The 54768-nt window shown below is 65.4% G+C and carries 59 protein-coding genes and 4 pseudogenes (1 of these 63 only partly in view); 33 read left to right on the forward strand and 30 right to left on the reverse strand.

What is annotated here, in order from left to right; all coding sequences use genetic code 11:
* Positions 1-311: 311 nt before the first annotated feature.
* The gene (locus ACFQZZ_RS32775) at positions 312-797 is read right to left on the reverse strand and encodes an ester cyclase (RefSeq protein ID WP_378688621.1); all 486 of its coding nucleotides are present in this window, start codon (positions 795-797) and stop codon (positions 312-314) included.
* A gap of 615 nt (positions 798-1412) precedes the next feature.
* Positions 1413-2366, reverse strand: coding sequence for an NAD(P)-dependent alcohol dehydrogenase (locus ACFQZZ_RS32780; protein ID WP_378688624.1), 954 nt, complete (start codon positions 2364-2366; stop codon positions 1413-1415).
* A 496-nt stretch (positions 2367-2862) separates the two neighbouring features.
* Between ACFQZZ_RS32780 and ACFQZZ_RS32785 the strand changes: the two genes are divergently transcribed.
* A complete protein-coding gene (locus ACFQZZ_RS32785; protein WP_378688627.1) occupies positions 2863-3087 on the forward strand; it encodes a hypothetical protein in 225 nt (74 codons plus the stop codon).
* 288 nt (positions 3088-3375) lie between these two features.
* Here ACFQZZ_RS32785 and ACFQZZ_RS32790 read toward each other — a convergent pair whose 3' ends face one another.
* Both ACFQZZ_RS32790 and ACFQZZ_RS32795 read right to left on the reverse strand, forming a co-directional pair.
* A complete protein-coding gene (locus tag ACFQZZ_RS32790; protein WP_378688629.1) occupies positions 3376-3633 on the reverse strand; it encodes a hypothetical protein in 258 nt (85 codons plus the stop codon).
* Between the two features lie 269 nt (positions 3634-3902).
* The gene (locus ACFQZZ_RS32795; protein WP_378688632.1) at positions 3903-4427 is read right to left on the reverse strand and encodes a hypothetical protein; all 525 of its coding nucleotides are present in this window, start codon (positions 4425-4427) and stop codon (positions 3903-3905) included.
* A gap of 113 nt (positions 4428-4540) precedes the next feature.
* Between ACFQZZ_RS32795 and ACFQZZ_RS32800 the strand changes: the two genes are divergently transcribed.
* Positions 4541-5371, forward strand: a complete 831-nt coding sequence (locus ACFQZZ_RS32800) for an SDR family oxidoreductase (protein WP_378688634.1) — start codon at positions 4541-4543, stop codon at positions 5369-5371.
* A gap of 1119 nt (positions 5372-6490) precedes the next feature.
* Entirely contained in the window at positions 6491-7309 is an 819-nt protein-coding gene (locus tag ACFQZZ_RS32805; protein WP_378688636.1) for an Imm49 family immunity protein, read from the forward strand.
* A gap of 293 nt (positions 7310-7602) precedes the next feature.
* Here the strand turns inward: ACFQZZ_RS32805 and ACFQZZ_RS32810 are convergent.
* From ACFQZZ_RS32810 to ACFQZZ_RS32820, 3 genes and pseudogenes are all read right to left on the reverse strand, one after another.
* Positions 7603-7929 (reverse strand): annotated as a pseudogene (locus tag ACFQZZ_RS32810) (TolB family protein); the annotation flags it as partial.
* A 58-nt stretch (positions 7930-7987) separates the two neighbouring features.
* Entirely contained in the window at positions 7988-8146 is a 159-nt protein-coding gene (locus tag ACFQZZ_RS32815; protein ID WP_378688811.1) for a hypothetical protein, read from the reverse strand.
* 25 nt (positions 8147-8171) lie between these two features.
* Positions 8172-8411 (reverse strand): annotated as a pseudogene (locus tag ACFQZZ_RS32820) (saccharopine dehydrogenase NADP-binding domain-containing protein); the annotation flags it as partial.
* Positions 8412-8549: 138 nt separating this feature from the next.
* Here ACFQZZ_RS32820 and ACFQZZ_RS32825 point away from each other — a divergent pair.
* The 8 genes and pseudogenes from ACFQZZ_RS32825 to ACFQZZ_RS32860 all read left to right on the forward strand — a co-directional run.
* Positions 8550-8813: pseudogene (locus tag ACFQZZ_RS32825) on the forward strand (WXG100 family type VII secretion target); the annotation flags it as partial.
* Positions 8814-8866: 53 nt separating this feature from the next.
* Positions 8867-9166 (forward strand): WXG100 family type VII secretion target, encoded by a 300-nt coding sequence (locus ACFQZZ_RS32830; protein ID WP_378688638.1) that lies wholly within the window; start codon positions 8867-8869, stop codon positions 9164-9166.
* A 68-nt stretch (positions 9167-9234) separates the two neighbouring features.
* The gene (locus ACFQZZ_RS32835; RefSeq protein ID WP_378688640.1) at positions 9235-9723 is read left to right on the forward strand and encodes a hypothetical protein; all 489 of its coding nucleotides are present in this window, start codon (positions 9235-9237) and stop codon (positions 9721-9723) included.
* A 517-nt stretch (positions 9724-10240) separates the two neighbouring features.
* Entirely contained in the window at positions 10241-10564 is a 324-nt protein-coding gene (locus tag ACFQZZ_RS32840; protein WP_378688643.1) for a DUF4157 domain-containing protein, read from the forward strand.
* Positions 10565-10578: 14 nt separating this feature from the next.
* Entirely contained in the window at positions 10579-10854 is a 276-nt protein-coding gene (locus ACFQZZ_RS32845; RefSeq protein ID WP_378688645.1) for a hypothetical protein, read from the forward strand.
* On the forward strand, positions 10851-11255 hold the full coding sequence (locus ACFQZZ_RS32850; protein ID WP_378688648.1) for a hypothetical protein: 405 nt from the start codon (positions 10851-10853) through the stop codon (positions 11253-11255). The genes ACFQZZ_RS32845 and ACFQZZ_RS32850 overlap by 4 nt, the downstream gene beginning before the upstream one ends.
* Positions 11256-11937: 682 nt before the next feature.
* Complete coding sequence (locus tag ACFQZZ_RS32855) at positions 11938-12681, forward strand: hypothetical protein (protein WP_378688651.1); 744 nt, start codon at positions 11938-11940, stop codon at positions 12679-12681.
* Between the two features lie 789 nt (positions 12682-13470).
* Positions 13471-13890, forward strand: a complete 420-nt coding sequence (locus ACFQZZ_RS32860; RefSeq protein WP_378688801.1) for a DUF6907 domain-containing protein — start codon at positions 13471-13473, stop codon at positions 13888-13890.
* Positions 13891-13972: 82 nt separating this feature from the next.
* On the opposite strand, the gene ACFQZZ_RS32865 is transcribed toward ACFQZZ_RS32860, so the two are convergent.
* Positions 13973-14443, reverse strand: a complete 471-nt coding sequence (locus ACFQZZ_RS32865) for a MarR family winged helix-turn-helix transcriptional regulator (RefSeq protein ID WP_378688653.1) — start codon at positions 14441-14443, stop codon at positions 13973-13975.
* Between the two features lie 83 nt (positions 14444-14526).
* On the opposite strand from ACFQZZ_RS32865, the gene wrbA reads away from it, so the two are divergent.
* The 3 genes from wrbA to ACFQZZ_RS32880 all read left to right on the forward strand — a co-directional run bounded on the left by wrbA (position 14527) and on the right by ACFQZZ_RS32880 (position 16773).
* On the forward strand, positions 14527-15141 hold the full coding sequence (wrbA, locus tag ACFQZZ_RS32870; RefSeq protein ID WP_378688656.1) for an NAD(P)H:quinone oxidoreductase: 615 nt from the start codon (positions 14527-14529) through the stop codon (positions 15139-15141).
* 417 nt (positions 15142-15558) lie between these two features.
* Positions 15559-15960 carry an ankyrin repeat domain-containing protein gene (locus ACFQZZ_RS32875; protein ID WP_378688659.1) on the forward strand — a complete coding sequence of 134 codons (402 nt, stop codon included), beginning with the start codon at positions 15559-15561 and terminating at the stop codon, positions 15958-15960.
* A gap of 507 nt (positions 15961-16467) precedes the next feature.
* Positions 16468-16773 carry a hypothetical protein gene (locus ACFQZZ_RS32880; protein WP_378688803.1) on the forward strand — a complete coding sequence of 102 codons (306 nt, stop codon included), beginning with the start codon at positions 16468-16470 and terminating at the stop codon, positions 16771-16773.
* A 67-nt stretch (positions 16774-16840) separates the two neighbouring features.
* Here ACFQZZ_RS32880 and ACFQZZ_RS32885 read toward each other — a convergent pair whose 3' ends face one another.
* From ACFQZZ_RS32885 to ACFQZZ_RS32905, 5 genes are all read right to left on the reverse strand, one after another.
* Positions 16841-18049, reverse strand: a complete 1209-nt coding sequence (locus tag ACFQZZ_RS32885) for a Dyp-type peroxidase (RefSeq protein WP_378688661.1) — start codon at positions 18047-18049, stop codon at positions 16841-16843.
* The gene (locus ACFQZZ_RS32890) at positions 18042-18620 is read right to left on the reverse strand and encodes a copper chaperone PCu(A)C (protein ID WP_378688663.1); all 579 of its coding nucleotides are present in this window, start codon (positions 18618-18620) and stop codon (positions 18042-18044) included. The genes ACFQZZ_RS32885 and ACFQZZ_RS32890 overlap by 8 nt, the downstream gene beginning before the upstream one ends.
* Before the next feature lie 422 nt (positions 18621-19042).
* Entirely contained in the window at positions 19043-19570 is a 528-nt protein-coding gene (locus ACFQZZ_RS32895) for a hypothetical protein (RefSeq protein WP_378688666.1), read from the reverse strand.
* 149 nt (positions 19571-19719) lie between these two features.
* On the reverse strand, positions 19720-19920 hold the full coding sequence (locus tag ACFQZZ_RS32900) for a hypothetical protein (protein ID WP_378688669.1): 201 nt from the start codon (positions 19918-19920) through the stop codon (positions 19720-19722).
* Between the two features lie 150 nt (positions 19921-20070).
* Positions 20071-20787, reverse strand: coding sequence for a hypothetical protein (locus ACFQZZ_RS32905; RefSeq protein ID WP_378688671.1), 717 nt, complete (start codon positions 20785-20787; stop codon positions 20071-20073).
* A gap of 320 nt (positions 20788-21107) precedes the next feature.
* On the opposite strand from ACFQZZ_RS32905, the gene ACFQZZ_RS32910 reads away from it, so the two are divergent.
* Both ACFQZZ_RS32910 and ACFQZZ_RS32915 read left to right on the forward strand, forming a co-directional pair.
* Entirely contained in the window at positions 21108-21935 is an 828-nt protein-coding gene (locus tag ACFQZZ_RS32910; RefSeq protein ID WP_378688674.1) for an SAM-dependent methyltransferase, read from the forward strand.
* A gap of 103 nt (positions 21936-22038) precedes the next feature.
* Positions 22039-24093 (forward strand): heavy metal translocating P-type ATPase, encoded by a 2055-nt coding sequence (locus ACFQZZ_RS32915; RefSeq protein ID WP_378688677.1) that lies wholly within the window; start codon positions 22039-22041, stop codon positions 24091-24093.
* Between the two features lie 68 nt (positions 24094-24161).
* Here the strand turns inward: ACFQZZ_RS32915 and ACFQZZ_RS32920 are convergent, their stop codons facing one another.
* On the reverse strand, positions 24162-24497 hold the full coding sequence (locus tag ACFQZZ_RS32920; RefSeq protein WP_378688679.1) for an NUDIX domain-containing protein: 336 nt from the start codon (positions 24495-24497) through the stop codon (positions 24162-24164).
* Between the two features lie 154 nt (positions 24498-24651).
* Here ACFQZZ_RS32920 and ACFQZZ_RS32925 point away from each other — a divergent pair, with 154 nt between their 5' ends.
* From ACFQZZ_RS32925 to ACFQZZ_RS32945, 5 genes are all read left to right on the forward strand, one after another.
* Positions 24652-25356, forward strand: a complete 705-nt coding sequence (locus ACFQZZ_RS32925) for a response regulator (RefSeq protein ID WP_378688681.1) — start codon at positions 24652-24654, stop codon at positions 25354-25356.
* 301 nt (positions 25357-25657) lie between these two features.
* Positions 25658-26686, forward strand: coding sequence for an ATP-binding protein (locus ACFQZZ_RS32930; protein WP_378688806.1), 1029 nt, complete (start codon positions 25658-25660; stop codon positions 26684-26686).
* Positions 26687-27585: 899 nt separating this feature from the next.
* Positions 27586-29220, forward strand: coding sequence for a DUF4153 domain-containing protein (locus ACFQZZ_RS32935; protein ID WP_378688684.1), 1635 nt, complete (start codon positions 27586-27588; stop codon positions 29218-29220).
* A 49-nt stretch (positions 29221-29269) separates the two neighbouring features.
* Entirely contained in the window at positions 29270-29548 is a 279-nt protein-coding gene (locus ACFQZZ_RS32940) for a hypothetical protein (RefSeq protein ID WP_378688687.1), read from the forward strand.
* The gene (locus ACFQZZ_RS32945; RefSeq protein WP_378688690.1) at positions 29541-29861 is read left to right on the forward strand and encodes a CopG family transcriptional regulator; all 321 of its coding nucleotides are present in this window, start codon (positions 29541-29543) and stop codon (positions 29859-29861) included. Before ACFQZZ_RS32940 ends, ACFQZZ_RS32945 begins: the two co-directional genes overlap by 8 nt.
* Positions 29862-29955: 94 nt before the next feature.
* Here ACFQZZ_RS32945 and ACFQZZ_RS32950 read toward each other — a convergent pair whose 3' ends face one another.
* Positions 29956-30918, reverse strand: a complete 963-nt coding sequence (locus ACFQZZ_RS32950) for a M56 family metallopeptidase (protein WP_378688692.1) — start codon at positions 30916-30918, stop codon at positions 29956-29958.
* A gap of 187 nt (positions 30919-31105) precedes the next feature.
* On the opposite strand from ACFQZZ_RS32950, the gene ACFQZZ_RS32955 reads away from it, so the two are divergent.
* Positions 31106-31288 (forward strand): hypothetical protein, encoded by a 183-nt coding sequence (locus ACFQZZ_RS32955; RefSeq protein WP_378688695.1) that lies wholly within the window; start codon positions 31106-31108, stop codon positions 31286-31288.
* A 149-nt stretch (positions 31289-31437) separates the two neighbouring features.
* On the opposite strand, the gene ACFQZZ_RS32960 is transcribed toward ACFQZZ_RS32955, so the two are convergent.
* Positions 31438-31854 (reverse strand): BlaI/MecI/CopY family transcriptional regulator, encoded by a 417-nt coding sequence (locus ACFQZZ_RS32960; protein ID WP_378688698.1) that lies wholly within the window; start codon positions 31852-31854, stop codon positions 31438-31440.
* A 421-nt stretch (positions 31855-32275) separates the two neighbouring features.
* Positions 32276-33073 (reverse strand): SAM-dependent methyltransferase, encoded by a 798-nt coding sequence (locus ACFQZZ_RS32965; RefSeq protein ID WP_378688701.1) that lies wholly within the window; start codon positions 33071-33073, stop codon positions 32276-32278.
* A gap of 353 nt (positions 33074-33426) precedes the next feature.
* Between ACFQZZ_RS32965 and ACFQZZ_RS32970 the strand changes: the two genes are divergently transcribed.
* From ACFQZZ_RS32970 to ACFQZZ_RS32980, 3 genes are all read left to right on the forward strand, one after another.
* The gene (locus ACFQZZ_RS32970; protein ID WP_378688704.1) at positions 33427-33744 is read left to right on the forward strand and encodes a hypothetical protein; all 318 of its coding nucleotides are present in this window, start codon (positions 33427-33429) and stop codon (positions 33742-33744) included.
* 19 nt (positions 33745-33763) lie between these two features.
* On the forward strand, positions 33764-34717 hold the full coding sequence (locus tag ACFQZZ_RS32975) for a tyrosinase family protein (RefSeq protein WP_378688707.1): 954 nt from the start codon (positions 33764-33766) through the stop codon (positions 34715-34717).
* Positions 34718-35092: 375 nt separating this feature from the next.
* The gene (locus ACFQZZ_RS32980; RefSeq protein WP_378688710.1) at positions 35093-35611 is read left to right on the forward strand and encodes a hypothetical protein; all 519 of its coding nucleotides are present in this window, start codon (positions 35093-35095) and stop codon (positions 35609-35611) included.
* Positions 35612-35631: 20 nt separating this feature from the next.
* On the opposite strand, the gene ACFQZZ_RS32985 is transcribed toward ACFQZZ_RS32980, so the two are convergent.
* The 4 genes from ACFQZZ_RS32985 to ACFQZZ_RS33000 form a co-directional block, all read right to left on the reverse strand.
* Positions 35632-36408, reverse strand: coding sequence for a M15 family metallopeptidase (locus tag ACFQZZ_RS32985; protein ID WP_378688713.1), 777 nt, complete (start codon positions 36406-36408; stop codon positions 35632-35634).
* Entirely contained in the window at positions 36405-37313 is a 909-nt protein-coding gene (locus tag ACFQZZ_RS32990; RefSeq protein WP_378688716.1) for an STAS domain-containing protein, read from the reverse strand. The genes ACFQZZ_RS32985 and ACFQZZ_RS32990 overlap by 4 nt, the downstream gene beginning before the upstream one ends.
* A gap of 191 nt (positions 37314-37504) precedes the next feature.
* The gene (locus ACFQZZ_RS32995; RefSeq protein ID WP_378688719.1) at positions 37505-37771 is read right to left on the reverse strand and encodes a hypothetical protein; all 267 of its coding nucleotides are present in this window, start codon (positions 37769-37771) and stop codon (positions 37505-37507) included.
* A 10-nt stretch (positions 37772-37781) separates the two neighbouring features.
* Positions 37782-38288, reverse strand: a complete 507-nt coding sequence (locus ACFQZZ_RS33000; protein ID WP_378688722.1) for a luciferase family protein — start codon at positions 38286-38288, stop codon at positions 37782-37784.
* A 115-nt stretch (positions 38289-38403) separates the two neighbouring features.
* Here ACFQZZ_RS33000 and ACFQZZ_RS33005 point away from each other — a divergent pair, with 115 nt between their 5' ends.
* Positions 38404-38781, forward strand: a complete 378-nt coding sequence (locus tag ACFQZZ_RS33005; RefSeq protein ID WP_378688725.1) for a winged helix-turn-helix transcriptional regulator — start codon at positions 38404-38406, stop codon at positions 38779-38781.
* A gap of 24 nt (positions 38782-38805) precedes the next feature.
* Here the strand turns inward: ACFQZZ_RS33005 and ACFQZZ_RS33010 are convergent, their stop codons facing one another.
* The 5 genes from ACFQZZ_RS33010 to ACFQZZ_RS33030 all read right to left on the reverse strand — a co-directional run bounded on the left by ACFQZZ_RS33010 (position 38806) and on the right by ACFQZZ_RS33030 (position 44171).
* Positions 38806-39567 (reverse strand): alpha/beta fold hydrolase, encoded by a 762-nt coding sequence (locus tag ACFQZZ_RS33010; RefSeq protein WP_378688728.1) that lies wholly within the window; start codon positions 39565-39567, stop codon positions 38806-38808.
* The gene (locus ACFQZZ_RS33015) at positions 39567-40823 is read right to left on the reverse strand and encodes an FAD-dependent oxidoreductase (protein WP_378688731.1); all 1257 of its coding nucleotides are present in this window, start codon (positions 40821-40823) and stop codon (positions 39567-39569) included. The genes ACFQZZ_RS33010 and ACFQZZ_RS33015 overlap by 1 nt, the downstream gene beginning before the upstream one ends.
* A gap of 513 nt (positions 40824-41336) precedes the next feature.
* Positions 41337-42347 (reverse strand): BTAD domain-containing putative transcriptional regulator, encoded by a 1011-nt coding sequence (locus ACFQZZ_RS33020; protein ID WP_378688808.1) that lies wholly within the window; start codon positions 42345-42347, stop codon positions 41337-41339.
* Between the two features lie 135 nt (positions 42348-42482).
* Positions 42483-43685: a cation:proton antiporter gene (locus tag ACFQZZ_RS33025; RefSeq protein ID WP_378688734.1), complete on the reverse strand. Its 1203-nt coding sequence runs from the start codon at positions 43683-43685 to the stop codon at positions 42483-42485.
* 3 nt (positions 43686-43688) lie between these two features.
* Positions 43689-44171, reverse strand: coding sequence for a cation:proton antiporter regulatory subunit (locus ACFQZZ_RS33030; protein ID WP_378688737.1), 483 nt, complete (start codon positions 44169-44171; stop codon positions 43689-43691).
* Between the two features lie 645 nt (positions 44172-44816).
* On the opposite strand from ACFQZZ_RS33030, the gene ACFQZZ_RS33035 reads away from it, so the two are divergent.
* The 6 genes from ACFQZZ_RS33035 (at position 44817) to ACFQZZ_RS33060 (ending at position 50462) form a co-directional block, all read left to right on the forward strand.
* Entirely contained in the window at positions 44817-45401 is a 585-nt protein-coding gene (locus ACFQZZ_RS33035) for a biotin transporter BioY (protein WP_378688740.1), read from the forward strand.
* Complete coding sequence (locus ACFQZZ_RS33040) at positions 45394-46518, forward strand: class I adenylate-forming enzyme family protein (protein ID WP_378688743.1); 1125 nt, start codon at positions 45394-45396, stop codon at positions 46516-46518. Before ACFQZZ_RS33035 ends, ACFQZZ_RS33040 begins: the two co-directional genes overlap by 8 nt.
* Positions 46515-47642, forward strand: a complete 1128-nt coding sequence (locus ACFQZZ_RS33045) for a thiolase family protein (protein ID WP_378688746.1) — start codon at positions 46515-46517, stop codon at positions 47640-47642. The genes ACFQZZ_RS33040 and ACFQZZ_RS33045 overlap by 4 nt, the downstream gene beginning before the upstream one ends.
* A 156-nt stretch (positions 47643-47798) precedes the next feature.
* Positions 47799-48479 carry an energy-coupling factor ABC transporter ATP-binding protein gene (locus ACFQZZ_RS33050; RefSeq protein ID WP_378688749.1) on the forward strand — a complete coding sequence of 227 codons (681 nt, stop codon included), beginning with the start codon at positions 47799-47801 and terminating at the stop codon, positions 48477-48479.
* Positions 48476-49078: an energy-coupling factor transporter transmembrane component T family protein gene (locus ACFQZZ_RS33055; protein WP_378688752.1), complete on the forward strand. Its 603-nt coding sequence runs from the start codon at positions 48476-48478 to the stop codon at positions 49076-49078. Before ACFQZZ_RS33050 ends, ACFQZZ_RS33055 begins: the two co-directional genes overlap by 4 nt.
* Positions 49071-50462, forward strand: coding sequence for an AMP-binding protein (locus ACFQZZ_RS33060; protein WP_378688755.1), 1392 nt, complete (start codon positions 49071-49073; stop codon positions 50460-50462). The genes ACFQZZ_RS33055 and ACFQZZ_RS33060 overlap by 8 nt, the downstream gene beginning before the upstream one ends.
* A 138-nt stretch (positions 50463-50600) precedes the next feature.
* Here ACFQZZ_RS33060 and ACFQZZ_RS33065 read toward each other — a convergent pair whose 3' ends face one another.
* The 4 genes from ACFQZZ_RS33065 to ACFQZZ_RS33080 form a co-directional block, all read right to left on the reverse strand.
* Positions 50601-52121, reverse strand: coding sequence for a catalase (locus ACFQZZ_RS33065; protein WP_378688757.1), 1521 nt, complete (start codon positions 52119-52121; stop codon positions 50601-50603).
* Positions 52122-52626: 505 nt separating this feature from the next.
* Positions 52627-53229, reverse strand: coding sequence for a carboxylesterase family protein (locus ACFQZZ_RS33070; RefSeq protein ID WP_378688760.1), 603 nt, complete (start codon positions 53227-53229; stop codon positions 52627-52629).
* 74 nt (positions 53230-53303) lie between these two features.
* Positions 53304-53735, reverse strand: coding sequence for a nitroreductase family deazaflavin-dependent oxidoreductase (locus ACFQZZ_RS33075; RefSeq protein ID WP_378688763.1), 432 nt, complete (start codon positions 53733-53735; stop codon positions 53304-53306).
* Positions 53736-54020: 285 nt separating this feature from the next.
* Positions 54021-54506 (reverse strand): hypothetical protein, encoded by a 486-nt coding sequence (locus ACFQZZ_RS33080; RefSeq protein ID WP_378688766.1) that lies wholly within the window; start codon positions 54504-54506, stop codon positions 54021-54023.
* Between the two features lie 237 nt (positions 54507-54743).
* Between ACFQZZ_RS33080 and ACFQZZ_RS33085 the strand changes: the two are divergent.
* Positions 54744-54768 (forward strand): annotated as a pseudogene (locus ACFQZZ_RS33085) (integrase core domain-containing protein); its annotated part runs 122 nt beyond the window's last position; the annotation flags it as partial.

Consider the following 54768-nt stretch of genomic DNA (forward strand, 5'->3'; position numbering starts at 1 on the left):
CGGGTACCTGGACCTGATCCTGGCCGGGATCGGGCCCTGGCACCAGTGTTAAGTAGCCGATTGCCGCGTGTCGTCACCGGCGGTATCAGTGGCATGCCTCCCGTAGGTATGTGTTCAGCTGGAGCCTTGGTCGAACAGGTCCTTCAGGCCAGTGTGTTTGTGGGTGAGTTGTTTCGGAGCAGCCCGGCCTCGGCGCCCAGCGACTTGACGGTCGGCTTGCCGTCCAAGCGAAGCGGGACGCCCTTGAAGTGGATGGTGGACATGTTTGTTCCTCGCTTCCGGGGTGACGCAGCGGGCTCATGAGAATGGGTTCAGGCTTGTAGGCGTGCGCCCAGCTGGTGAACCAGCGAGAACAGGTCGGCAACACCCCAGTGCTCGACGATGCGGCCGTCGCGCACGCGCATGGCATCAACGGTTTCGAACTGCACCACGCGTCCGGTCGGCGCGATACCGAACAGCGACCCGAGATGGGTGCCGTGGTAGGTCTTGTAGGTGGTGACCACGTCGTCTTCGACGGTCTGCCAATGGATTTCCGGGCGGAAATCCGGAAAGGCTTCGCGTAGGCGCTGATACAGCACGCGCACGCCGTCTTTATCTGGAGTGGTATTCGGCTGTGGAGTGTGGTCGATGAAATCGTCAGCGAACAACTCTTCGAATAGGGTGAAGTTGCCTTGTCCCTGGACCTGTTCGGTGTTGCGCCGGACGACGGCCTTGGCCGCTTCTCCGAGGTTCGTACGGTTCATGACTTGCCTCTCCTCCTTGTCACAGGGCTGCGGTCGAGTAGCCAGGCGATCCATTCGAGAACCTCCGGCTGGGCGACCAGTGCCCGCGCCGCCAGGCCATCCGGGTCGTTCCGCACCACCGCCACGGCGGCCGGATACCCAGCCCTATCTCGACCGCCTCGCCGCGATAGGCGGATTCGAATACCGCGTCAGAGGAAGGAGTTGTCATAGTTGCCATGCTAGGCCTCGAGGATCAGCCGCTGGGCTACCTTCTACAACGGGTTGCCGTAACGTTGCGCGCTGAGGTGACAGTCGCGGTGTCAGAGCCGTCGGGTTGACGTTCCCTCAGTACAGAGGGTTGAGGAACACCTGCCCGAGAAGTAGCTCTATCCGGGGCAGCGCGACCGCAGATAGTTTCCTGAGCCGATCAGTCAGCTGCGAGCAGAACTGCCAGGTACGCCGGGGCCATGGACCGGGTGACCGGGTCGCTCTGATCAGGTTCGGTGTGAAAGTCGCCGACTCCCAGCCCTGACATACGCACAATGCCGCCGATCGGTTGTCCGGCAAGGCGGCTCGATGAGATCCGCCTGAAACGCACTCGTCTGCCGCATACCGGGCTGAGCGAAGCGGCCACGTCGTGGTAGCCGGCGGGCCAGACCGGTTGCGGCTCAGAACATCCGGTGGTGCCGATTAGCGGATCTCGACCACCACTTTGCCGAGGGCGCGTCCCGCACCGACGTGGGCCAGCGCGTTCGCGGTCTCGTCGAGGGGGAAACTGCGGTCGATGTGGATACCGATCCGTCCCGCGACACACGACTCCGCGAGGGGTGTGAAGTGCGCGGGCCCTTCCTTCACCGCGAGGACCCCGAGCCCGCGGCCGGTCACCATTCCGGTGACCACGCCGACCGTCGTCAACCGCAGCAACGCGCGCGTGGTGCCGCCGACGCAGCGGTACCGGCCGCCACGCGCGACCGACCTGCGATAGGCGAAGACCGACCGGTGGGCGACGAGGTCGAGTACCCGGTCGTACGGTCCGGTTCGGGTGAAGTCCTCAGCGCGATAGTCGATGACCTCGTCGGCGCCGAGCGTGCGCATGAACGCCAGTTTGGCGGCGTTGTCCACCCCGGTCACATGCGCCCCGGCGCTCTTGGCCAACTGGATCGCAAACGCTCCGGACCCGCCGCCCGCTCCGTTGATCAACACCGACATACCGGCTGCGATGCCGGCCGTGCCCTGCAGTGCGATCGCCCCCGACTGTGGCAGCGTCGACGCCTCGGCGAAGCTCAGCGACACCGGTTTGTGAGCCAGCGCCGATTCAGGAACCACGGCATATTCCGCGAACCCACCCTTGAGCATGAGATTGTCGCCGTAGACCTCGTCACCCGGTGCGAACAGTGTGACCTCGGAGCCGACGGCTTCGACCCGTCCGGCGATATCGGATCCGAGAACCGGGCGCCTAGGTGCCCGGAGCCCGCCGATGCGCGAATACAGCGGCGTCCCCCGCAGTGTCTCCCAGTCGGAGAGGTTGATCGACGTCGCGTGCACCTGGACGAGCACCTGTTTCGGCCCTGGGGAAGGCGCTGGGACCTCCACGACCGACAGCACCTCGGGGCCGCCGTAGCGGTCGTACACGACGGCCCTCATGCGATTCCAGCACCGAGGATCGAGCGACATCCTGACACACGACAAACTCTAGTCGACGGGCCGCCCCGCGACCGGCGAACCGTGCGTCGGCATTCCGCGCGACTCGCCGAACCCTCTCCCGCACACCAGCAACGTCCTGTATTACCGCGTGACGCGCGGGTCCGACAGGCCACGCGAAACACCCCAAAGATTAACGGGCCGAGACTATCTCGACATCCACCACCGCACTGAAATGCCGATTTGCGGGTATCCGACGTTGGGAACCACAGGAGGGCTGCGTGATCGGCGCTACCTCGGCGCAAGGCCCTGGCTACGGTCGCTGTCGGCGTGCTGCGCGCGCTCTGGCCCGCTGCGCGAAAGAGGGCGGGTTGACAGGAGCGCCCGGCGGTCTCAAAGCGTCGCCTCGTCGGCCGAGTCCGGCGGAGTAGCGGAAAAATCGAATAGCACTGACTGCTGCGACAGCGGACAGGGTCCACAGCAAGGCGGTGCGCACCCAATGAAAGTCTCCACTGTTGGTGGGCGTGAGCAGGCCAACGCCCGTAGCGACGAGGACGAACAAGGATTGGGCGGCTCGCTTGCCGAGTTCTTCGCGCTGTGCGAGTGTCTGAACGCGCTCGTAGACGTAGATCTTCAAGATGGACTGTGCATGTACGCCCAACGAGTCATTCCAAACGGTGGTGCCAGCCGCGAAGCGTTCGACAAGTTCAGCGTCCCGAAGTAGCTGGGTCCGCGTGTCTCGCCTGTCCATGCGACCACGTGAGCGTTCAGATTCGAGTCGACTTGAGAGACAGCGGCTTTCGCACGCTCGTGCAGATCGGGATCCGCCCGAACGATCACGACCGATCGTCAAAGCAATGCAGCGAGCATGACAACCGCGGAGCGCGCCTGCCCTGCTGCAACGCACTCACATGCCGCTGGGCGCGCGGTCGTGAACGTCCGCAACTGCCGATTTCAGTGCGGACTGCGGCGCGCGTGCCAGACGGATCGTGACGCTTCAAACAATGATCTTTCATGGAAGTGATTCACCAGACTGCCAAGTGATCGGAGAGGGCACCCTCGATTCTGCCGTGATCCGCGCCTCATCAACCGAACGGTGCGGCCCGGAATCAGGCCAGAATGGCGCATCGTTGCGGAGGGCTTTGAACGACACGTAGTAGGCATGCCCGGCCGAATCAAGGAACGGCTCCTCGCCCGCCGCGAGTGTGCCCTCTTCTCGGGCCACCTCGTACCAGAAGTCGTAGTCGAGACGGACGACGAACACCGGCATGAGAACGACGTCGGCATACAGCCACGAACCCGTAGCTACGATCTCCGGGCCGTTTCTGATGACCAGATGCTACGCGGGGGTTGAGGGACACTCGCTTCGGCGCCTGGCCAACGTCCTATATTGCCGCGCGGCGCGCGTTCGCGAACGTCCGCAACTGCCGATGTGCGCGAACCCCGGTCGGGTGTTGTCAGCGTTCCCAGAGTCTCCACATGGAGATGCTGTCGTTGTAAGTACGGACTCGTTCGGCGGCGCCTAGGAGTCCGCGGCCCTCAGTCAGCTCGTAGAACAGCAGCAGCACAGCGAGAAACGCCGTGTGGCCGTCTGATTTCAGTAGGTGCGAAGTAGCTCCTGGCACCCACCTCGAGAAACGCCCTCGCCAGTGCGGGTTCACCGGTTTCGCACCCCGTGGGAATGACGACGCTCCCGGGTATCCGTAGATGCTTCCTGACCTGATCGGGGCCCATTCGGTCGGTGAAGGGCTGGGCATCGGCGATGTCGCCGCCGAGCTCAGGTAGAAGAATCGAGCCAATGTCGCCATGGCAGCTCACGATCACATACGGTGCGATCGGACGATCACCATCCAGCGCAGCGTTCACATGGAGAGGCTGGCCGATGGGCAGGTAGTTGATGCGAATTCCCAGTTCTTCCAGCGCATTTCGCGGCGCCCGTGCCGAGCTGTCGCCGATATCGAGCAGATCCACCTCTGTCCGAGCGAGCTTGCCGTCGACGATGTCTTCGATACGCGAATTCGACGCCAGCCCAACGCTACCTACGCGGCTCGAACGACTTCGCACCACGGCGAGCGTCGCTTCCTCGAGCTGTTCGCACGTGACCTCGCCCCGCCTGCGTAAACAGTTCTGAGTCGCGGGTTGACCTCAACAATGGTTCAGGTAGCAGGATTGGGCCCATGATTCTGGTTACCGGTGCAACAGGCAAGGTCGGCCGCCAGGCCGTCAACCAACTACACGAGGCGGGCGTCGAGGTTCGTGCGCTGGTCCGTCGCCCGGAGGCGGCGGATCTGCCGCCCGGCGTCGAGGTCGTCGGTGGCGATCTTTCGGATCCGGGCAGCCTGGATACCGCCCTCGACGGTGTGCACGCGGTGTTCCTGGTGTGGCCGACGCTGGATGCGGACGCGGCCGCGCCGGCCGTGGTGCGGCGTCTGGCCGAGCGGGCGCGGCACATCGTTTACCTGTCCGCCATGGGCGCCGACGAGCGGGCCGGCGCGGTGCTCGGTTCGCACGGCTACCTCGAGCGGCTCATCGACGAAACGGGGGTCGGCCGGACGTTCGTGCGCGCGGGGGGATTCGCGGGCAACGACCTCGGCTGGGCGGAGTCCATTCGCGCGGAAGGTGTTGTGCGCGAACACTTTGACGAATGGCGCAGGTCGGTGATCCACGAGCGGGACATCGCCGCGGTGGGCGTCAGGGCCCTGCTCGAGGGTCACACCGGCGCCGTCCACGAGGTGACCGGCCCCGAGCTCCTGACCGCCCCGCAGCGGGCGCGGATCATCGCTGACACGCTCGGGGTGCCGGTGCGATTCGAAAAGATGTCCCGGGAAGAGATGCTGGCGGGCATGTCCACCTGGATGCCGATCGACGACGTGGACAACGTTCTGGCGGAGATGGACGAGATGACCGCACAGCCGGAGCCGGTGCTGTCCACCGTCGCCGAGGTCACCGGCGCGCCCGCTCACACCTATCAAGAGTGGGTCGCCGACCACCTGGCCGATTTCCGTTGAGCTCCAGCCGATTCCGCTGAGGTTTCCCGATCTGCCTAGGCGTATTCAGCCGCCGGCTGCGGGTGCGGAATCGGCGTCCGGGTGATGGACCGAATCATCGACTGGGCAGCCGCAAGCACGATTCCACACGTCGGATTGGTCGCTGACGACAGCGTGACCGACTTCTATACACGCTGGCAACTACGCAGCAGCGGCCAGTATCTGCGGCTGAGCGCCAATCATGGTTCACACACGCGTTCGCGCGCCATCGACTCCACTCCGCCCTCCGGGGGACACACGCGAAAGCCGCGGTATCGGTGGTGTATCTGCCCGTAGTCAGTATCTTCGCGCCGCGGTCGATGATCTCGATTTGGCAGTGCGTTCGTGTGGATCCATTCCGATGATGACCGTCATCGATGTGTCCTCTTCGTGCTCGGACCCGAGAGCGGGCTGGAGGCTGCCCTCGAACCCCGGCTGCTGACAGGCGGTGCCCACGAGCTAATGCCGCGCATCTGCTTCGGCCACGCTGCCGTCACGAGCGGGCTTGCCACCACAAACCAGGGGACTAGAGGCAATGCCGCGCAGTTAGCGGTCCTGTCCGGTTGTCAACCGGGCCCTGCATGCCGTCGTCACCACCGGCCAACGCCGGGACCCGCACACCGCTACCCACGGCACACGATCAGCAGACACCCCAATCCAGGTGGCCGCCTGAACATTTCATCGACCATCGACCATCGACCATCGACCATCGAGCGGTCGGTCGGGGTGAGCCCCACGCGGCATGAAGACACACCGTGATCTCGGCGCTCATCACGGGCAGCCCCGTCCGTCATCACACCTACCCGATTACACGCTGCCGGGACCAACCCCATCACCGCTATCAGGGACGACGACGGACGAGGCACCGACCGATCCGCTTGACCCAAAACGCATTACGCTGTTGAGCTCGCGTTGTACGACGAACTGTCGCGAACGATTCGCGGCCACAGCGAATTCTGTACTTCAGTCGGAGTCGATACCACTCATCTGTCGAAGCTCGGTCATCGGCATCACACGATGTCCCGACCCGGTGGGCATGACGAGAGGTGCCAGTATTCTCTGTCGTTGTAAATCCAATGCCCGCGTGGCCGAGGGGACTACATGCCGATGAACATCACCGCACCGAACCCCGATGACACCGACCTGAGCTCGTTGTACGGCGAGGTGGATCGCGCTGCGGCGGCGGCGAACAGGGCGGGCCCAGTGGGGCTGCCACCGCTGACCGACGCGCTGCTGAACTATATCGACGCGATGGCTGTCGCAGATCCGGCCCTGACACATCCGCACGTCCGGCCCACGGTACTGACCGCCTCCCATACAACTCGTGCCTATTTCGGAGCACGGCTGCGGCACACCTCCGATGCCGCCCGCTGCGAGTTGCCGCTGCTGCGAATGTCGTTGGCCGCCGGGCCCGACGAGTCCCTGGGCGCGCCCTCCATCCACGATTGGCTCGAAGCATTCGAATTGGCACTGATCTGCCGCAACGGCGGCAACGACCACTACCTGCGCAGCCAGGCCTACACCATGTACTACCCGCACCGCTGGGCTTCCGATGACGTTGAGGCCGTGCGGATTCCCGCCGCGTACGCGACCGTGTTGGCTGCTTTGGCGAAGCGCGCACGCTGGCCACGCAACAAGCAGGTCAGGGCTGAGATCGCCGAACTGATGCCGCCGGCGCTGGATCGGCTGGCCGAGATTACTGCGGAATCACCATGGACCCAGCGCGTCCAGATTGTGCGGCTGCTGGCAGCGGGCGAAGACGCCACGCCGCAGGTCGCCGCTGCGGTGGAGCAATTCCGAGCTTCCCGCCGCATCGCATGGCCGTTGCTGGCGTTGGCGGCCCTGGCACACGACCTGAAACTTCCGACACAGGTCGAATCCGACTATCTGCCAAAGCATTTGACCGTATGGCAGCCATGATCAGCGCTGTGGCCGATTCGGACAGCGCGGTAGGCGGCATGACAGTCGCTTGTCAGTCACGCCTATCGGCTCGGACTCGGTGGCGTCGGTTTCACGCTGTCACGAGGAACGGCTACGTGACGAGCTGCGATCGGGTCCGGGGTCGTTCGTGCATGTCGGATTCACCGCGCCGCGGTCCGGCCGCGGTCTACTGCGGTGATGAATTTGCCGAAGCTCCCTTATCGCAACCTATTTCGAGCTTCTGCCGCGTCCGCGACGGTTGGCGGTGTCGACATGCGCGACTACACCCAGACCGAGTAGGGCGTCAGGTCGATCGCCGGTGCATCCGGGTTGTCCAGATCGACGCGGTACAGGTGCCATCGCTCGTCACCGTTGTTGTCCTGGGTGTAGAGCAGCCATCGCGGATCGTCGGTCCAGCAGAAGCTGTGCACACCGCGGTTCTCATCCGCGGTCACACAGCGTGTTTCCTCGTCGGAGTCGAGATCCTGGATCCACACGTTCAAGCGGTTGTTCCACGGTGCCAAGTAGGCGATCTTGGTGGCGTCCGGTGAAATCGACGGTGCCGCACTCGTCGGCGATCTGAAGAAGTCCTCTGCGGAAATGAATTTCGGCAATGCCATGTCGGTCCTTCCGGTCGGTCAACGCTTCCGAATCAAGGACACCGTCGGCTGAGCCACCTCACACCTTCGCGTCCGTTCGGGAACGCCAGCGCACGACCTGGTAGCCGACGGCTACGGCGACGATCAACGCCGCGAGAACGGGATGCATATCTTTCGAGAGACTCGGTGCGCGATCGGGCCCAATTGCCCAGAGCATCAGCGGAATTGCGTAGGCCACCGCGAGCCACCAGTGAGCGCGCGGTCGTCGCGGTGTAGCAGACGCAGTCGACCAGCAGATCTACCCCGTCGCCGATAGCAGCGCGCAAGTGAGCTGCATCGGCGCGGTCTGCGGCGATGAAATCAACTCCAGCCGTGCGGAGTTCGGCAGGCATGTTGGCGGGGTTGCGTCCAGTTACCTTCACTCGCCAGTTCGCTGCCGCCAAATGTGCCGCGATCGCACGTCCGATCACGCCGGTTCCACCCAGGATGAGCGCATCAGCCATTACACGAGCCTAAACCGGGCTCGTTCCTCGTTGTGCGCTCGCCGCTGGTTGGTGAGGCCGCACGATATCGACGGAACCGGACAGCGGTCGGGTGCGTCGTATAGTTCGTAGGCGGTCTGTATTACGAGGGGAGGCGGGGTGTCCGATGATCTCCGGGTCGAAGTTGACCGACTGCGCGAAGCCTCGAGATTCGTCGCCGACAAAGCTCAGTCGATCCGAGACGAGTTGAAGAAGCTCGACGACACCATCGGCAAAGAGCTCCTCGCCGATGGTTGGCAGGGAAAAGCCGCCAGCGCATACGACGAGTCGTGGCTCGAGTGGAAGCACGGTGCCGATACGGTCATCGCCGCGTTGGAGGAATCCTCCGCCAACCTCGCTGAAGCTGCCAATCAGTACGAGATGCGTGACACGACGAGTCGAGACGCGATCGCCGGACTGCAAGGATTGGATCTGCCGTGGCCAATGGTGACCATTACCGCGTCGATCTCGAGCAGCTCGACGCCGCGATCGACACGATGGACAAGTTCGGGCGCACGGTTGAGGGCCGGTTGGGTGAAGTCGACCGGCATATTTCTGACCTGCACCAGGCATGGTCGAGCAAGGCAGCCCAGGCTCAGCGTGCCGCGCACGATAGTTGGATGGCGGGTGCCGCAGAGATGCGGGAGAACCTCGACGAGTTGCGTGCAGTTGCCCGCTGGGCGCACGCGAGTTACACGACTGCGGTCGAAACGAATGTGGGGATGTGGCCGCAGTGACACCGACTGTCCCGCTCATTGTTCATCGAGGCGAGGAATACGCGTCTGCCGGCGAGGTCTTCGGTCAGATGTCCACCGACAGTGTGACCACCCACTCTGGGCTGGTCGCGGTGCTGACCACCTACGGAGGTATGGCTGGCAGCGATAGCGTCGGCACCCAGTGGGCAGCGGGCTACGACGAGGCCGTCGAGCTTGCGGTATCGACCTCATCCAAACTGGCGACCGCGTGCGGCCAGACGAGAAACATGATCGTTGCCGGAGCCTGCAACCACCAGGTCGCCGATACCGGCGCCAACGTGGCCGATCAAACACCACCGCCCACGCCGCAGCTCTCGATGGATCCTTGCCTCCCAGAAAGCGCACCCTCGGCGGCTGGGGACGGAATCCCCGAACCATTCGGATGGTCGTTCATCAAGGACGCGGTCGGGTTCGCCTGGCCCAACGGTCACCAGGATCAATTGGACCCCGCCAAGACCGCATGGCACACCGCCGCTGCCGACTATCGCACTGTTGCCGGTGAGTCCCCGCATGCTGTTGGTCTGCTTACCAATCAGTAGTCACCCGAGATCGAGATCGCCGTCAGCACCTGCCAGACCCGGCAATCAGACTTCAACGCGTTGGCTGATGCATGTCAAACACTCGGCGATGCCTGCGGCGAGTACGCCAACCATCTCGACGAGGCGCACCACAAGATTCTCGAGGAACTCAAAGGGTTCGTCATCGAAACCGCAGCCGCCGAGGCCGCGTTCGCGGCGCTCGCACCGTTCACTGCGACCCTGTCAGAATGGGTTGGCAACACAGCTCTGGCCGGACGTATCGCTGTCCGTGCCCGCCGTATCGCGACGGTCGTCGGCGAGCTCGGGACGAAGATAACGAAGCTCGTCACCGACGTCGTGAAACCCCTTGCTGAACGACTCAAACCGCTGTTCGAGAAGGTCCGCAACTGGGTCAGCGTGGCCAGGGTAAAAATGACTCCGTTCGCACGACGCGATGCTGCATTGTCGGAGGGACGACTGTTCTCTCGGATGGCCTCGCACGAACCGGGAGGTTCTCGAAAGTGGAGACCATCTGCCGATGGCCCAAGAGACCATCGAGGAATACGCTCGCCGGGCCGGGGTGGACCTTCGCGGCATCCGCGTGGACGTGGCCGACTCCGCCGATGATGTGCGCTACTTCGACTACATGGAGGCCAGCGCCAGCACCGGTCCGGGTCATATTGCCTTGGCCCCTAGCGCGTTTGCCGATGAACAGACGCTGCTGCGGAACTTGGTGCACGAGCGCGTCCACATCGAGCAGTACCAGCAAGGCAGAGTCGGGTCAGGGGTGACGAGGGAGCTGGAAGAAGAGGCGTACGCCGCCGATGAAGAGTTCTGGCAACGTTATCTTTCGGAGAAGTAAAAGGGGCGTGAGCGGTGAGTGAGTTCTATGTCGAAGCTATCTTCCCGGTGAGTTTCAGGCCGAATCCGTTTGTAGTCGGTCGGGCAGTCGGGGATTTCACCGTTGGCCAGGCAGTTGAGCTGCGGAGGAAGGACGGAACGATCTACCGGGGTGTTCTGGAAGCGCTCGATTTCCATCGGCCTGCGCCGGACAAGTTGTCACTCGTCTTCTCCGCCGAGGTGTCGTCTCAGGTCGAGCCGGGTGATGTGATCTATTCCGTTCCCACCGAGGAAAGCAGCTCATCGCGGTGACGATCGACATCCAGGAATGGGAGCGGCAGCTCCAGCGAGAACTCGCCGAGATCCGCAGCAGCAGTAAGCATCTCGCCGACGCCATTGCTGTGGTGCGGGGTCGCGGCGAAGTGCCGGTGTCCTCGTCGAGGTCGATGCGGACGGCGACATCACCGACCTGCGGATCGCTCCTGGTGCCATGCGTTGGCCTGGCCACCAGCTCACCACAGCGCTGCTCAACTGCCACGGTAAAGCGCGGGCGGATGCGAAAGCCAAGCCCGAACGTCTGCTCAGTAAAGCTGACCCGCGTATCCACGACCAGTTTCAACGTCTACATAGCGAACAAACTGCCGAAGATCGGCGTCGGCCCGCGTCGGAAGAGGAGATCCAAGCCGCCGATGATGCTTACTTTGAGCGCATGAACCAGCGCGGCTGGAACGGCTAGTCGGGGCGGGCGAGGAAGCTGGACCGGGTCTCGGACGGTATCCGTAAGCTTGTCGGGCTAGCGCGTCCTGGGTTCCGGAATCCGTCGATGTGAGTGAAGTAGTGGTGCAGTCGTAGATGATTCTGTGCGGTCTCTTCCAAGCCTGCCGAAAAGTGAATGAAAATGGGAGGATTGAACAGAAAGTACGCTGGTCAGGAAGTGTGCTCCCCGCACGCGCGGGGATGAGCCCGTTGGTGTTCTGCCGGGTATTGAACATTCCGAGTGCTCCCCGCACATGCGGGGATGATCCGGAGCCCGAAATGACCTACACCATCCGCTACACGTGCTCCTCGCGCATGCGGGGATGATCCGCGACCGCGCCTTGGTCCGGCGGGTGCCGCCGGGTGCTCCCCGCGCATGCGGGGACGATCCGGGCACCGGAGACGCCATCCCCACGCCGGTATATGGCGGTGAACGACTCGATCGGTTCGTCGAGCAGATGACCCGCCGGATCTCGATGTCATAGTCCAGGGGTGAGGTGAACTGCTCCCACGCGTTCTCCCAAAGCCGCTAGACGCGATCGAACGAGAAGATGATGCCCAGGCGAGAGAACTGGCAGAATTACATACAGAATCACGCATCCGCCGCCTCGTCGCCCTACGTTTGGAGCTCCGTGATCGATGAAGGAGACCGATAACTTTCCGGCCCCGGTGACCGTCGAGTCGCTCGCTTCTGCCGTCGCAAGACTGGCCGACGAGATCTACCTGTCGCTAGCAACCATCGGGACCGCGCTGACGACCCTGTGGGATGGTCTCACCGAGAAGCTGGGGTCCGCTCCTCGGTCGACTGATCTAGCACCGCTGCGCGAGACCATTGTCGGAGAGCTCGAGCGGCGTGGGAATCTGTTCGACGGCGCAGGCGTTGTGCTGGCCGACGGCCTTCTCGTGGATCAGCCCCGGCATCTGGAATGGTGGCTTCTGGACGTGCAACGCGGACCGCGACGCCTGATGCTCGAATTGAATCCGCAGAGTGAATACTTCTACGACTACACCGGAATGGACTGGTTCGTGATCCCGCGCGACCAGGGTAAGCGGTGGGTGGACGGGCCGCACCGCGATTACGCGTGCACCAATCGGTGCGTGTGTACGTTCGCGATACCGGTCACGACCACATCGGGAGCCTTCCTCGGAATCGCTGGTGCCGATGTGTCGGCTGCCTCGATCGAGGAGGTCCTGCTTCCGCGTTTCCAGGTATTCGGTCAGCGGCTAGTGCTGGTCAACAGCGAAGGCTGCGTCATTATGGGGACCGACTCCGAATTCAGGACCGGGTCCAAGACGAGCCGGACGGACCGATCTGCTGCGGCAGTGCCGATCGAGGCGATGCCCTGGTTGTTGCAGCCGCTGGGGTCCATGCCGTTCCACTGACGCGCAGCACACTACTGTGGCAAGCCGGGTCAGGCCTCCACCGGGATATCCACGTAAGCCGGACCGTGTTCGTTGGATAGAGTGATGGTGCTCGGTGCATTGGAATACGGTGTCTGGTCGCGTGATGTCCGCGACGGTGAACTGGTCCATCATTCGATAGGGGTCGACCTATAGGGCGATCAGGTTCGCGAACCGGTTGGCCGACAACGGGATCGCGCAATTGTCGCAACAGGCCGGCCGGGTGCAACGTGTCCACCGCCCCTAGCAGAGAGGTGCCGCCACTCTCTACGGCTGCCCCGCGCGGAAGCGTTGAAACACAGCCGATTACAGGTGACAATGCCGGGCTGCGGCCGATTCGCAACCGCCACGATGGCTAACTGTCTACCGTGCTCCCGCGCACCACCGGCGGTTGCAGGAATTGCAGGAGTTGCAGGCGAAGCGGAAGCACGCGTTCCGGCGTGAAGTCGGGTGGCCGACATAACGTTTTAACGACTGGTCGCCCCATTGGCGCCTGGTTGCCAGCGGGGATCGAAAGCGTCACAGCAACAGGAGCTTCGACCGGCGCAGTCCTGGATAACTGCGGGGCGGGCGCGGTGTTGGTCGTGTCGTCAGCTGAGTCGAGGCACCAACGGCGGCTGCGCTGGTCCACACGGATCGGCGAGGATCGAATTGGTTGGCGTGGGGTGCGGGCGGATTCGGTGTGACGGTTCGGCGTTACGGTGGCGTGGACGGACCTGGTTCGGGAGGCCCTGGGCGCTGGGTGACTTGTGGGGAGTCGTTGTGGCCGTGGTGTTTTCCTGTCCGGCATGGTGTGTCGATCACCGAGACCCGCATCCGGGCGACCCTGAGGACGGGGGTACGCACTCCGGCCCGGAGGTGGCAATCAACCTCGACGACCCACTCGAGTTCGACACGACGCGTCAGGCGTGGATCCAGTCGACCGCCCACGATCGTGACGGCCGACGGCACTGCCTGATCGGTCTTGTCGACCCGCACGGAGTGACGGTCGAGCTGAGTGCCGCCGACGCGCGCATGGTCGCGCACATCCTGATCCGCGGAGCCGACCTACGGTCGGCACCCGTGGACGGGGACTGTCCGTCGTCGTGTCTCGGACATACCGACGCCTCTTCGGCACCCGCCCGGATCCGGCGACCACAGAAAGCTCACCGACCGCCCGCAACCTCCACTCCAGCTGACCTCGCAGGCTGAGCCCGTCGCGGCCATCCTGCGTCCGAGACACAGGGCGCCGGATCTGCGAGGCATCATCGGCCGTCCCGAATCATGCTCGCTGTCAATCCGATTCGGCCCTGCGCAGCCGCACGACTTCCCGTAGCGCACTCTTGAAATCGCCGTAGGCCCGCTGCCCCAACGCGTCGGCCAGCCTCTCCTCCATACGCACGAACAGCGCGTCGGAGCGGTTCATCTGGTCCAGCCCGAGTTCGGTCGGGACGATCAGCTTCGCCCTGCGGTCGTCCGGATCGGGCTCGCGGCGCACATAGCCGAGCTCGATGAGTTCATCGACGAGCGTGCCGATGACCTGCTTGTGCTGGCCGGACCTTTGCGCGAGATCGGTGGCGCGACTCCCCTCGACATCGAGGTAGGCCAGCACCGCCCCGTGCTTGGGACGAAACTTCTCATGGCCCTGGGTCGCGAGCGTTTCGTACACCTCCTGCTGCAGTGACAGCAGCAGTCGCCCGGAGAGAATGCCCAGATCAGGGTTACTTTCCTTGCGCTCATGGCGTCTCAACTCGACCCACTCCATTTAGTCACTAATATTGACGGTCACTAATTCTGACTATACGCTCCGGACTCGTCCCACCCACCCCTTGCCACATGGGAGCGAACATGTCCGTGAACCTCACCATCGTCTACTACTCCGCCACCGGAACCATCGCCGAGCTGGCCAGGGCGATGGCAGATACCGCAGAGCAGGCCGGCAACGAGGTCCGCGTGCGCCGCGTCGAGGAGCTCGCGCCCCGAACAGCGATCGACGCGAAACTCGCCTGGGCGGCACATGCCGCCGCGACGGCGAACGTTCCGACGGCCACCGCCGACGACCTCATCTGGGCCGATGCGGTGATCATGGGATCGCCCACCCGATTCGGCAATATTGCTTCGCAACTCAAGCAGTTCATCGACACCTTGAGCGGGCCGTGGAGCCAGGGCCTGCTTGCCGACAAGGTCTACAGCGGATTCACTTCGGCGGGCACCGCACACGGCGGGCACGAGTCCACCCTGCTCGCTCTGATGAACACTTTCATCCACTTCGGCGGCGTCATCGTGCCGCCCGGCTACAGCCACCCCGATAAGTTCACCGACGGAAACCCGTACGGCACATCGCATTGCACCCGCAATGACACCTACCCCGTCGACGAAACCACACACGCCGCAGCGCGGGTGCAGGTGGAGCGAGTGCTGCGGTTCGCGCGAGCAATCCAGACCGCACCCACACCCGCCTGAACCGAGACGACGGGGCAAATTCGCTCGGCGCGATACACCAGGCCGTCGATCACCCGATCACGAGGCGGAGCCCGGTCCGACGATCATCGATCGTCCGGCCGGGCTCGCTGCGTTTCGCTCAACTTCTCGAAACCTCCAACCGGTCGCTCGAATTCGATCCGGTACCGATCTTGACCGTCATCGCAAAGCGGAACACCAATTCCGGAGTACCACTCCACGATTAAGGCGTCTCTCGCCCAATCGTCGGCCAAGGGACGATCGAGTTTGGGAGTCTTGCGGTGCGGCTAGTGCCGTGTCGAGAAAGGTCGGCAGGATAATCGGGGAGGCGGGTTGACTGGGCGGCTGGCGATGCGGGTGTCGAAATTGCAGGCCAAGGTGACGAAGCGCTGATCGAAGGCCGAGGCAAGGGATACTGATGTGGTGCTCGGTGCAGAAGAGTTCGATCTCGTCATGGCTGTCATACGTCGCGACACCGACGAGGTGCGACGCGCTCACGAAGCTGGTATCGACCTGGCAAGTGCCACTACGCCGGTAGGCACTCTTCTCAGTTGGGCCGCGGAGTGGGGCAGAACCGAGATCATCGCTTACATGCTGGCCCAGGGCATCGAAGCGGAGCCGAGGGCTCTTTCGAAGGCTGCGGACAAAGGTCATACCGAGACGGTGCGGCTACTGCTCGACCATGGCATGAACCCGGATCTGCCGGCTGAGTGGCCACCGCTGACTGCACACAGTGTCGCACCCGCGAAAAATGCAGGTGACCCCGCGACGCGGCCCGCCCGAAATCCTTGGCCGCCACGTGGGGTCCGCAGTTCAAGCTGACCGTGCACGGCCTCGCACATGGCGACGGGCAACATCGATGTCGTCGCAGCCCCGAAGCCGTCGAACGCGATATGCGCCAATGCCTTGCCCACCCGCGCCTGCGGCGTTGCCGCTGTATCAGCGACGCCGAACCCGGCTGACAAGAATCGATACGACCGCATGTTCAGGCGCATTGGACAGCGGAGGCGAGGCCGATGCGGCGAACGGTGTAGCAGGCGTCGGAGGTCCGGCGGGACGCAACCGTGGCAGCGGCAAACCCGGTGGGGCCGGTTGCGTAGAGCCTGGCTCGCGGCGAGCTGGTCCGGTCTGTGGATGATCGCGGCCATCGAGGTCAGAGGCTGTTTTACTCACAGCGACCACCCGCTACTATAGAAAGCCGCAGGTCAGGGCCCTGGTTGGGAAAGTGCGTGTCAGGGTGGTGATCTGGCACAGGAAAGAGGGGGAGTTCGCAACGTGAATGTGTCGGAATTTGTCTACAACGTCGTGGTCGTGACGCACCTGATCGGCATGGCCGCGGTGGTCGGCGGTTACGCGGCCGGACAGCCGGGTGTGTCCGCGGTGATGGTGTGGGGCGCGCGCCTGCAGATCATCACCGGGCTGGTGCTAGTCGGCATGGCCGAGTCGATCGACTCGCTCGACAAGGACCTGAACATGGTGAAGATCGGCACCAAGCTCGTCATCGCAGTGCTGGTCGCGGTGTTCGCCGAGATGGGTCATGGCGACGCCAAGCGGGGCAAGCACGTGCCATGGATGACGCATGCGGCGGGCGGGTTGGCGATCGTGAACGTGTTCGTCGCCACGCTGTGGACCTGAGTTGCGCGGGAACCGAATCACGAGAGTCCGGTGCCCGCGTTGTCGCACACAGGCACCGGACTCGTCGTCACGACTCGAACAGTGATTGCCCGAGATATCCGTCCGGTGACCGAACCCCGGGCGGGATGACGAACACCGCCGACCCGATCGGCGTCGTCCAGACGTTGAGGGCGTCGAATTCGGCGAGACGCTGCTGTACCGGCAGATACTGGGCATCCACGTCGCGCTGGAACGCGGCGAACAGCAGCCCTGAGTTGGAGATCTGACCGGGCGGCGGCGCGTCGTCATAGTTGTAGCCGCGTCGCAGGAATCGCTCACCGTCGTGGGTGTGGTGCGCGCGAGCGATGTGCGAGGAGTGCGGGATGACCGGAATGCCGTGCGCGTCGACGGCCGCGAAGTCCGGCTCGTCGAATTCCCGGCTTCCCGTCAGTGGTGCACCGTCGGCCAGCTTGCGGCCGACGCTGAGTTCCCTACCCTCCGTGTCGATTTCGTCCCAGGTGTCGAGTTTCATCGCGATGCGGCGCAGCACCAGCGAGGTGCCGCCCGCCAGCCAGGGCTGTGTGCTGCCGTCGTCCCACACCAGCCGCGCGAAATCGGGTGTGCCCGGCACAATGTTGACGGTTCCGTCGACCTGGCCCATCAGGTTGCGCGGAGTCTGCCCGGGCGCGGCGTTGCGGAAACCGCGCTGCACCCAGCGCACCGAGACCAGCGATGCCACGTTCTTGCACAGCACCCGCACGGCGTGCGACACCGCCGTCGCCTCGTCGGCGCAGACCTGTAGCAGGAGATCGCCGTCGTTCCAGGCCGGTTCGAGGCGATCGATCTCGAATGGCGGCAGCGGACGCAACCACGACGGTCGGCGCTGTTCGAGGCCCGCCACGCTGAACACCCTCGGGCCCAGTCCGACGGTGACCGTGAGCCGCGCAGGCCGTTGTGCCAGTTCGGGTTCCGTGTCGGCCAGTGCAGGGCTGCGCTGGGTCAGGCGCGCGGCATCGTCGGTCCAGATCTTCAGGATTCCGATGATGTCGTCACGGTTGGTGCCCGGCCGCAGGTCGAACCCGACGAATGCCGCATGCGCGGGCGGCGCGGTCTCGATGCCTGCCTGATGGGCGCCATAGAAGGGTTCCATCGCGGCCGGTGCCGGATCGGAATCGCCGGTCTGCCGATCCCCGATCGCGACCGCGCCCCAACCGACTCCGGCAATACCGGCCGCGGCGGCGGTGCCACCGAAAAGGCGGCGGCGATTGATGCGCCCGGCGCCGGTGGACTCAGCCACCGTGAGCGGGGGTCTGCTGGGTCGGCGTCGGCGCGCCACCCGTGTGTTCGCCTTCGGGCACGTAGTTCTCCTGGTTGCCTGGGAAGTCGCGTACCCGAGCGGTGAAGGTGGTGGAAGTCCCGTCGTCGAACGTGAGCGTGACCGGGGTTTCCGCGCCGGTGCGCAGCGGCGCCTTCAGGCCCATGAACATGATGTGGTCGGCACCAGGGCGCAGCGCGGCTGTGCCGTGCGCCGGAATCACGAAGCCGCCCTTTTTCTGCTGCATCTTCTTGGTTCCGTCCGCGGCCGCGACGACCTCGTGCAGCTCGACCCGACCGGATGCCGGGCTGGTGGCCGAGACCACGGTTACCGGCTTATCGCTGGAGTTGTTCAGATCGCCGAACGCGGCGGACATATCGGCGTCGGCCGCCTTGATCCACTGGTCTTCGATGGTGATCGAATCCGCCGCTTTCGTGGGTGCGGCGTCCTTGTCGTTCGACGAGCACCCGACGATCAGGAGCGGGACCGCCGCGAGAGCGGCGGCAGCGCGCAGCAGACGGGAATTGCGTGGTGTGGATGCTCGGGTTGTCATGAGCATTGGAGACTCCGATCTGGGTGAGAGGGGTTTTCCGCTGCAGGCCAGAGTCGCGCGAACCGACATCACCGATGCGCCCGATCAATGATCGGCGAAGCGGTACGAGCAGCGGCGCGCGACTCGCTGCAGCGCGAGTTGCACCGGCGGGATAACTCCGGTCGAGTAGTGATGTGCCGACGTGTGTCCGCAGGCTGGCGGCAGGCAGGATTGTCCTGATGTCGGTTGGTGCGCCCTGCGCGCGCGGATGAGCGGCGTCGGCAACCTCCCGACATCGCTCGGAGCTGGATGCGATCGCATACTCGGCAGCGCGGGCGAATTCACTGTGCTGGCAACGTAGTACCAGACACCGAAGCCTGCATCGATGGCACTGTGTGCAAGAAGGCATCGATTGTCCGCAGAGTGGACTTCCGCAGAGCGGACTAATGAGCGGCCGGTGGTCCCCGGGTGCCGATTCCCGAACTGAGCAGCAGTCTCTTCGGCGTCGGTGCGGGGCCGAGGGGCACTGCAACGGCAAGCGCGCATGGTGCGAGCAGTCCGTGACCGAGCGCATCGACGATCCGCCGCGCACTCGATGCCGCGCATCTGATAGCGCGCTCTGCGCCGTGGATGAGCACCGCACCCACCGGGATGGCGCTCAGGTGGGCGATGAGCATGGCCGCGCCGTTGTGCATGCCGTGGTGATGGCCGGACGAGACCGACAACGCGGTGTGACCGATGGTCTGGCCGACCGCGAGCATCGCCATGACCTCGACGACACTGTGTCGAGTGCGCAGCGAGGTGACTACGGTGCCGACCAGCGCGCAGGCGGCGAGTAGCAGGGCGAGCGTGGATTGGTCGAGAGAGACGGTGCCACCACCGAGCCCGTGAGCGGCGATACTCACCGCACCGGAGGCGGATCCGACGAATGCGCCGCGCAGTCGCGCCGTTGCCTCCGTCGGTGTTCGCACCCGGCCATACTACTGCCGGTCGTAGGTCGAACTCGCAGCGGATTGAGCGGTTGACCAGGTTTTGAGCTCGCCGTGCCGGGAATTTTGCGGCGGGGTCTGCGGCGGCTCGGCGTAGGCGGGTGGGCTGCCCGGACCGGGCGCTGACAAGATCAGGCAAGCACCGGCAGCAGCTCCGGGCGCTTGGCCTCGATGTTCGCCCTGGAGGAACGCCCGTGGATGCGTCGGGCCAGCCACGGCAGCAGGTGGTCGGTGGCCCACCGCACCTCGTCCGCGACCGCCGCGGCGCAGGTCCGATTGATCGGCGGCAGCGGTTGCCGCCAGGACTCGTCCGCGCCGGGGACGCCGAGCATGGCGGCGACGGCACGCGCGACGATGTCGTGGCCGAGTGGATTCAGGTGCTACGAAGCGGGTGTACTGCGATCCGGGTGACGTGTTCGGCTCCACATCGGCGCAGGAATATCGTACGGCCACGCAGGAATTCGAGCGATCGGTGCCGGTGGTCAGAGTGGTTTGAATCCGGTTCCGATGACGCCCGACTGGTTGATGTCGTCGAGGACCATGCCGATCTGACTGGCCACGGCCGGATCGTGGATCGGTGCTCCCGGGTGCTGACACACGATGTCGAAGACAGTCACGTCGAGCACCTTGACGCCGATGTGTCCGATGTTCATCCCGACCAGGCGGTCGCCGATGGTGACAGGACCGCCCGAGTCGCCGGGTCGCGAGCAGACCTGATTCTGAAACCACCATCGGTGGGTGTCCCATACGACGCCACAGTTGAAGCCGGACGTGCGCCCGTTCTTGCAGACGACGTCGCCTTCGCGCGGTGGCGCACCGATCCCGCCGATGAGGGTCGAGGACACCTGCCGGATCGGGTGGACTTTGCCGCGGTCGAACTCGATCACGGCGTAATCGTCGTGGTGATCCACCGCCGCAACGGTGCCGATGATTCCAGCCTGCGGCATCCGCTCGGCCTTGACCGACATGCCGAGCTCCGCACAATGTCCCGCGGTGAGCCCGACCATCCGGTCGTCGCGGTCGAATCCGATCGTGGTGAGTGTGCAGGCCGATTGCCCGCCGAGCACGATGCCCGATCCACCGCCGAGCGCCGCACGCTGGTCAGCGGCCGTCGCCGACCCGGGGAACCCCACGGTGGCGAGGACCGTGAGTGCCGCGGCCACGAGCACGCGAATCCCGATCCGTCCCGTAGCAAACATGCTGTTAACTGTGCCTTGTGTCTGCGGATTGTGCTGGAAGCGGCGCCTCCCTCCTGTTGCAGGTCGGACACGGTTTGGTGTAGCCGCGCCGATTCGGCGGTGCCGACGATCACGTGGTCGGTGCCTGGGCAACAGTCCGGCGTGGAGGGCGGTCAGGTGGAGTGGGCATGGCGCTGGGATCGCACTCGATCAGTGGCTACGTGGCGCAGGATCCGTTGCGGCGCTCAGGATTTCCGTTGTGCGTCACAACACGACAGAATTAGGTATTGGGCCGCGTGACGCTGGGCCTTCGTGGTTAGGTTGGTCTGAACGATCCAGACATGCGAATCCCGCATGGGAGGGTGACGATGATGGGTTCCGAGTCGGTACCGGTGGGCATCGACCCCACCAAGCCGAGTATTTCGCGAGTCTACGACGCGCTACTTGGCGGCAAAGACTATTACGAGGTCGACCAGAGGGTGGTCGAGCACCTCGTCGAGACGATGCCGCAGGTCGATGTACTGGCGAAATTGAATCGCGCGATCTTGGGTCGCGGCGTGCGGTACCTGGCCGGTGAGGCCGGGATGAAGCAGTATCTCGACCTCGGTGCCGGGCTTCCGACCATGGAGAACACGCATCAGGTCGCCCAGTCGTTCCAGCCGGACGCGCGGGTCGTGTATGTCGACAACGACCCAATTGTGTTGGCACACGGGCGGGCTCTGCTGGAGCAGGACGCGAGCACCAGGGTCGTGACGGCCGACCTGCGTGAGCCGGAGAAGGTCCTCGCACATCCCGATGTGCAGAAGATGATCGATTTCTCTCAGCCGATCGCGGTGTTGCTCGTCGGCATGCTGCATCACCTGCACGACAGCGAAGACCCCGAGGGCGTCGTGGACGGATACCTGGACGCCGTGCCGCCGGGTAGTTACGTGTTCATCACGCACTTCATCAACGAAGGCCCGGAGGCTGGCCCCGTGGAGGAGTCGTTCCTGGAATTCCTGGGCACCGGACGGTTCCGGACGCGCGCGGAGATCCTGCGGTTGTTCCGCGGTCTCGAGTTGGTGGAGCCCGGGCTGTCGTATCTGCCCGAATGGCGGCCGGACCGGATCGTGCGCGACAAGCTCACCCTCGCCGAGCGGCTGATGGTGGGCGGGATAGCCCGCAAATAATCTTGGTAGAGATGGCCCCTGACCAGTGCGGATTGCGCATATGGTCGGGGCCGCGCCATCCAATATATATGCAAACATTGCGATGTATGCATATGATTGGCTTATGGCAAAGGGACCTAATGTGGAACGAGCCGATCGGAAGGACGCCCACGATCACGGTGGGGGACGCGGGGCCGGATTGTCAGGGCAGCGCGCCGAGCTGATCTTCGCGATCGCCTCCGGCGTGACCTATGCGGCGGGCTTGGCGGCGAAATACCTGCTGTCCGCGCCGGAGTGGGCAGCGATCGTGCTGTTCGTTGCGACCTATCTGTTCGGCGGCTTCTTCACCGTGCGCACCGCGATCGCCACCATGCGCCGCGGTCGCTTCGAGGTCGACTTCCTGATGCTGGTCGCGGCGGTGGGCGCCGCGATGGTCGGCAAGTGGGCCGAGGGCTCGGTGCTGCTGTTCCTGTTCAGCCTCGGACATGCGCTCGAGGAATACGCGATGGGCCGCGCACAGCGCTCGATCGAGGCGTTGGCCGAGCTCGCGCCTAGCACCGCATTGGTGCGCGGGTCGAATGGCGAGGTGGTGGAGTCCGAGGTCGATCAGCTCGCCGTCGGGGATGTCGTTGTGGTGCTGCCCAATTCGCGGCTGGCGGCCGACGGGATCGTGGTCGACGGGCGCAGCGCCGTGGACGAGTCGTCGGTGACCGGCGAGAGCATTCCAGTCGAGAAGAGCCCGATCGGGGACCCGACCGCCGCGCTGGCAGGCAGCGCGCCAGTCCCCGAAATCCATCGGGTGTTCGCGGGCACGACGAACGGATCCGGCGCCATGGACGTGCTGGTGACCAGTCGCGCGAAGGACAGCACGCTCGCCCGGGTCATCACCATGGTGCGCGAGGCCGACACTCAGAAGTCGCCCACGCAACGGTTCATCGACCGCTTCCAGCTCTTCTTCGTTCCCGCGGTATTGGCCGGTGTACTCGGCGTACTGGCGTTCGGTATGTTCGCGCTGTCGGAGCCCTTCGCCGACAGCTTTTATCGGGCCATGGTGGTACTGGTGGCCGCAAGCCCATGTGCACTGGCGATCGCGACACCGAGCGCGGTGCTGGCCGGAGTCGCCCGCGCCGCACAGGCCGGTGTGCTCGCCAAGGGCGGCGGACCGCTGGAAACTCTCGGGCGTGTGCGTTCGATGGCGTTCGACAAGACCGGCACCCTCACCTGGGGTCAGCCGCGGGTCACCGATATCGTCCCGGCCGCCGAGGACCTGCGCGAGGAGTTGATCACGACCTTGTTCGCGGTCGAGTCCTACAGTGACCATCCGCTCGCCACGGCGATCACCCGCGATCTCGCGGTCCTGGTGCCCGCCGGTGCTGAACGCACTGCGACCTCGGTGAATTCGGTGACCGGTCGCGGCGTCACCGCCTTGGTCGACGGCAGCCCCGCCGAAGTCGGCAACCACACGATGTTCACCGAGCTCGAAGCCGACGGCGTGCCCACCGCGGTCATCCGGATCGCGGATGGCCTGCACCAGCGGGGACGCAGCACGATGATCGTGCGACGCGGCGGGGTGTATCTGGGTGTTGTCGGCGTCATGGACACCCCACGCGCCGAAGCAGCGCCGGTCATCGCACGACTGCGCGCATTGGGCATCGACGACATCGTCCTCATCTCCGGAGATAACCAGCGAGTGGCCGACGCCGTCGCCGCTGACATGGGCCTGGACGCCGCACACGGCGGCCTGCTCCCCGAGGACAAGGTCACCATGATCGGCAAGCTCGGCGGACGCGACGGCACCGCCATGGTCGGCGACGGCGTCAACGACGCACCGGCGATGGTCAACTCCTCCGTCGGAATCGCCATGGGCGCAGGCGGTTCCGCCGTCGCACTCGAAACCGCGGACGTCGCACTGATGGTCGACGACATCGGCCGCCTACCCTTCGCCGTCGGCCTCAGCCGCCACACTGCCCGCATCATCCGCCAAAACCTGGCCTTCTCCCTCCTCATCGTCGCCGCCCTGGTCCCAGCAACCCTCATCGGCCTACCCATCGGACCCGCGGTCTTCATCCACGAGGGCTCCACCCTCCTGGTCGTCGCAAACGCTTTGCGCCTGTTGCGCTTCCGCCGCGGCGCTGAGCACGAGGGCATCGACCACGAGCCACGCCCGCTGGCGGCCTGAGCGGGGGAGCGGTTCCAGGGCCACGACGAAAGCACGGGAGGGCGTTCGGCGGGCATTGCTCGAGCGTCTCAGGCGAGGAGGGCGATCGGCTCTTCCGGCGGGCCGGAGGTCAGCAGGTCGGCTAGGAGCGAGCGGAGGTTGTCGGGGACGAGGCGGTCGCCGGTCGCGTTCAGCTCGTCCGGTGTCGACCAGTGGTGGCCGGTGATCGAGGTGCGCTCGTCCTCGGTGAAACCAATGGTGTCGATGTCGAAACCACTGACCCGGACGAGGAAGTAGTGCTCACGGCAGTCGTAGGTGGCGCCGCCCCAGGAGCCGATCGCGCAGCGGCGCCAGACCTCGGGCCCCAGCGTGAGTTCGGTGAGCCCGGTCTCCTCGCGCGCCTCGCGGGCCGCTGTCTGCTCCATCGAGCTTGTCCTTGTCTCAGTGGGGTTTACGGCCCTCTGGGGTTCGCGGGACGGCAGCATTGCGAACTGATAGTGCCATCGGCATCCCCGCGTACACGGAATCTCCACATTTGAAGCCGCTTCTCTCCACAGTGAGTGGCTAGGGTTTCGGATCATGGAGCAGAGCGCAGTGGTCACCGGGCAGCCGGCAGCGCGGCGGATCCTCGTCGTGGACGACGAGATGACCATCGCCGAATCGGTGGCGGCGCGACTGCGGGCGGAAGGGTTCACCGTCGATACGGCACATGATGGACCCGCGGCGGTCGCCGCTGTGGAGGCCGGGGAGCCCGATCTGGTGGTGCTCGATGTGATGCTGCCGGGCTTCGACGGGCTCGAGGTGTGTCGGCGGATCCAGGCGGGGCGCGGCGTGCCGGTGCTCATGCTCACCGCCCGCACCGACGAAACCGATCAGCTGATCGGGCTCGGTGTCGGCGCGGATGACTATCTGACCAAGCCGTTCTCCATGCGTGTGCTCGCCGCCCGCGTGCACGCGTTGCTGCGCCGCATGGACCGCGCGGCCGACCGCGATGGCGACACCATCATCGTCGGCGACCTCCGCATCGACGTCGATCAACGGCGCGTCTGGCGCGGTGACGTCGAAGCCCAGCTGACCCCGCTCGAATTCGAGCTGCTCGCCCGCCTGGCTCGCCGTCCCCGCGTGGTGCTGGCGCGCGAACGACTACTCGAAGAGGTCTGGGACTGGGCCGATGCCGCGGGCACCCGCGCCGTCGACAGCCATATCAAGGCCTTGCGCCGTAAGCTCGGCGCAGACCTGATCCGCACTGTGCACGGCGTCGGTTATGCGCTGGAGGCGCGATGAATTGCCACATGCGAATCGGTGCGCTGTGCACCGGGGGACTGCAGGCGGGGCGAATCGCAGCCGACTCGGCGAAGGGCGAACCGACATGTGCGCAGCACCATCACCGGTCGGATCGATGGGCCGCGGCAGGCGGGGAGGCTCAATGAGTGACCAACGTGGTCTTACATCGACGGGCTCGTTGGTCGACGGCGCTGACGGCCAGGCCGGGGCGGAGATCGGTGTCGAGAGGGAACTCGGTGCGCCGGGCGGTCGCGCGGCAACAACTCCGAGTGGGTCCGCCGCATCGTGGTTCGGAGTTGGTATGCGCGGGCTCAGGAAAGTGAGCGACGTCGTAGCGGAGGTATTGCCGCGCCCGCTCGATCCGGTGCGGTCGATCAAGCTCAAGCTGGCGATCCTGATGCTGGTCTCGGGTGGCGTGGCATTCGGGTTCTTTCGCTTCAAGATCGGCTGGCTGCCGCCGCGGACCACACTCGCTGCCGTCGTTATCGCGTTGGTGACATCGCAGTTCCTCGCGCACGGCATCACCAGGCCGCTGCGTGAGATGACCGCCGCGGCCAAACGGATGGCCCAGGGCGATTACACCCGACGCGTGCGCGCGAGTTCGCGCGACGAGGTGGGCCAGCTGGCGAAGGCGTTCAATCAGATGGCCGCCGACCTGGCCGCCGCCGATCAGCAGCGCCGCGACCTCATCGCCAACGTCTCCCACGAGCTGCGCACGCCGATTACCGCACTCAACGCGGTGCTGGAGAACCTCGTGGACGGGGTGTCCGAGCCCGACCCGAAGACACTGCGTACGGCGCTCGCACAGACCGAGCGGTTGGGCTTGCTCGTCTCCGAACTGCTCGATCTGTCCAGCATCGAGGCGGGCGCCTTCCCACTCGATCGCGAACGCCTCGCCGTCACACCGTTATTGGCCCAGGTCGTCGCCGAGGCCGAGGTGATGGCGGCGGCACTCGGGCGCGGCGTGCGATTCAGCACCGACGTGCAACCCGGCACCGCGAGCGTGTCAGCAGATCGTGCACGTCTGCATCAAGTGCTGTTGAACCTGCTCGACAACGCCGCCCGCCACGGCCCGGCCGGCGGAGAAGTGCGAATCACGGCACACACCGACCATGGACAACTGGTCATCGACGTCCAGGACGAAGGCCCCGGGATTCCGCTCGCCGAACGCGCCCGCGTCTTCGACCGCTTCACCCGCGGCGGCCGAACCGACGGCGGCGGTACCGGTCTCGGCCTCGCCATTTCCCGTTGGGTCGTCGACCTACACGGCGGCACCATCGCCGTGGCCGACCCCGGCTCGCGCATCCGCGTAGTACTCCCAGATCGCTGACACCCCCGAACAACTCCTAGCCCACCCCAGCCCACCGCCCCCGAACCGTTCGACGGGTCCCCGGGGCGATCCCGCACACCCATTAGGAGAGACCACCCATGCCCGAACACCCCGCGCCAGGCGAACCGCCGAAATCAGAACGACCGATTGCAAGCGCGCGGTCCTCCGAGGATGCGACGACCGTTGCCGGGCGTTCGCCGTTGCCGGACGACTCGATCGGTGCCGGGCCTTCGGCGTCGCCGGCCGATTCGACTGGTGCCACGGACTCGGCGTCACAGCACGACCCGGCTCCTGACTCGCCCTTGGCATCGCCCGACGAACCGGTACCACCGCCGCGAGTAACCAGGCGATACCGGCGCAGTAGCGCAACGCCGACGAACCCAGCCGAACAGGTATCTGCCGTATCGATGGAGGCATCGGACCGAGAGTCGTCTCCAGACGGAGGCACAACGACCAGCACCGCGCTTTCCGTGGCGGGTGCGTTGCCAGACGCCGGAGTCGGCGGCGGGAGCCACTCGACTGCTGCTGAGACTTCCCGAGACCACTCATCCCGAACGACGTCGCCCGAGACGTCGAAATCCGCGGATCATCCGTCCGAGGGAACGCCGGAATCGGCAAGTACAGCTTCAATGGCGACTGGACCGACGGAACCAGGGCCACGAGGCGGGGCGCATGCGGATCCTGTTGCCGCGCCATGGAGTACGGGCTGGCAAGGGATCTCCTCGGCTCCGACGAGTGCTACGCGCCTCGAGTCGCCTGCATGGCAGGAGTCGCAGGCGACGTCGACGGGTGCGCCGATTGCGCCCGGAGTTCACGCGCTCGTCGCGTCGAGATCCTGGGGGGTACCGCTGCCGCCGAGGTGGCGGCGAGTCGCCGTTCCACACGGTGCGCTGCCTGCGGTGGGCATCGCTGGGGTCGCGGGGGCGGTCCTGATCCCGCTGGATCGTCCGGGGCTCGGTTGGGTGCTGGCCGGCGCGGTCGCGGCGGGGGCGGTGTTCCTGGTGGATCGGCGTGCGCGGCGCACGGCGGGAGGTAGTGCCGAATCCACGTCGGACGTGGGGTCTCGGGCCCCGGGCAGGCAGGAACAAGTCGGCAGTCGAACGACGCCGCAATCGGAGGCCGGGGTCGGAGCAGGTGGGACCGAGCAGGTCCGGGCCGAGGACGGTCGGGCGAGCGCGTTGCCGGAGGTCGATGATCAACCGGCGGCAGGTGCGCGCATCGAGAATGAATCTGCGCGCCCCGGTCGGCAGTCGTCGACGGAAACGACGGCAAGAACGGAAGCCTCGGCTGGGGATGCGGATCGAGACGGTGGCGCCCTGGGTAATTGGGGCCGAATCTGGTGGTCGGCCTTGGCGTTGGCGCTGCTGGCGGTGGGGGCGTTCCGCGCCGCCGGGTGGCTGTTCACGCTCTGTGTGCTCGCCGCGTGTGTGGCCGGATCGCTGGCTGTCGTCGGGCGGCGTTCGGCCAATGGCGTCTGGTACGACGTGATCGCGGTGCCGATCGAGTCGTTCAGCGCCTTGCCCTGGATGTACACGGCGCTCAGTCGAGTGCGCGGGAGCAGTCGGGGCAACTCTTGGCGGGCCGCGGGGTCGGTGGCGGTGACAGTCGCGCTGCTGGCGGTGTTCGTGCCACTGCTCGGTGGGGCGGACGCGACGTTCGCGAGATTGCTCGCGAGCGTGACGCCGGAAGTCGACGTCGCCTCGATAGTGCGGTGGATCGTGCTGTTCGCCGTCGTTGGGCTCGGCACCCTCGGTGCGATGTATCTGCTCGCCGGACCGCCTGCCGCGGTGTCCGACGAGGGAGATTCCGAGATCGGCCGGTCGTTGCGACGGCTGGAGTGGGCGTTGCCCGTCGGCGCGCTGACGACGCTGTTCGCGCTCTTCGTCGGCGCGCAGTTCGTCGCGCTGTTCGGTGGTGACCGCTACGTTCAGCGCACGGCCGGGCTCACCTATGCCGAGTACGCGCGCAGCGGCTTCTGGCAGCTTTCGATCGTCAGCATGCTGACCCTCGCCGTCATCCTCATCGTCTTGCGTTGGGCGGCAAAGGATTCGGCGGCCGATCGAATGTGGCTGCGAATACTGCTGTGCGCGCTGAGCGCCCTCTCGCTGGTTATCGTCGCGTCCGCGCTCGGTCGCATGTGGACGTATCAGCAGGCCTACGGATTCACCGTGCTGCGACTGCTGGTCGAGTCCTGTGAGCTGTGGCTCGGCGTGGTCTACCTGCTGGTGATCGCCGCGGTGCTCCGGTTGAAGCGAACCTGGCTGCCGCGCGCCGCGATCGGCACCGCCATGGCGACCCTGTTGGCGCTGGCGGTGTTGAACCCGGACGGCCTTGTCGCCGACAAGAACATCGACCGTTGGCAGCACGGTAAGGACCTCGACACCGAGTACCTGAGCACCCTCTCGCCGGATATCGTCCCGGCCATCGAGCGTCTGCCCGAGCCGCTGCGCGCCGAGGTGCTCGATCCGATCCGCGCGGAACTCGACGACGACACCTGGCAGAGCTGGAATCTGTCGCGCGCACGCGCACGATGAAACCGGCCTGCGGGTGCGGAAGTGCAATACACTTGTATTATCCCTGCTTGTGGGTTATAACTGGCCTGAGTGGGCATTGCTGTCGCTGATCGGGATCGACCCCCGCGAGGTGCTGCAGGTGCTCAGCGGTGTTCGCCGATGGCCTCGGCGGGCGCGCGGCCCTGGCGGGCTGGCGGTCCTGACAGTGTGGGGCCGGACCGACGCGGGTAGGCCGCTTATCGTCGCCGTCCGCCGGACCGAGGACTGGCAGTGGGACATCCTGGGTGCCGTCGACATGGCCGACACGCAGGTCGCGGAGTTCGAGCGTTGGGAGCACGCCGATGACTGACTATCCGACAAACCCGCGGGACGTCCAGGATTTCCTGGCCGGCCTGGAATTCGGCGACAAGCCCGTTGATCCGGCCGAGGTGCCGCCGGTGTTGCACGATGACGCGGTCACCGTCACCACCTCGCTGCGTATCCCGTTCGAACTGCATCAGCGGGTAAAAAAGGCCGCCGAGGACCGCAGCGTCACGATGTCGGCGCTGATCCGCGACTGGATCGAACTCGAGCTCGCCGCCCTGGAAAACGACCAACCGATCTCCCGCGCCGACGCCCTGCGCGCTCTCGCCGCTCTGCATCCACTGCGTCGGTCGGCGTAGCGGGAGTCGGCACGGGCCGACCGGCGTAGCCGGATGCTTCGGTCCGCGTGACCGCCTCGGTGCGGCTGGTCAGCGTGTCGGCCAGTTGGGTCGATCAGCCGGGCAGCGGCGCGCACACGGCGATACCGATGGCGGCCAGCGTGGCCGATGCCAGCGGGCCGATGATCACCACCGCGACAACGGCTCCCAGTAGTAGGCGGGCCTGAACTCCCGGCCTCGGCTCGATCGGCGGGATCAGGCGTTCGACCCGCGCGGGTAGGTCGACGCCGTTCATGCCCAGTACCGGCGAGACGGCTTCGGGGATACCGGAAAGTGTGAGCAGGGCCCGCAGCACGGCTGGTCGGCCGTGCACGCGAGCCGCGGCGTCGTCAGCGCACATCTCCAGCAGCCGCGCGACTTCGGTCGCTCCGAGGGTGAAAAGCTCGATCCGGGAAAGGTTGGCCGCAAGCCCGCGTGTCAGGGCGAGCCACAGATGGTGACGACCGGCGAGGTGGGCGCGCTCGTGCTCCAATACTGCACTCAACTGGCCATGATCGAGCGCGGCGATCGCGCCGCGGGTGACGACGACCGTGGGTGGCTTGCCTGCCACGCTGTACGCGGCGGTTTCGGCGACATCGAGCACGATGGCATCCAATCCGGCATCGTGGCGCCCGGCGATCCGAACCATTCGCGCGTGCTCATGGGTAGTGCTGCGGGCCAGCAGAAACCACCGGCCGACCCGGCCGAGCAGCACCACGCCGGCACACGTGGCGAACCCGGTCAGTGCGAGAAACCCGCTCTGCACCAGGATTCCGTAGTGGCCGGTGGCAGCATCATGCAATTGCGCGTAGCAGCTGTCGAGGACCGGACGGCCGGGATGGGCCAAATCCGTTATCACGTAGGCGATGACGATCACCGGAACCGCTAGCCACGAGGCGACTACCGAGCCGATCGCGCTCAGCCATGCGACCAGCTCCAACTGTGGCACGACACCGCGGTGGGTGAGCCGCGTGAGCGGGCGTGGCGCCAGCACCACGACGGCAAAGCTGTAGAGCAGCAGGCAGACCGCCTCGCTCATCCGGCGGCACGCTGTGTGGCGGGCTGCCGGATCCGCCCGCGTTGCTCGGCGCTTCGCTGCTTCGAAGTCTTGAATGCGTGAAAACGCATCAAGGCGTTCCTCCTGTCGATCGGCGTCGAGCCGTGGTGCAAACCCGGGAATGCACTCAACCTAGCGGACACCTACTATCTACATACGTAATTTCTGGATGTCCAGAAAGTGGGTTGTCCGCGAATCCTGGTGCTGGACCTATGGATTCGAGGCAGTCGTCGGAGCAGGCTCGGCAGGCGCCGCCGCCTCCTCGACAGCGGCTCGACGCGCAGGCGAGCGCTGGGGTCTCACCGGACCCCTCACATCGGGGTTTGTCGACGGCGACGGCCTCGAGCCTTGATTTACCTACGTAGATCACACCGAGACGTCGGCTCACCAACCATGGCGCGGACCGATAGTCATATCGGTCGCGCACGCCGATCCCGCAGTGTCGGTCGAAAAGCACCGTCTGCACCGGACGCTCGAACTGAAACTAACCTCGGCAGCGCATCATTCAGCGACCGTGGTCCGCAGAGTCAGGCTTTCGGCAGACCTCACTTTCGGCTGTTCCCGCCGAAGCCTCAGTGCGGCACGCAATCCCGCGGACTCATCGGCATCGATCTGCTCGACGAAGTAGGCCAGCACGAGGTCGGGTCGGCCACCACCTTGGAGGGCCTCGCGCATCAGAGCGGCGCTGTACTGCTCGCGCGTCAATGTGGGTTGATACCAGTACGCTTTGCCGATGCGCTCCCGCTCGAGGCAGCCTTTGCGATGCAAATTGTCCATGGTGGACATCACCGTGGTGTAGGCGATTTCGCGCTCGGCGACGATCTCGTCGAGAATCCCACGGACAGTGGTCGGTTCGTCGCGATCCCAAACTCGGTCCATGATGACCGCTTCGAGCTCGCCGAATCTCCGTACGCGCATACATCACCTCCAGTAGCGGCGGTGGTGGGACCGGCATCCCGTCGCGCGCTACTTTCTGCGTACGTACATAGTACTTTCCGACGCGTCGGTTCGCGCGTCGACAGATGCTTGCGTGGTGTCGAAAGGCCATCCGCCGCACCGGCTGATGTCGAGCAATCGTGCGTCCATCACCGATACGATGACCGGTGCCGAGTCGGCGGGTGTTATCTGCGAGCCGCCGGCCGAGTGTTCGGAACCGGATGCGGCGGAGGTACTCGAATTGACGATCGGCCTGATGCGCGCGGTGGTCCTCCGCCCCCGGACCACCCGAGGCACTGCAACTGCGTGAGGTACCCATCCCGCAAACCCCGACCGGGCCAGGTGCTGATCCGGTCAAGCCTTCGGGCTCAACCGTTCGCCAACCAAGTGCGCGATCCGGCGATCAGGGCTTGCGAGCGATCCCGCCGACCATCAGTCGCTGGGTGATGCCCAGCTCGCCGGAGGCTCCGTCGGCTGGCCGCCATTCGGGTAGATAGGCGAGACCGGGCTCGACCAGTTCGAGACCGCGGAACAATCCGAGTACCTCCTCGTGCGTCCGAAACCGGCCCGTACCGAGGAATTCCAGGAACGACTTCTCCAGCGCGCGGGCCTCCTGGCCCGAGTCGCAGAAATGAGTGATGAATAGGTGGCTGCCCGCGGGTACCGCGCTGAGGTAGCTGTCGACGATGGCTGCGGGGTCTTCGTCGTCGTGCAGGTGGTGCAGGATGCCGACGAGCATGACGGCGAGCGGCTGCGAGAAGTCGATCGTCTGCTGGACGGCCGGATCGGCGAGGACGTCGGCGGGGGAGCGCAGGTCCGCGGCCACGACCACGGTCCCGTCGTTGTTCTCCACCAGCGCTCGACCGTGCGCCAACGCGACCGGATCGATGTCGACGTAGGCGACTTTCGCGTCTGGCTGCAGTGACTGCGCCACCTGGTGGGTGTTCTCCATGGTGGGCAACCCGGCGCCGAGGTCGAGGAACTGTTTGATGCCCGCCGTACCGGCGAGGTAGCGGACGCCGCGGCCGAGCATCGCCCGATTCAGCTGGGCTACTTCACTGATCTCCGGCAGGGTCTCGGCAAGATGCTCGACAACCGCATGGTCGGCGGGGTAATTGTCCGTCCCGCCCAGTAGAGCATCGTAGACGCGCGCGATGCTCGGTTTGGTCGTGTCAAAGCCCACCGACTCCGAACCCGTCATCGTTCATCCTCCTGCACAACATTGCCACAGCGATCCCCGAACTCTGATGAACCTAACCATGGACGGCTTCGTTCGTGCGGCTCAATCGATCATTCCGTGCAGTCGATGAAGCCCGGAGCGGCACAGGGGATCTCGCGCTGCGCGAATAGTGTTGTCGGACCATGTCGTTCGAGTAGCCGATGGTCGGAATTCGAGTGGACGGGTACTCGTGTACCGCGTCGTAGACACCGCCATCGTAGGTGTCGAGTCCACGGACCTACCTCGTGTCGATGTCGGTTCGCCGCTGGGCTCGCTCGCAATCGATCACCGCGTCAGCAGCGTCGGGATGCTGACCCTGGCTGAGGAAAGAGCGTATGGCCGCCTCGGAATTCACATACAAGGGCAAGGCAATCGTCATCCGTGAGGACCATCCGCATGCGGTGGTCAGCGTCGACGGGCGCGAGTTCGCCTGTCACCACCACCACGGCGCAGGGGAGAGGGGGCTCGCCATGTGGATGTGCGACGAGGCGTACTTTGCCTCGCCCGAGGTCAGGGTGCTCGCGAAGCACTTCGCGGACTACGGGTACATGTTCGACGACCCGAATCGAATCGTCGTCGACAGCAACGGTGTGGTCGTTGCTGCGGGCCACGCCGAGCATGACGACGACACCGAGCACGGGGGAGGGCACTGACATGGGCTGCCGCGGAAACTTGACGAGACTGACCGTTGGACAGCGCCGCGCGTTCACCAGCGCAATCAACCAATTGCGCGACGACGGTGGGTATGACACCTACGTCGAGCAGCATCGTGGCGCGATGGGACACGGGCACGGTGGTCCCGCGTTCTTTCCGTGGCATCGGGAATACCTGCTCAGATTCGAGCGTGACCTGCAGGCCATCGATCCGGATGTCAGTGTCCCCTATTGGGATTGGACGCAAGCCAACCTGAACGGCGCGGGAACCGAGAGTCTGATCTGGCGCGCCGATCTGATGGGCGGACCCGGCCAGGCCGGAACCGGTGCGGTGACCGATGGCCCGTTCGCGGGCTGGGGCCTGATTCGGAGTTCGTTCGACATCTTCGGATTCCCCGGGACCGGGGGCGAGATTTCGACCGCGATGTCGGACCCCGACTACACCGCGTTTCGCGGTATCGAAGCTCCACACGGTGCCGCGCACGTATGGGTGGGCGGCTTCGTCGGCAACGCCGTCATCGCCCCGCGTGACCCGGTGTTCTGGCTCATCCACGCCAACGTGGATCGGCTCTGGTCGGAGTGGATCCGCCGGCACGGGAACGTCGCAGGTTTTCAGCCGTTCCTGCCGCTGAGCGGCGGGCCGACCGGGCACAGCAGCACCGACATGATGTGGCCGTGGAGCGGAACGACCGACCCCTTCGGGATGCTCCCGTGGACCGTTGTCCCCGAATCCGTTCGTCCCGCAGATCTGCTCGTCCACCGTGACCTCGGCTATCGGTACGACACGATCGACCCGGCATGCATCCGGATCCCGAAACTGCGGATCGAGGAGTTGAAGGAGAATCTGCCGAAGGAATTGAGCCCGATGGAGCTGGCCCCGAAGGAGTTCAAGGAACGGGCTCCGGACAACGCCCCACGATCACGGCGGCACGTAACGATGCGCGGCGACGGTCATGATCTGCGTACTCGGTGAATCGACGGATAGCGACGGCGTCTACGCGGAGGCGACGGACAGCCGATTGCCGCCGCGCTGGGCGTGTCACTTGCAGTCGCGCTGGACCGCCGCACCGACCGCACGATGCGGAGGGAGCAACGGTGCATCCGCTTGACGATCGGATTCCGGAATTTGTCGAGTCCATGGACAGCGTTCGGCTTGTTTGTATAGGGTTTCGAGGATTCAGCGAAGATGCGGCAAACCGCCGTCGTCGCGAGCTGGCCTTCGCTGGATCGAGAGACCGGCGCGGTGGCTACTGGCGGGTTAACAGCACGCCGGTTTGGCCTGGACCCCGCCGTGTTGCAAGGGTTCTATGGTGCAGGCGAGCGCCGCTGCGACGGAAGGGAGGGATGCATGATGCTGACCATTGCACAGTTGCGTGCCGTGCTGGCGATTCTGCGTATCGATCCTGCGGAGATCGGCGCGCAGGACGGTGGCAGGGGTTTTCCGGGGCCGGTCTCGGAACGCTCCCTGCTGGTCGGGCTGCTGTATCGCGCGGTCAGCGGTGAGCTGCGGCGGGTGCTCACAACGAGCATGACCGAGGACGAGGTCGCGCACACCGCCGCCATGAGCACCCGGCCGGTGAATGGCGAGAATGCCTGCGAGCAAGCGGGTTTCGACGCGCGCTGGCTGCGCGATCGAATCGATGCGCTGGCCGCGGAGACGACGGTCGACCCCGCGCCGATTCTGCTCGATGCGGCGGCTCGGTCGGCCGACGCCACCGAGGCGCTGCTGTCGCTGAGCCGCAACCCGGGCGACGGCGATGCCGAATCCCGATGGCTGCAGGCCCTCGACGATCTCGGGCAGGCCTACCACCTGATCAACGACGAATACGTGGAGCGTTCGAACGCGACGACGGCTCCGCTGCGCTGAATGGTTCGCCGCGGTAGGAGTCAGCGGACCGGGAAGTCGAAGTAGGTCTGCGGGAACGGCTCGTCTCTCAGGGTGAAATGCCACCATTCCTCGGGGAGGTTCTTGAACCCGTGTTCGTCCATCAGATTCGTCAACAGCGTGCGCACTGCCCGCTGGGTGCCGCCGACGGCCGGGTTCGCGGTATGTGCGGCGGGATCGAAGCAGTCGTAGCCGGTACCGAAGTCGAGGATATTGTCGTGGAACCGCTGATTCGTCGGTAGGAAGCATTCGCGCAGCGGATCACCGTCGCGATACTGCTCAGGTTCGGCGGCGGGGAGCGCGACGATGGCGAGATCCAGTGTGCTGCCGCGACTGTGCCCCGACTTCTCGGCAATGTAGCCGTCTCGGAACAGGTTCGCCTTGTCCACCGCGGGGTAGAACTCGGTCTTCATCTTCACATCGCCGAGATCTCGTGCCCAGGCGACGAAGTGGTCGACGGCACGTTGCGGGCGGTAACAGTCGTAGGTCTTCAGCGTGAGGTTCATCGGGCGTAACTCCTGCTGAACCTGCGCGATGGCCGATGCCGCCTGCTTGGTGAGCAGGCACTTGGGCGCTTCGTATCCGGCGACTCGCGTGCCGAGGAAGTTGTGCTGCCCGAAATAGCGGGCCTCGACGAGGATCGTCGGATCCACATCGGTGATGGAAACGAACGCTTCCGCACCAGGCGTCGGTGCCTCGGGGCTGTTTTCGCACGCCGCGATCGCTACCGCCAGCACGCAAGCCAGCATCAGTGAGCCGAGCCGCCGCAACGGTCTCACCGCTCGCCGGCGTGCAGGAAATCCCCGGCGCCACTGCGGGTGACGTCGTAGCCGAGCAGGCGTTCGGCCTCCTCGATGCCGCCCTGCAAGTCGCCGACGGCGTTCATCTTCGACAGGTCCAACCCGATCGTCACCAATGTCAACGCGATCTCCGAGGATAGGCCGGTGATGATCACGCTGGCACCCATCAACCCCGATGCTTCGACCGTCTGCACGAGATGGTTGGCGACGGTGGAGTCGATCGTCGGCACACCGGTGATGTCGATGACGACGACCTTCGCCCGGTTGTGGCGAATGGCGCCGAGTAGCTGTTCGGTGAGCTGACGGGCCCGTTGCCCGTCGAGCACACCGATGATCGGCAGGATCAGCAATTGCTCACGCACCTGGAGCACGGGGGTCGACAGCTCCCGGATCGCTTCCTGCTGTTGGCGGATGATGCGCTCGCGCTCTTGCACGAAGGAGACACCGACGGTGTTGGCGATCCGGTTCGCGGCCGGTTCGTAGGCGTCGAGTACTTGGTTGAGCAGATCGAAGTCGCCCTGGTACTTCTCGAACAGCGAGCGCGCGAGCACATCGCGCAGCAGCAGCACGATACCCAGCACCTCATCGGTTTCCACGCCACGGGGAATGATGCGTTCGGACAGGTCGCGTGCGTAGTCCTGCAACGCTTCCACAGAACCGGTCTCGAGCACCGCGACATAGTTGTCGTACACCGACGTCGCCTCGGAGAACATCTCATCGGGTGTCATCGCGGTCAGCAGCTGCGCCTCGGTGATTCGGCGCGCCCATTCCTCCCGCAACACCGTACGGTTCTGCCGCAGGTGCTCCACCAGTTCGGAGAGCAGGCCCTCATTCGATCCGGTGGAGATCGTCGCGATGCTTCCGTCTAGTAACACCTTGGGCAACACCGTCTCCGATCCCGACACGGGTGGCTTACACCCGACAGCAGCCAGCGCACCCACGGCGTCCGCGGACCTATGCCGACTGGCAGGCGAAAGCCTATACCCAGAGCTGGTTAGTTGCTGGTCTCTGCCGATGCCCGGGAATTTCGGACGGCCGAACTGCGGCGTTACCGACTCTGCCTGATCGGCCGGACCTATGCGGTCGTCACAACCTCGTCATAGGCGAGCCGAGGCGAGCGTGGGAACCACGCGTTCGGGCCGGGCTTACTCGGGCCTGCGGCCAGTCCGGCGGCTCGGATGCCCAAGATGCAGTAGCCGACCTGGATCAGGGCGTTGAACCGGGCCGACTCCGCGCGGTAGTCGTCGTCGGTGAAGGTGTTCGCGGTGCGAGCCTCGCGGAACAGCAGGTTCTGGGCTTCGGCAGCCAGCGCGAGGTAGGTGGTGGGCGCAACGGTGCTCATGGGTATCTCCTCAGTTGTCGACGCGCTCGGTCTCGCGCGCTTGGCGAGCGAATTGGTAACTGGCCACGACCAGACGCCAGGCGATATTCAGTTCGTCGGTATCGCGCGGCCCGTAGACCATCACCAACGTCGCGGGCAGGAATCGTTGCCGTGCCATCGGATGCAGCTCGGCCCAGCCGCGGGTGATCGCCTCGGCGACAACATCGGTGGGCAGACACATATGCAGGCTGCCGTCGGACGGCCCGTGCAGGTGCGCGAATTCGGTGCCGACCAGAAACGCCTCGGCGGGGCCGTTGGCGTCACCCGGTCGCAGATGCAGGGCGCGCGTATCCGACAGGGAAACGCCGCTGCGGCCGACAATCACGCCCGGCAGGGTGATCATGCGGGACCACAGGGTCTCCTGCAGGACGGTCGGCGCGGTCTGGCTGAGCTGCTGGTGTGGATTGTGTGCTCGCGTGAGAGGCGGGTTCCCGGATCGCGGAGGTAGCCCCGGCCGGTTGTGCACTGTCGTCGTCATCACTGTGCTCCCTTGGGTTTTCGCTCACTCGCAATGTGTGCGCGGCTGCTGGGAAACACAGTACTTTCCAAAGTATAGTAGTTACCAAGAGGAAAGTGGCTCGACTGGAGGATCGATGACTACTGTGCCCCGTGCGGCGGCGAACGCGACGGTGGATCCGTGTCCGATCACGCCGGTGATCGATCTCGTCTTCGGGCGATGGTCGACACAGGTGCTGTGGGTGCTTACCCATGACGGCCGACTGCGCTTCACCGAACTACAGCAGCGCATTCCGGGCCTGACGCCGAAAGTGCTGACTCAGCGTCTGCGTCAGCTCGAACGCGACGGCTTGGTCGCGCGCACCTACTACGCCGAGGTGCCGCCGCGGGTGGAGTACGCGGCGACCCCGCTGGCAGCGACGCTGGCTCCGGTGTTCGGCAGCATCGTGGACTGGTCGGGCGAGCATCTCGCCGAGGTGCTCGCCGCCCGCGCCGCCTACGACGCGGGCGGCTGAGCACACCGGACGTTCTGTTGCAGGTCAGCTCTCTACCCGCGCCGCGGCGAGTTCGAGTAGATGCCCGGCCAATTCGCGCGGCATGGTGATCATGCAGTCATGCCCGGTCGGGAGCACGTAGATGCGCTCCGCGGGAAAGTCCGCGGGCGGGAAGGTGCGCGGCAGACCTGCCGCACGCATCTGCTTGAAGTCCTCGCCGCCCTCGCTGCAATGGACATGGGTCACCGGTATCTTCGCCAGTTCGTCCGGGTTGCGCAGTCGCATCGGCTGTTGAAATGTCCTGAGCGACTGGGCCGTCTGCATCGAGGCCACCCAGCTGAGGTCGGGTTCGTCCGTGACGCCGTACAGGCCGCCGTCGCCCATGGGGGTGGTCTGCGGCGGAACCCGCCAGCCCTCGCCCGTCGCGGCGGCCGCGGCGACGAATGCCTCGACCATGCCGGGCATGATGTCGGCGACCGCTTCGCCGTCGCGGGGGACGAAGGTGTCGATATAGACCAGTTCGGCGATCCGGTCCGCTACCGCATCCGCCACCGCGGTGACGACGATGCCCGCGTAGCTGTGTCCGACCAGGATGATGTCGGTCAGGTCGTCGGACACGATGAGCTCGACCAGGTCCTGCACGTGGGTGTCGAGTCCGACCTCCGGGGTCAGCAGCTCGGCTCGGTCGCCGAGCCCGACCAGTGACGGCGCCTGCACGGTATGGCCCGCGGCCTCCAGCAACGGCGTCACCCGCTGCCAGCACCAGCCGCCGTGGAAGGCTCCATGGATGAGCAGATAGGTCGACACTATTGGTTCTCCCTGAGTTTCGTTGGAGCAGGGTAGGTTTCGGCGATATGTGCCGTCGGCGGCACGTGTTCTGGTCGGATGCCGAGTCCGATGATCCGGGCCACTACGTGTGGCAGACCAGGAACACGCCGCAGCAACCGGACCAGTAGTGGCTTGTCGGTGCCCGGCCGCCCTGCGTTCGGGTAGAGATCCGACAGCAGCCGTAGCTGCGCGAACTGCACTACCCGCATGGGGAATTGGCGTCTGCGCTGAATCTCGCGAAGCTCGGCGACGGTAGGGCGCCTGCCCGCTGTCAGCGTCGGCGCCAGTATTCGCGCGGCGGCGACGGCGTCCTGTACGGCGAGATTGATGCCGACTCCGCCGGCGGGTGACATCGCGTGCGCGGCGTCGCCGATCGCGACCAGACCGGGGCGGTACCAGCGGCGCAACCGGTCGACCCGGACATCGAGCGGTTTGATGTCGTCCCAGCTGTGGATCTCCGCATCGAGGTGCGCGGTGAGACTCGGATAGATCGCGGCGAGTTCGGTCCGGAATGCACCGAGCCCAGCGGACTTGATCGTGCCGAAGCCGCCTTTCGGAATCATGTACGCGACCTGGAGATAGTCGCCGCGGTCGATGCAGACGATGAAGAAGCCGTTGCCGCTGCGCACCGTCGGCAGCCGGTCGCCGTCGGGTTTGCCTACCCGGAACCACAGCACGTCCATCGGCGCTACCCCTGCCGCGACCTCGAGCAGGCCGGAGCCGCGTGCGAGGGAATTGCGCCCGTCGGCGGCGATGACAAGGTTGCACCGAACCTCGAACTGCTCGTCCGGAGTATGCGCGCGGACGCCGACCACCACGCCGTCCTGTTGGATCAGGTCGGTCACCTCGGCCTCTTGCAGCAGCCGGAAGCCCGGATATCGGCGGCCCGCGTCGGCGAGGAAGTTCAGCACGTCCCACTGCGGCATGAACGCGACGAACGGGAAACGTCCCGGCAGTTTACGGAAGTCGGCGAAGATCACCGGCCCCATCGCGGTGGCCATCGGCAGCTGCGGCAGCTCGACATGTGGCAGCGCGAGAAACTCGTCGGCCAGTCCCAGCTCATCCATCGCCCGCAGCGTCGAGGGATGGACGGTGTCGCCTCGGAAGTCGCGCAGAAAGTCTGGATGCTTCTCCAGCACAAGAACATTCACGCCGGACCTGGCCAGCAGGAGTCCGGCCATCAGTCCGGCGGGCCCGCCGCCGACGACACAGACTTCGACAGGATCGATCGTCACGCCGGGCATATCGGCGCCCTTCCGTCGCGGCGGAGAGCGGGGCGGGCGGTGGCAACGTGGCGACTCATCCGGGACCGCCGAATGCGCTGGTATTCATAGCGTTTGCTCCCTCCGCGGAAATGGTGGTGTACCGGCGACGATGGAGCCCAAGCATGGTCAGAAGTCCTCGAGCACCGCTCGAGCCGCCGAGTCGAGGGGGTCTCGAGTCGGCGGGCGTAGGCTGTCGGAAATGATCCGCGGTGACCCGCCACGAATGCGTGAACGGTCAGTCCTCACCGGCGCGCGATCATTCGACGATTGCGAAACGGGGGTCCAGCTCCGGATAGAGTCGACCGTTGATCCGCTGTAACAGCTGGTCCGATGTTCCGCATTCCAAGGATCCCGAGCGCATAGAAATTGTCGTCGGCGGATCTGATTCTTCGACAATTTCTATGCGGTCGACAGAAGTACATCGGGTGCGGATGTCGGGTGATCGGCATGCCAGGATGTGGCACGCGTGAATTGGGTGAATGACTAGGCGGGCGTCGCCGAGGCTGCCTGTCCGGCAGGCGAATGGAAGCCGATGAGATAGCCCGCATGCTTGCGTTCGAGCATCATGCCGACCCGTTCGTCCGAGGCGGCGAGGATGTCCTGGTGCAGCTTCTGCAGTTTCATACAGGGGTCGAGCCCGAGCTCGTGCTGCATTGCCTTGCAGAACTGCTGGTAGGAGCTGAGCGCGAGGTGTCGCTGACCCGAACGACTCAGCGCGAACATGTAATACGCCTGTAGCCGCTCGTCCAGCGGGTGTTGCATGGTCAATCGGGCCAGGTCGGGACACAGCTCGCGGTGGCGGCCCAACCGGAGTTCCGCTTCGATCCGTAGCTCGATATTGGTCAGACGCAGGTGATCCAGGTGCGAGATCTCGGCCGCCAGCGGCATGCCGGCCTCCACGTCTACCAGCGCGGGGCCGGTCCAGCAGGCCTCCGCGGCGAGGAACAGATCGACGGCGCGGTGATCGTCGCCTGCCTTGGCGGCGACCCGAGCGGCATCCGACATCGAGCGATAATTGCGCAGGTCGAAAACACAATCCTTCACCTCGAACGAATACCCCTTGCTTCGGGTGCACAGAAATCGTTCCGCGACTTCGGCCTGTCCGATGTCGAGTTGCTCCGCCATCTTCTTGCGAATTCCGAGCACGTAGGTCTGGATGATGGCGACCGCACTGCGCGGCGGATCGTCGCTCCATAGTTCTTCGATCAGCGTGCTGACCGGAACTACTGTCGAATGTCTGACCAGTAACAATGCCAAGAGTTGCCGCTGCTTTTGGGCTGTGGGCGTTGCGTTGCGATTGTTCAGAGCAAGCGTCAACGGACCTAACACGCGAGCGCATACTGGATACTTCACCGAGCTCTCCCTACGGGCGTATTCCCCCCGACCGACGTGAGGTCTTCGAAATCCCACCTCGCTGTAGGTAGGGTCAACACTATCGAGGATGCCGTATCGAGTCGATGAAACTTGAGTAATATCCGAGTAAACTCGCCACACATGTCGACTGAATTTCCCTACGGGACAAGGAGATTGAGAGCCTTTCGGGTGGGGTATGTCGGGTACGGAGGGCAACGACTCGTCGAACCTGCTCTGGCGCAACGTGACCGGTGTCGGCCGCCGCCACCGCCATGATCATTCGTGCGGTTCGGCCGCGGGCTGTGGTGGGGAAGGGCGGCGGGTCCACATGCCGAGGATGGGCTCGACAACGCGGGCGGCGATCGGGCCGATCACCGCCATGATCAGCACGTAAGTCGTGGCCATTGCGGCGAACTCGCCGGGGACGGCGCCCGCCGCGACGGCCAGTCCCGCGATCACGATGGAGAACTCGCCATGCGCCACCAGCGCGGTGCCCGCGCGGGCTCGGCCGTAGCGGGATGCCCCGGCCTGTTTGGCGGCCCACCAGCCGGTCGCCAGTTTGGTGGCGGTGGTGATTACCGCCAGTAGGCAGGCCCAGCCCAGTACCGGTGGGATGCTCGCCGGATCGGTGGTCAGGCCGAAGAGTACGAAGAACATCGCCGCGAACAGATCGCGCAGCGGCTCCATGATCTTCGTCGCGTTGTGCGCGGTCGAATCGGAGATCGCGATACCGAGCAGGAACGCGCCGACCGCCGCGGAAACCTGTACCGCTGATGCGAAACCGGCCACCAGCAGTGCGGCGCCCAGGAGCTTGAGCAGGAAGATCTCGCGGTCTTCGCTGGCCACGACCGCGGAGACGTGCTTGCCGTAACGCAATGCGACCACGAGTACCACGGTGACGGCGAGCAATGCGATGCCAAGAGTTTTCAGTCCGGCGAGCAGCCCGACACCGGCCAGCACCGCGGTCAACACCGGCAGATAACCGGCCATGACGAGATCCTCGAACACCAGGATCGACAGGATCACCGGCGTCTCCCGGTTACCGAGTCGACCGAGGTCGTTCAGTACCTTGGCGACGATCCCCGAGGAGGAGATATAGGTGACTCCTGCCATCGCGATCGCTCCGGTGACACCCCAACCCAGACCGAGGGCGACCAGTACGCCGGGCGTCGCGTTGAGCGCGATGTCGAGCAGTCCGGCCTGCCAGGATCTTCGCATTCCGGTAACCAGTTCCGGCGCACTGTATTCCAGGCCGAGCATGAGCAGTAGCAACACCACCCCGATCTCGCTGGCGAGGTGGATGAACTCGTCGACATTGCTCAGGGCGATGAACCCGCCATTGCCGAAGACCAGCCCGCCGATGAGATACAAAGGGATCGGCGACATTCCGATGCGAGCGGCGATCCGTCCGAGTAGACCGAGGCCAAAAAATACCGCGCCCAGCTGGATCAGCGAGAGCGCGGTTCCTTCGAACACCATGGATCAGCCGTTGCTTAGGATCTCGGCGGCGGCGTCCAGGCCGTCCGCGGTACCGACGATCACCAGTAGATCACCCGACGCGAACATGAATTCCGGGCCTGGTGAGGCAATCACTTGCCCGGCACGCATCACCGCGACAATGGACGCTTTCGTCCGCGTACGCATCTCGGTCTCGCTGAGCATTCGTGCGTCGTACGGTGAACCGCGCAGGATCGGGAACTGGCGCGTGTTGATCCCTTCCAGTTCTCGATGCTCGGCGCGCAACCGCGCGACCAATTGCGGCGCCCCCAAAAGGTTCGCCAACGCCGCCGCCTCATTCGCCGACAAGTGGAGCTGATCGGTGACATCCGGGTTGTCGGCCTTACTCAGAATCAGGTCGATCGTGCCATCCCGGCGGTCGATGACGCCGATCCTGCGATGCCCGCTCTTGATCGAAAAGTCCTTACGCACACCGATTCCCGGCAATGGCGTCACCTCAACGTTCACCCCCCGAGCCTACCTTCGCCCGCCCCGGCCGCACCCTTAGGGTGGGCGATTTGTCCGTTTAGCCTACCTTGGATCCGACTCGTAGCAGGCGAAACGTCGTTTCATTGGCCGCTTTCGCGATATCGAGGCGCCGGGCAGTGCGCAGCGAGCGCCGGACGAGTTCGGAACGGATTCGGTTTTTGCTCCGCGGTGCGTCGATCCGGTCGGGTGCTGTTCGTGTGGTTACCGAAGACCGTGCGGAGCGCCTTGACCAGTGACTGGTCATGGATTACTCGTCAGGCAGCGGAATCAATTCGAAGTGTTCGGATGCCACGGCTTTTTTGCCGGTGCCGGCGACCAGGTTTACGCCACCACGGTGTGCGACCAGCCACTTGCCGCACACGCAGCGTAGGTAGCGGACCGAGTGGTGCGACGACACGTGCATCGGGGAGGACCAGGAGCACGACGGGCAGGCGGCGGACATGGGCGCTAAGCCTGGGTAACGAGCGAGAGGATAGCAACGACCACGGCGGCGTGGCGGCCGAATCGTTTCCGAACATCCACTCGTGCGCACGTCTTGCGGGTGCGGGTCTGCCGTGTTCGGTCCGGCACCGCGCCAGCCTGCTATCTTGAACGTCGTTCAAGTTGATAGCGAAGGATGTCGTCGTGGCAGGTGTCGAGAACTCTCGGGAGTCGAGGGTCGGTATGTCCGCGCGGGACATGGCGCAGATCGCCGTGTTCGCGGCGCTGATCGCGGCCCTGGGTCTGCCTGGCGCCATCACGGTCGGATTCAGCGGCGTGCCGATTACGGTGCAGACCCTCGGTGTCATTCTGGCCGGGGCGGTGCTCGGGGCGCGCAAGGGTACGGCGGCGGTGGTGGTCTTCCTCGCACTGACGATGATCGGTTTGCCGCTGCTCTCCGGTGGCCGCACCGGATTGACGGCGCTGGCGGGGCCCAGTGCCGGGTACCTCATCGGCTGGATTCCCGCGGCGCTTTTCATCGGCCTGCTGACCGCCCGGATTCTGCCGAAGTATCCGCTCGTACTCGGTCTGCTGGTGAACGCGGTCGGTGGGATTCTGATCATCTACGTTTTCGGCACCATCGGGCTGCTGCTGCGCACCGATCTGGGCTTCCGGCACTCGATCACCACCAATTTCGCGTTCATTCCTGGTGACCTGCTGAAGGTGGTCGTAGCTACCGTCGTCGCCAAGGGAGTGCACCGTGCGTACCCCGGTCTGATCCGTGCATAGTCCCGAACTCGGCGGCGTGGACGATCAGCCCGCCATCGACGTCGACGGCCGCACCTACACCTACCAGCAACTCGACGTTGCGATCGAGCAGTGGATCGACCGACAGGGGCCGCACGCGGCGGTCTACGACGCATCGACGCTCGCGGTTGCGGACGCTTTGATCTGCGTCTGTGCCGCGGCGCGCCGGGGCGTGCCGGTGATCGTAGAGAACCCCGAGGCGCGCGCCGACCGCCCGAGCGTTCCGCCGACGGCGTTTCTACTCGTGACAACCTCGGGCTCGACCGGCCGCCCACGACCACTCGCCCGGACCGCCGCGTCTTGGTTCGACAGTTTCCCCGCGTTCACCACGATCACCGGCATCGAGGCAACCGACCGCGTACTGATCACCGGCCCACTACACGCGACGATGCATCTGTTCGGCGCGCTGCATGCACTGTGGCGCGGTGCGTGCGTGACCGACGACCCATCGCAGGCGACCGTGGTGCACGCCGTGCCGGCCATACTGCGTGCGGTGGTGCGCAGTGCGACGAATCTGCGTACAGCGATCGTCGCGGGCATCGCCCTCGACGACGGCGCTACGGCGGCGGCGGACGGCATTGAGCTCATCGAGTACTACGGATCCGCGGAAGTCTCCCTCGTCGCGGCCCGCAGGGTTCCCGAGCCGCTTCGACTGCTGGACGGCGTGGATGCCGAGGTGCGCGGCGGGCTGCTCTACGTCCGTTCGCCCTACCGCGTGCTCGGCGCGCCGGAGTGGTTCGGCGTCGGCGATCTCGCGGAGCTGGGGGACAACCGCGAGCTCACCGTGCGGGGCAGGGGCGAGTCGGCGATCAACGTCGGCGGCACGACCGTGGTCGCCGAGGATGTCGAGCGCATCCTGGAGACGATCGACGGTGTCACCGCCGCGGCCGTCGTCGGATCGCCGCATGCGGTGTTCGGTGAAACCGTCACGGCCGCTGTACAACTCGACGGCGTGGCCGGAATCGACGAGGTCAGGTCGCGAGCACGCGGAGTACTGACGAAGGAGGCCATGCCGCGGCGCTGGGTGCCGCTGCAGGCACTGCCGCGGACCGCCGGCGGCAAACTCGCCCGGGGGCGGCTGAAAGACTTGCTGACATGAATCATGTCCCCGTGCTGGTTGCGCCGCGTCGGACACCGATCGGAAATGCCGGGCACGGATTCGCGGACCTCACCACCACCGACCTGGCCGCCCCCGTGCTGCGCGACGTGCTGTCCTCGCTGCGTGGCGCGGGCATCGACACCGAGGTGGACGATGTCGTCCTCGGCAACTGCCTCGGGCCGGGCGGTGATCCGGCGCGGATCGCGGCATTGCGGGCCGGTGTGGGCGTGCACGTTCCTGGTGTCACCGTCGACCGTCAGTGCGGCTCCGGCTTGGATGCGGTCATGCAGGCGGCGTTGCGGGTGCGCAGTGGCGCGGACGAACTCATTCTGGCCGGCGGCGTCGAATCGGCAAGCACCGCGCCGTGGCGGTTCTGGCCGCCGGTCTCCGGCGCCGATCCCGTGCGATACACCCGCGCTCCCTTTGCGCCGCAAGGCTTTCCCGATCCCGATATGGGTGTGGCCGCCGACGATCTCGCGCGTGTCCGTGGCATCAGCCGGGAACGGCAGGATGCCTATGCTGCGCGCTCGCACACCCTCGCCGCCGCGGCCGACTTTTCCTCGGAGATTGTGCCGATCGGCGATGTGCACCGCGACGAGCGCATCCGTGCGGGCATGACCGAGGCCCGGCTTGCACGACTGCGCCCCAGCTTCGGCGTCGGCGGAACGGCGACAGCTGGTAACTCGTGCGGCATCTCCGACGGCGCCGCGGTGGTGGCGGTCACCAGCGAGTCGCTGGCCGCGGGGCTGCCCGCGTTGCGGATACTCGGGTCCGCGGTCGCCGGGTCCGATCCAGCGTTCCCCGGCCTCGGGCCCGTACCCGCGATTCGGAAACTGCTGCGCCGCACCGGATTCGATGCGGCCGACCTGGGCGTCATCGAGATCACCGAGGCTTTCGCGTCGGTGGTTCTTGCGGTGTCGGACGAATTGGGATTGGACGAATCCACGATCTGCCCGCAGGGCGGTGCGATCGCGATGGGTCATCCGTGGGGAGCGTCCGGCGCTATCTTGCTGGTGCGGTTGGCAAGTCAAATGCTGCGCGACAGCGGACCCACACTCGGCCTCGCGGCATGTGCCATCGGAGGCGGGCAGGGCATCGCGATGCTCGTGGAGCGTGTGTCGTGAGGGAGCTTCGGCGAGTGAACCATCGGTGCAGTGCGTTCTCGCGCACGGCGGAGCTGAGCGTCAGTGGGGCGGAGTTGTGAGGGAGCTTCGGCGAGTGAACCATCGGTGCAGTGCGTTCTCGCGCACGGCGGAGCTGAGCGTCAGCGAGGCGGAGTCGTGAGCGAGATCGTCTTCGACTCGGTGAGCCACAGTTTCGGTGATCGAAAAGTGCTGCGTGACATCGACTTGCGCCTTCATGAGCGCCGCGTCGGCATCATCGGTGCCAACGGTTCCGGCAAGTCGACATTGGCGCGCATGATCAACGGCTTGCTGAAGCCGATGTCCGGCACCGTCACGGTCGATGGAGTCGACGCGGCCAGGAAGGGCGCGCAGGTGCGTCGCAAGGTCGGGTTCGTGTTCACCGACCCCGACACCCAGATCGTCATGCCGACGGTTTCGGAGGATCTCGCCTTCTCGCTGCGACGGAGCGGTCTGAGCAAGCAGGAGATCGCGGCGCGCGTCGAGGAAATGCTGGTCCGGTTCGGGCTGGAGCAGCACGGCGAGCATCCTGCGCACCTATTGTCCGGCGGTCAGAAGCAGTTGCTCGCCATCGGCGCGGTCCTCATTCGCGGACCTGAGGTGATCGTCGCCGATGAGCCGACCACCCTGCTGGATCTGCGCAATGCCCGTGTGGTCGCCGACGCACTCGATTCCGTGGACCAGCAGGTGATCGTCGTGACGCATCAACTGGCACTGTTGGAGGGCTTCGACCGCGTCATCGTCATCGACGACGGTGCCGTGACGTTCGACGGAACCCCCGCCGAAGCAGTCCCCGCATATCGGGCATCGGTCGGATGATCGGGGTCTACCGGCCCGGCGACTCCTTGCTGCACCGGATGCCCGCCGGGCTGAAACTGGCGCTGTTGATCGTGTCGATCGTGACGGCCACGGTGTTGGTGCGCAGCCCGCTCGTCGTCGTGATTGTCGGTGTGGCGGTGGCGGGATTGTTCGCGGTGGCGGGTATTCCGTGGAAAGTCGTTGTGGCCCAAGTACGTCCGATGGTGTGGATGCTCCTGATCATCGGCGCGTTCCAGGTGTTGCTCACCTCGCCCGCACGGGCTGTCGTCGTGTGCGGTGTGCTGTTGATCTCGGTGGCGCTCGCGGCACTGGTCACGCTCACCACCCGCGTCACCGACATGCTCGACGCCGTGACGCGTGCGCTCGGACCGCTGCGCAAGATCGGGGTGGATCCCGAGCGGGTCGGGCTGCTGCTCGCACTGGCCATCCGGTGTGTTCCGCTGCTGACCGAGATCGTGCGCGATGTCGCCGAGGCGCGGCGGGCCCGCGGGTTGCAGTGGTCGATGACGGCGCTGGTCACCCCCGTGCTGGTGCGGGCGTTGCGCACCGCGGATGCGATGGGCGACGCCCTCGCCGCGAGGGGAGTGGACGATGACTGAGCTGCTGGCCGAGCGTATCGCCCGACGGGCCGGCGAGCACCCGGAGTCGACGGCCGTCGTCGCCGGTCGCGAACGCGTCGACTATCGCGAGTTCTGGTCGAGGGTCACCCGCACTGCTGCGGGGCTCGACGGCATGAACCGGGTTGCCGTGCTGCCCACCTCGGATGTCGGATCGCTGGTCGTCGTCGCGGCAGCCGCGCACGTCGGTGTCAGCGTCGTGTTGTTGCACCGGCACCTGCTACCTGCTCAGCTGACCAGGGTGCTCGAGCTCGCGAAGCCAGGTGCCGTCGTGGCGGCGCCGCACCAGCATCCGCGGTTGCGGAGACTGGGATTCGACGGACCCGTGCTGACCGCTGCCACGCTGGAATCCGACGGTCCGGTCGGCCGCGCACACCCCGACACCGAACTGCTGGTCGGCGTCACCTCCGGGACCACCGGTGAGCCGAAGCTGTTCGTGCGCGACCAACGTTCGTGGGCTACCACGCTCGACCGCTCCGACCGCACATTCGACATCGGCAGCGGTGATCGCGTCTCGGTGCCCGGCGTGCTCGATCACACGCATTTCCTCTACGGCGCGCTGCATGCCCTCACCCGAGGCGCGTCGGTGGATCTGCGACCGGTGGCGCAGACACTCTCTGAAGGGGCAACACACCTGTATTCGGTGCCGACGATTGCCTGGGACGTGGTGCGGTCGGAGATCGGTCCGATCGAGGGTGTCCGTGAGGTGCTGTCTTCGGCGGCCCGGTGGCCGCGCACCGGACGTCGAGCGTTGCAGGAGATCTTGCCGAACGCGTCGCTCGTGCACTTCTACGGTGCGTCCGAATTGAGCTTCGTGTCCTTCGACCGGGGGCTCGGCGCCGTGGATGAAACCTCGGCGGGCGAACTGTTCGACGGCGTCGAGGTGCAGATCCGAGAAGACCTGGTGTTCGTCCGCAGCGACATGCTGTTCGACGGCTACCTCACCGAGAACGGGGTGGTAGACGGTCCCGTCGATGGCTGGATGTCGGTGGGTGACCGAGGCCAGGTGGTCGGCAACCGCCTACGGCTGTTCGGCCGAAACAGCGACATGCTGATCCGAGCCGGACTCAACGTAGAACCCGCCGCCGTCGAAGCAGCGCTGACTGCGATACCCGGTATCACGGAGGCCGCGTGCATCGCAGTGCCCGACGCCCGAATGGGTGAGGCGCCCGCGGCCGCGATCGTGGTGAACGGCGACGCCCCGAGCACCGACGAAATCTGGCGGCACCTGCGCGCGACACTCCCTAGTCCGAGCATGCCGATTCAGCTCCTGACCCTCGACAGCCTGCCGCGCACGCCGCGCGGAAAGCTCGACCGTCAAGCCCTCTCGGCCACCTTCGCCTCCCATCGCAGCGGCGAGAACTGAACTTTTCGTAGCGGCGTCTAGCGGCCGTCACCGGCAGCGATGGACGTGGCCTGCGCATCCACCATCGGTGCGTGCGTGCGAACGGTCCATGCGGCGGCATTACCCGCATGGACCGGCACACGGCTTGCTATGTCGTGGTCATGCCTTTGCCTGAGCCGAGGAGCGGGCCGGGTTGCCTTGCTTCGCGGCCTTCGGGTCGAGCTCGTCCTTTTTGGCCCGCACGCCCGTTTCGACGCGATCGCCGAGTTCCTTGTCGACGTTGCGCCAGTACTCGAATGCCCTGGACAGCACGGGCGCGCTGACTCCGTTGAGCAGGTGCCCGACAATGTTGTCCACCAACCGCCCGCGCGCGGCGTCGTCGAGGACGTCGCGGACCATGGTGCCCGCCTGGCCCCAATCATCGTCGTCGCGGCGCAAGGTGTAAGCGCTGCGGACCATTTCGCCGTCGCTGTGCCAGCCGATGGTTGGGCCGGTGACCGCGGGGTCGGCGTGCGGGCCGCCCTTGGAGTTGGGCACGTAGACGGGATCGCTCACGTTCGTATAGCGCATCGCCCCGTCCTTCGAATACGACCGTGCTGTGGTCGCGTGCGGCGAATTGACCGGCAGCAGTTTGTAGTTGGCGCCGATGCGGTGTCGATGCGCGTCGGGGTAGGAGAACCATCGGCCCAGCAGCATCTTGTCCGGGCTCGGTCCGGTGCCCGGCACCGCACTGCTCGGCTCGAATGCGGCCTGCTCGATCTCGGTGTGATAGTCGGCAGGGTTGCGATTCAAGGTCATCTTGCCGACCTCGATCAGCGGATAGTCGCCGTGCGGCCAGACCTTGGTGAGATCGAAGGGGTTGAACCGGTAGGTCTTCGCCTCGTCGAACGGCATGATCTGCATCTTCAGCGTCCAGCTCGGGTAGTTGCCGCCGTCGATCGCCTCCCACAGATCACGGGTGTGGTAATCGGTGTCCATCGCGGCCATCTGGTCACCCTCGTCCTGGGTGAAGAACTCGATGCGCTGATCGGTCTTGAAGTGGTATTTGACCCAGAATCGTTCACCCGCGGCGTTGGCCCACAGGTAGGTGTGGCTGGAGTAGCCGTTCATGTGTCGCCAGGTGCGCGGGATGCCGCGGTCGCCCATCAGCCAGGTCACCTGGTGCGCGGATTCCGGCGACAGCGTCCAGAAGTCCCACTGCATGTCGTGATCGCGCAGGTTGTTGTCGGCGCGGCGCTTCTGCGAGCGGATGAAGTCCTGGAACTTCATCGGATCTCGCATGAAGAAGACCGGCGTGTTGTTGCCGACCATGTCGAAATTGCCCTGCTCGGTATAGAACTTGAGCGCGAATCCGCGCGGGTCACGCCAGGTATCGGGGCTGCCACGCTCACCGGCGACGCTGGAGAACCTGGCCAGCATCTCCGTCTTCTTGCCGGGCTGGAACACATCCGCCTTGGTGTAGGCACTGACATCGTGGGTGACTTCTAATGTGCCGAAAGCTCCACCGCCCTTGGCGTGCGGTTGGCGCTCGGGCACCCGTTCGCGGTTGAAGGCGGCCATCTTCTCGATCAGATAGGCGTCGTTCAACAGGATCGGACCGTCCGCGCCGACGGTCAAGGAATGTTCGTCGCTCGGTTGCGGGATACCGGCGTCGTCGGTGGTGTAGTTCTGCTCAGACATCTCGCTCCTCTTCTACGTGGCAATCAGGTCGTTGCCCGACATTGCGGGCAGAGTCCCACGATTTCGGCGGTGTCGATCAGGTACGCCGCCTCATTGTTCGGCGTGCGGTATCGCCGGGCATCGACAAGGTGGTCGACATCGACCACGCGCTCGCATCGGCGGCAGATCAGGTGGCGATGGTTGTCCCTTGACAATCAATATGGGCGAAACCCTTCCGTAGGTTCTACCGACCGGCTTCCCAGGTGTCGCACCATCAAACGTATCGCGAAGTGGTGCCGTTGTCGGCCGAAAACCTCAGGTCGGTGTCGGTGCGGCCCCAGCAGGGCAGAACCATGAGATGCTCGGGCCTGTCGCTGGAGCGGCCGAGCGCGGCCCTGGTAGTCGGGCGCGGACCATCCGGCGTTGCTCATGCGGGCCGCCAGCGATATCGACCAGGCGTATGTCGACGAACAACGCACCAGCCCCCACCCGCGTACGAGGCAGCTCGGCAATGTCTTCGCGAAGTTCAGCCAGTCGGTGCGCATGTGGTGGGTGCGGCGATTGTCGCCGAGATCGCGGCGGCGAGTTTTGTGGAGAAGTAGGTGCCCGGGACGCTCTGGGCTATCGCACGACGAAACAGCCCAGCGGCCAACGGCATAGTAAGCAGCGCCGCTATGCAACCCGCGCCGGCGGACTGGCCGAACACGGTGACCTTGCCCGGATCGCCGCCGAACGCGGCGACGTTGTCCTGTACCCACTGCAACGCGGCGGCTTGGTCGAGAATGCCGCGGTTGTTCGGGGCCCCGGCGATGTGGGCGAAGCCTTCCGCACCGGTGCGATAGTTCATGCTGACCGTCACCACACCGGCCCCGGCGAGAGTCGCACCGTCGTGGTGCGGGTTACTGGAGGTGCCCTCCAGGTACTTGCCCCCATGGATCCACACCATCACCGGCAGCCCGGCGGGACCGAGGTCAGGTGACCAGACATTCGCCGAGCCAGCCTTCGCGTTTCGCCTGGATGTATCCAGGGCCGCACCGCAGATGAGTCTTGAACTGGTTCCGGTGATTTCAACAGTCGCAGGCCCGGTCGCCGCGATCGCCGGCGTCTGGATCGGCGGTTTCGTCGCCAACCCGCAATCAGATCGCCGCATGCCAGCGAAGCCGGTGAGGATTCCAGCCGCGATGACCGGGAGCGTATGTCATCTCACCGATTCGGCGTCAACAGCACAAGCGGGATCTCACGGGTGGTCTTGCGCTGATAACCGGCGTAGCCCTCGTACGCCGCGACGACCTGGGGCCACAACGCCGCGCGTTCTTCCGCGGTGGCCACGCGAGCCGCCATCGGTCGCCGGGGACCACTCTGCAGCGACACCTCGACATCAGGATTGTCACGCAGATTCAGAAACCACGCGGGGTGGGTGGGGTCGCCGCCGCGCGAGGCCACGATCACGATCGTTTCGCCGTCGATGACCGGCGCGGTCAGCATGACCTTTCGCGGCTCACCGGTTTTGCGACCGATCGTGGTGAGCTCGAGGGTCGGCATCCCCACGATGGTTTTGCCCAGCTTCCCGCCGCTTACTTTCAGCAGGGCACGGTGGATGGCGTTCTGGATCTTCAGCTGGGCATCACTGGGCATGCTGCGGAATCTACACCGGAACGCGACTGCGTGAAGGGCTCGGTATCGCAGGGCGTTTCGAACACCAAAACCTCCCGTCGGCGGGATCCGGGCTCGGTCCGCTTTCGTATATCAGTCAGTGAGGCAGGTGCTGTAGTGCGGCGAACGCGACCGCCTGGGCCACGGCGACACTGTTGTGGCCGGTGCCGGACGGGATGAGTGAGCTTGCCGCCCATCCCCGTATCGCCACCGAGGCAGCTCGAACGGATTCACGCAGTCACCGAGCGCGCTGCCCCGGCGCCGGTCTCAGCCGAGAGCGAGCGTCACACGGCCCGCGATGTGCTCCATCTCCCGATGGTCCTCGTAGGTCGTGTCGATCCAAGCCTCTACATTGCCGGTTCCCGGCGCCATACCCATGCCGGTGATCACGCCGTCCGGTGCGTTGATGACGCCATTCCGTCGACGCGGTGCGACTTGTCCGTCGCTGTACCCGGAATCGAGGTTCCGCCAGCGCACCGCGACACGGTAGGGCCAGCAGAGCTGCCCGGTCTGGGTGATCTTCACCCAGACGCCGAACTGACCGGACTGTGCCTGTGGCACGGTCTCGGCGTTGATGATCGCAGCGCAGTTATCACCCGGAATCCGTGTAGGGGTCGGGGTGAACTGGACGGCTGGGTCGGTGCGGGTGGAGTTGGCGGGGCCGGTGAACCCGACCAATGTATCGGCGGTGGCCATGGCGACGGCACCGGCTCGGATCGAGAACTGTTGAACAGGGCCGCTTTTCAGACTCATGTCCGTCTTGTCGGGACTGTAACCACAATCTGTCAGGTTGATACACCACAGCGACGCCGGGTCGCAATCTACTGCAATAGCCTTCGCGGAAACACTTGTCACCGAAGGCATCTCGGCCTCGATCGGCAGCGTCGGCGATGCATACGACAACGCACTGGCCGAGTCCACAATAGGGCTGTTCAAGACCGAAGCCATTGTCCGTGACAGCCCGTTTCTCACCGGCCGTTACGGGCGCTCGATGACGTCGAGTACGCGACGATGG

It is taken from the genome of Nocardia sp. GCM10030253, from assembly GCF_042675075.1.
Classification (GTDB): domain Bacteria; phylum Actinomycetota; class Actinomycetes; order Mycobacteriales; family Mycobacteriaceae; genus Nocardia.

Coding starts and splice junctions, on each gene's coding strand:
- ACFQZZ_RS32775 (WP_378688621.1), bottom strand. CDS start 797: ATGGATCGCCTGGCTACTCGACCGCAGCCCTGTGACAAGGAGGAGAGG.
- ACFQZZ_RS32780 (WP_378688624.1), bottom strand. CDS start 2,366: ATGAGGGCCGTCGTGTACGACCGCTACGGCGGCCCCGAGGTGCTGTCG.
- ACFQZZ_RS32785 (WP_378688627.1), top strand. CDS start 2,863: ATGAAAGTCTCCACTGTTGGTGGGCGTGAGCAGGCCAACGCCCGTAGC.
- ACFQZZ_RS32790 (WP_378688629.1), bottom strand. CDS start 3,633: ATGCCGGTGTTCGTCGTCCGTCTCGACTACGACTTCTGGTACGAGGTG.
- ACFQZZ_RS32800 (WP_378688634.1), top strand. CDS start 4,541: ATGATTCTGGTTACCGGTGCAACAGGCAAGGTCGGCCGCCAGGCCGTC.
- ACFQZZ_RS32805 (WP_378688636.1), top strand. CDS start 6,491: ATGCCGATGAACATCACCGCACCGAACCCCGATGACACCGACCTGAGC.
- ACFQZZ_RS32835 (WP_378688640.1), top strand. CDS start 9,235: ATGTCCACCGACAGTGTGACCACCCACTCTGGGCTGGTCGCGGTGCTG.
- ACFQZZ_RS32840 (WP_378688643.1), top strand. CDS start 10,241: ATGGCCCAAGAGACCATCGAGGAATACGCTCGCCGGGCCGGGGTGGAC.
- ACFQZZ_RS32855 (WP_378688651.1), top strand. CDS start 11,938: ATGAAGGAGACCGATAACTTTCCGGCCCCGGTGACCGTCGAGTCGCTC.
- ACFQZZ_RS32865 (WP_378688653.1), bottom strand. CDS start 14,443: ATGGAGTGGGTCGAGTTGAGACGCCATGAGCGCAAGGAAAGTAACCCT.
- wrbA (WP_378688656.1), top strand. CDS start 14,527: ATGTCCGTGAACCTCACCATCGTCTACTACTCCGCCACCGGAACCATC.
- ACFQZZ_RS32880 (WP_378688803.1), top strand. CDS start 16,468: ATGGCCGCGGTGGTCGGCGGTTACGCGGCCGGACAGCCGGGTGTGTCC.
- ACFQZZ_RS32890 (WP_378688663.1), bottom strand. CDS start 18,620: ATGACAACCCGAGCATCCACACCACGCAATTCCCGTCTGCTGCGCGCT.
- ACFQZZ_RS32900 (WP_378688669.1), bottom strand. CDS start 19,920: ATGCTCGGCGTCCCCGGCGCGGACGAGTCCTGGCGGCAACCGCTGCCG.
- ACFQZZ_RS32905 (WP_378688671.1), bottom strand. CDS start 20,787: ATGTTTGCTACGGGACGGATCGGGATTCGCGTGCTCGTGGCCGCGGCA.
- ACFQZZ_RS32910 (WP_378688674.1), top strand. CDS start 21,108: ATGCGAATCCCGCATGGGAGGGTGACGATGATGGGTTCCGAGTCGGTA.
- ACFQZZ_RS32915 (WP_378688677.1), top strand. CDS start 22,039: ATGGCAAAGGGACCTAATGTGGAACGAGCCGATCGGAAGGACGCCCAC.
- ACFQZZ_RS32920 (WP_378688679.1), bottom strand. CDS start 24,497: ATGGAGCAGACAGCGGCCCGCGAGGCGCGCGAGGAGACCGGGCTCACC.
- ACFQZZ_RS32925 (WP_378688681.1), top strand. CDS start 24,652: ATGGAGCAGAGCGCAGTGGTCACCGGGCAGCCGGCAGCGCGGCGGATC.
- ACFQZZ_RS32930 (WP_378688806.1), top strand. CDS start 25,658: ATGCGCGGGCTCAGGAAAGTGAGCGACGTCGTAGCGGAGGTATTGCCG.
- ACFQZZ_RS32945 (WP_378688690.1), top strand. CDS start 29,541: ATGACTGACTATCCGACAAACCCGCGGGACGTCCAGGATTTCCTGGCC.
- ACFQZZ_RS32950 (WP_378688692.1), bottom strand. CDS start 30,918: ATGAGCGAGGCGGTCTGCCTGCTGCTCTACAGCTTTGCCGTCGTGGTG.
- ACFQZZ_RS32955 (WP_378688695.1), top strand. CDS start 31,106: ATGTCCAGAAAGTGGGTTGTCCGCGAATCCTGGTGCTGGACCTATGGA.
- ACFQZZ_RS32960 (WP_378688698.1), bottom strand. CDS start 31,854: ATGCGCGTACGGAGATTCGGCGAGCTCGAAGCGGTCATCATGGACCGA.
- ACFQZZ_RS32965 (WP_378688701.1), bottom strand. CDS start 33,073: ATGACGGGTTCGGAGTCGGTGGGCTTTGACACGACCAAACCGAGCATC.
- ACFQZZ_RS32970 (WP_378688704.1), top strand. CDS start 33,427: ATGGCCGCCTCGGAATTCACATACAAGGGCAAGGCAATCGTCATCCGT.
- ACFQZZ_RS32980 (WP_378688710.1), top strand. CDS start 35,093: ATGATGCTGACCATTGCACAGTTGCGTGCCGTGCTGGCGATTCTGCGT.
- ACFQZZ_RS32995 (WP_378688719.1), bottom strand. CDS start 37,771: ATGAGCACCGTTGCGCCCACCACCTACCTCGCGCTGGCTGCCGAAGCC.
- ACFQZZ_RS33000 (WP_378688722.1), bottom strand. CDS start 38,288: ATGACGACGACAGTGCACAACCGGCCGGGGCTACCTCCGCGATCCGGG.
- ACFQZZ_RS33005 (WP_378688725.1), top strand. CDS start 38,404: ATGACTACTGTGCCCCGTGCGGCGGCGAACGCGACGGTGGATCCGTGT.
- ACFQZZ_RS33025 (WP_378688734.1), bottom strand. CDS start 43,685: ATGGTGTTCGAAGGAACCGCGCTCTCGCTGATCCAGCTGGGCGCGGTA.
- ACFQZZ_RS33045 (WP_378688746.1), top strand. CDS start 46,515: ATGAATCATGTCCCCGTGCTGGTTGCGCCGCGTCGGACACCGATCGGA.
- ACFQZZ_RS33055 (WP_378688752.1), top strand. CDS start 48,476: ATGATCGGGGTCTACCGGCCCGGCGACTCCTTGCTGCACCGGATGCCC.
- ACFQZZ_RS33060 (WP_378688755.1), top strand. CDS start 49,071: ATGACTGAGCTGCTGGCCGAGCGTATCGCCCGACGGGCCGGCGAGCAC.
- ACFQZZ_RS33065 (WP_378688757.1), bottom strand. CDS start 52,121: ATGTCTGAGCAGAACTACACCACCGACGACGCCGGTATCCCGCAACCG.
- ACFQZZ_RS33075 (WP_378688763.1), bottom strand. CDS start 53,735: ATGCCCAGTGATGCCCAGCTGAAGATCCAGAACGCCATCCACCGTGCC.
- ACFQZZ_RS33080 (WP_378688766.1), bottom strand. CDS start 54,506: ATGAGTCTGAAAAGCGGCCCTGTTCAACAGTTCTCGATCCGAGCCGGT.